At 55.8% G+C, this 51,152-nt stretch carries 45 protein-coding genes, 1 tRNA gene and 2 pseudogenes; 30 read left to right on the top strand and 18 right to left on the bottom strand.

All coding sequences use genetic code 11. The annotated features are described in order from the left end of the window. Positions 1-280 precede the first annotated feature (280 nt). Positions 281-976 (top strand): FkbM family methyltransferase, encoded by a 696-nt coding sequence (locus FHS21_RS28080; RefSeq protein WP_183665238.1) that lies wholly within the window; start codon positions 281-283, stop codon positions 974-976. A 1-nt stretch (position 977) separates the two neighbouring features. Here FHS21_RS28080 and FHS21_RS28075 read toward each other — a convergent pair whose 3' ends face one another. After that, positions 978-1,163 carry a hypothetical protein gene (locus FHS21_RS28075; protein WP_183665236.1) on the bottom strand — a complete coding sequence of 62 codons (186 nt, stop codon included), beginning with the start codon at positions 1,161-1,163 and terminating at the stop codon, positions 978-980. 224 nt (positions 1,164-1,387) lie between these two features. Here FHS21_RS28075 and FHS21_RS28070 point away from each other — a divergent pair, with 224 nt between their 5' ends. Further along, a complete protein-coding gene (locus FHS21_RS28070) occupies positions 1,388-2,578 on the top strand; it encodes a methyltransferase domain-containing protein (protein ID WP_183665234.1) in 1,191 nt (396 codons plus the stop codon). Between the two features lie 275 nt (positions 2,579-2,853). On the opposite strand, the gene FHS21_RS28065 is transcribed toward FHS21_RS28070, so the two are convergent. Further along, positions 2,854-3,591, bottom strand: a complete 738-nt coding sequence (locus FHS21_RS28065) for an ABC transporter ATP-binding protein (RefSeq protein WP_312879950.1) — start codon at positions 3,589-3,591, stop codon at positions 2,854-2,856. A gap of 44 nt (positions 3,592-3,635) precedes the next feature. Further along, positions 3,636-4,451 (bottom strand): ABC transporter permease, encoded by an 816-nt coding sequence (locus FHS21_RS28060; protein WP_183665230.1) that lies wholly within the window; start codon positions 4,449-4,451, stop codon positions 3,636-3,638. Positions 4,452-5,225: 774 nt separating this feature from the next. Between FHS21_RS28060 and FHS21_RS28055 the strand changes: the two genes are divergently transcribed. From FHS21_RS28055 to FHS21_RS28015, 9 genes and pseudogenes are all read left to right on the top strand, one after another. Continuing rightward, the gene (locus FHS21_RS28055) at positions 5,226-5,573 is read left to right on the top strand and encodes a hypothetical protein (protein WP_183665228.1); all 348 of its coding nucleotides are present in this window, start codon (positions 5,226-5,228) and stop codon (positions 5,571-5,573) included. Between the two features lie 195 nt (positions 5,574-5,768). Then, a pseudogene (adh, locus tag FHS21_RS28050) lies at positions 5,769-6,403 on the top strand (aldehyde dehydrogenase); the annotation flags it as partial. Between the two features lie 566 nt (positions 6,404-6,969). Beyond that, entirely contained in the window at positions 6,970-7,212 is a 243-nt protein-coding gene (locus FHS21_RS31290; protein ID WP_183665226.1) for a DNA cytosine methyltransferase, read from the top strand. 2 nt (positions 7,213-7,214) lie between these two features. Beyond that, positions 7,215-8,627 carry a DNA cytosine methyltransferase gene (locus tag FHS21_RS28040; RefSeq protein WP_183665223.1) on the top strand — a complete coding sequence of 471 codons (1,413 nt, stop codon included), beginning with the start codon at positions 7,215-7,217 and terminating at the stop codon, positions 8,625-8,627. Between the two features lie 1,804 nt (positions 8,628-10,431). Next, complete coding sequence (locus FHS21_RS28035) at positions 10,432-11,343, top strand: hypothetical protein (RefSeq protein ID WP_183665221.1); 912 nt, start codon at positions 10,432-10,434, stop codon at positions 11,341-11,343. Between the two features lie 103 nt (positions 11,344-11,446). Continuing rightward, positions 11,447-11,839, top strand: coding sequence for a hypothetical protein (locus tag FHS21_RS28030; RefSeq protein WP_112551166.1), 393 nt, complete (start codon positions 11,447-11,449; stop codon positions 11,837-11,839). Positions 11,840-12,010: 171 nt separating this feature from the next. Then, the gene (locus FHS21_RS28025) at positions 12,011-14,086 is read left to right on the top strand and encodes an AAA family ATPase (RefSeq protein WP_183665219.1); all 2,076 of its coding nucleotides are present in this window, start codon (positions 12,011-12,013) and stop codon (positions 14,084-14,086) included. A gap of 721 nt (positions 14,087-14,807) precedes the next feature. Next, complete coding sequence (locus FHS21_RS28020) at positions 14,808-15,206, top strand: hypothetical protein (protein WP_183665217.1); 399 nt, start codon at positions 14,808-14,810, stop codon at positions 15,204-15,206. A gap of 125 nt (positions 15,207-15,331) precedes the next feature. After that, a complete protein-coding gene (locus tag FHS21_RS28015; RefSeq protein WP_112551163.1) occupies positions 15,332-15,655 on the top strand; it encodes a hypothetical protein in 324 nt (107 codons plus the stop codon). Positions 15,656-15,868: 213 nt separating this feature from the next. On the opposite strand, the gene FHS21_RS28010 is transcribed toward FHS21_RS28015, so the two are convergent. Continuing rightward, positions 15,869-16,027, bottom strand: a complete 159-nt coding sequence (locus tag FHS21_RS28010) for a hypothetical protein (RefSeq protein WP_183665215.1) — start codon at positions 16,025-16,027, stop codon at positions 15,869-15,871. A 703-nt stretch (positions 16,028-16,730) separates the two neighbouring features. On the opposite strand from FHS21_RS28010, the gene FHS21_RS28005 reads away from it, so the two are divergent. Next, entirely contained in the window at positions 16,731-17,333 is a 603-nt protein-coding gene (locus FHS21_RS28005) for a hypothetical protein (RefSeq protein ID WP_183665213.1), read from the top strand. A gap of 867 nt (positions 17,334-18,200) precedes the next feature. Here FHS21_RS28005 and FHS21_RS28000 read toward each other — a convergent pair. The 5 genes from FHS21_RS28000 to FHS21_RS27985 form a co-directional block, all read right to left on the bottom strand. Beyond that, positions 18,201-19,805, bottom strand: coding sequence for a serine hydrolase (locus tag FHS21_RS28000; RefSeq protein WP_183665211.1), 1,605 nt, complete (start codon positions 19,803-19,805; stop codon positions 18,201-18,203). A gap of 555 nt (positions 19,806-20,360) precedes the next feature. Then, positions 20,361-21,128, bottom strand: coding sequence for an IS110 family RNA-guided transposase (locus FHS21_RS27995; protein WP_210283655.1), 768 nt, complete (start codon positions 21,126-21,128; stop codon positions 20,361-20,363). Continuing rightward, positions 21,047-21,391: a hypothetical protein gene (locus FHS21_RS30495; protein ID WP_210283658.1), complete on the bottom strand. Its 345-nt coding sequence runs from the start codon at positions 21,389-21,391 to the stop codon at positions 21,047-21,049. The genes FHS21_RS27995 and FHS21_RS30495 overlap by 82 nt, the downstream gene beginning before the upstream one ends. 218 nt (positions 21,392-21,609) lie before the next feature. Beyond that, a complete protein-coding gene (locus FHS21_RS27990; RefSeq protein WP_183665209.1) occupies positions 21,610-21,981 on the bottom strand; it encodes a nuclear transport factor 2 family protein in 372 nt (123 codons plus the stop codon). A gap of 203 nt (positions 21,982-22,184) precedes the next feature. After that, entirely contained in the window at positions 22,185-22,388 is a 204-nt protein-coding gene (locus FHS21_RS27985) for a hypothetical protein (RefSeq protein ID WP_112527216.1), read from the bottom strand. A gap of 718 nt (positions 22,389-23,106) precedes the next feature. On the opposite strand from FHS21_RS27985, the gene FHS21_RS27980 reads away from it, so the two are divergent. After that, on the top strand, positions 23,107-23,421 hold the full coding sequence (locus FHS21_RS27980) for a hypothetical protein (protein ID WP_183665207.1): 315 nt from the start codon (positions 23,107-23,109) through the stop codon (positions 23,419-23,421). A 17-nt stretch (positions 23,422-23,438) separates the two neighbouring features. Next, positions 23,439-23,619: pseudogene (locus FHS21_RS31730) on the top strand (hypothetical protein); the annotation flags it as partial. Positions 23,620-23,659: 40 nt separating this feature from the next. On the opposite strand, the gene FHS21_RS27975 reads toward FHS21_RS31730, so the two are convergent. The 8 genes from FHS21_RS27975 to FHS21_RS27945 all read right to left on the bottom strand — a co-directional run bounded on the left by FHS21_RS27975 (position 23,660) and on the right by FHS21_RS27945 (position 33,868). Continuing rightward, on the bottom strand, positions 23,660-24,835 hold the full coding sequence (locus tag FHS21_RS27975; RefSeq protein ID WP_210283654.1) for an alpha/beta hydrolase: 1,176 nt from the start codon (positions 24,833-24,835) through the stop codon (positions 23,660-23,662). Between the two features lie 47 nt (positions 24,836-24,882). After that, on the bottom strand, positions 24,883-25,008 hold the full coding sequence (locus FHS21_RS31285) for a hypothetical protein (RefSeq protein WP_281386179.1): 126 nt from the start codon (positions 25,006-25,008) through the stop codon (positions 24,883-24,885). Between the two features lie 24 nt (positions 25,009-25,032). After that, on the bottom strand, positions 25,033-26,184 hold the full coding sequence (locus tag FHS21_RS27970) for a helix-turn-helix domain-containing protein (RefSeq protein ID WP_183665205.1): 1,152 nt from the start codon (positions 26,182-26,184) through the stop codon (positions 25,033-25,035). Between the two features lie 264 nt (positions 26,185-26,448). After that, positions 26,449-26,592 carry a hypothetical protein gene (locus tag FHS21_RS27965; protein ID WP_183665203.1) on the bottom strand — a complete coding sequence of 48 codons (144 nt, stop codon included), beginning with the start codon at positions 26,590-26,592 and terminating at the stop codon, positions 26,449-26,451. Between the two features lie 31 nt (positions 26,593-26,623). Next, positions 26,624-27,820 carry a sodium/glutamate symporter gene (gene gltS / locus FHS21_RS27960; protein ID WP_183665201.1) on the bottom strand — a complete coding sequence of 399 codons (1,197 nt, stop codon included), beginning with the start codon at positions 27,818-27,820 and terminating at the stop codon, positions 26,624-26,626. Between the two features lie 31 nt (positions 27,821-27,851). Then, complete coding sequence (locus FHS21_RS27955; RefSeq protein ID WP_183665199.1) at positions 27,852-30,929, bottom strand: efflux RND transporter permease subunit; 3,078 nt, start codon at positions 30,927-30,929, stop codon at positions 27,852-27,854. Further along, positions 30,926-32,014: an efflux RND transporter periplasmic adaptor subunit gene (locus tag FHS21_RS27950; RefSeq protein ID WP_183665197.1), complete on the bottom strand. Its 1,089-nt coding sequence runs from the start codon at positions 32,012-32,014 to the stop codon at positions 30,926-30,928. Before FHS21_RS27950 ends, FHS21_RS27955 begins: the two co-directional genes overlap by 4 nt. A 267-nt stretch (positions 32,015-32,281) precedes the next feature. Then, complete coding sequence (locus tag FHS21_RS27945) at positions 32,282-33,868, bottom strand: bactofilin family protein (protein WP_246411256.1); 1,587 nt, start codon at positions 33,866-33,868, stop codon at positions 32,282-32,284. Between the two features lie 406 nt (positions 33,869-34,274). Between FHS21_RS27945 and FHS21_RS27940 the strand changes: the two genes are divergently transcribed. Genes FHS21_RS27940 through FHS21_RS27910 form a run of 7 tightly spaced genes read left to right on the top strand, consistent with a single transcriptional unit; the run spans position 34,275 to position 39,809 of the window. After that, on the top strand, positions 34,275-34,808 hold the full coding sequence (locus FHS21_RS27940) for a Na+/H+ antiporter subunit E (RefSeq protein WP_112551003.1): 534 nt from the start codon (positions 34,275-34,277) through the stop codon (positions 34,806-34,808). Further along, positions 34,801-35,061, top strand: coding sequence for an MrpF/PhaF family protein (locus FHS21_RS27935; RefSeq protein WP_112551004.1), 261 nt, complete (start codon positions 34,801-34,803; stop codon positions 35,059-35,061). Before FHS21_RS27940 ends, FHS21_RS27935 begins: the two co-directional genes overlap by 8 nt. A gap of 4 nt (positions 35,062-35,065) precedes the next feature. Beyond that, a complete protein-coding gene (locus tag FHS21_RS27930) occupies positions 35,066-35,311 on the top strand; it encodes a hydrogenase subunit MbhD domain-containing protein (protein WP_112551005.1) in 246 nt (81 codons plus the stop codon). Beyond that, positions 35,308-35,655: a monovalent cation/H(+) antiporter subunit G gene (gene mnhG / locus FHS21_RS27925; RefSeq protein ID WP_112551006.1), complete on the top strand. Its 348-nt coding sequence runs from the start codon at positions 35,308-35,310 to the stop codon at positions 35,653-35,655. The genes FHS21_RS27930 and mnhG overlap by 4 nt, the downstream gene beginning before the upstream one ends. Further along, positions 35,652-36,350 carry a Na(+)/H(+) antiporter subunit B gene (locus FHS21_RS27920; RefSeq protein ID WP_112530996.1) on the top strand — a complete coding sequence of 233 codons (699 nt, stop codon included), beginning with the start codon at positions 35,652-35,654 and terminating at the stop codon, positions 36,348-36,350. The genes mnhG and FHS21_RS27920 overlap by 4 nt, the downstream gene beginning before the upstream one ends. Next, the gene (locus tag FHS21_RS27915; protein ID WP_312879948.1) at positions 36,322-36,732 is read left to right on the top strand and encodes a sodium:proton antiporter; all 411 of its coding nucleotides are present in this window, start codon (positions 36,322-36,324) and stop codon (positions 36,730-36,732) included. Before FHS21_RS27920 ends, FHS21_RS27915 begins: the two co-directional genes overlap by 29 nt. Then, positions 36,726-39,809 (top strand): proton-conducting transporter transmembrane domain-containing protein, encoded by a 3,084-nt coding sequence (locus FHS21_RS27910; protein WP_183665195.1) that lies wholly within the window; start codon positions 36,726-36,728, stop codon positions 39,807-39,809. The genes FHS21_RS27915 and FHS21_RS27910 overlap by 7 nt, the downstream gene beginning before the upstream one ends. Positions 39,810-39,929: 120 nt before the next feature. On the opposite strand, the gene FHS21_RS27905 is transcribed toward FHS21_RS27910, so the two are convergent. After that, positions 39,930-40,019: transfer RNA gene (locus FHS21_RS27905), tRNA-Ser, on the bottom strand. 244 nt (positions 40,020-40,263) lie between these two features. Between FHS21_RS27905 and FHS21_RS27900 the strand changes: the two genes are divergently transcribed. The 9 genes from FHS21_RS27900 (at position 40,264) to FHS21_RS27860 (ending at position 50,994) form a co-directional block, all read left to right on the top strand. Continuing rightward, the gene (locus FHS21_RS27900; protein ID WP_312879947.1) at positions 40,264-42,711 is read left to right on the top strand and encodes a mechanosensitive ion channel domain-containing protein; all 2,448 of its coding nucleotides are present in this window, start codon (positions 40,264-40,266) and stop codon (positions 42,709-42,711) included. Between the two features lie 301 nt (positions 42,712-43,012). Further along, positions 43,013-44,266, top strand: a complete 1,254-nt coding sequence (locus FHS21_RS31280; RefSeq protein ID WP_183665242.1) for a septal ring lytic transglycosylase RlpA family protein — start codon at positions 43,013-43,015, stop codon at positions 44,264-44,266. Between the two features lie 61 nt (positions 44,267-44,327). Next, positions 44,328-45,464, top strand: coding sequence for a D-alanyl-D-alanine carboxypeptidase family protein (locus tag FHS21_RS27890; RefSeq protein ID WP_183665240.1), 1,137 nt, complete (start codon positions 44,328-44,330; stop codon positions 45,462-45,464). Positions 45,465-45,550: 86 nt separating this feature from the next. After that, the gene (gene tmk / locus FHS21_RS27885) at positions 45,551-46,222 is read left to right on the top strand and encodes a dTMP kinase (RefSeq protein ID WP_183665193.1); all 672 of its coding nucleotides are present in this window, start codon (positions 45,551-45,553) and stop codon (positions 46,220-46,222) included. Beyond that, entirely contained in the window at positions 46,219-47,277 is a 1,059-nt protein-coding gene (locus FHS21_RS27880; protein WP_183665191.1) for a DNA polymerase III subunit delta', read from the top strand. The genes tmk and FHS21_RS27880 overlap by 4 nt, the downstream gene beginning before the upstream one ends. An 83-nt stretch (positions 47,278-47,360) precedes the next feature. Then, positions 47,361-48,920 (top strand): methionine--tRNA ligase, encoded by a 1,560-nt coding sequence (metG, locus tag FHS21_RS27875; RefSeq protein WP_312879949.1) that lies wholly within the window; start codon positions 47,361-47,363, stop codon positions 48,918-48,920. A 4-nt stretch (positions 48,921-48,924) separates the two neighbouring features. Next, the gene (locus FHS21_RS27870; RefSeq protein WP_183665187.1) at positions 48,925-49,725 is read left to right on the top strand and encodes a TatD family hydrolase; all 801 of its coding nucleotides are present in this window, start codon (positions 48,925-48,927) and stop codon (positions 49,723-49,725) included. Then, complete coding sequence (locus FHS21_RS27865) at positions 49,718-50,527, top strand: MBL fold metallo-hydrolase (RefSeq protein ID WP_112532028.1); 810 nt, start codon at positions 49,718-49,720, stop codon at positions 50,525-50,527. Before FHS21_RS27870 ends, FHS21_RS27865 begins: the two co-directional genes overlap by 8 nt. Continuing rightward, complete coding sequence (locus FHS21_RS27860) at positions 50,524-50,994, top strand: YbaK/EbsC family protein (RefSeq protein WP_112551042.1); 471 nt, start codon at positions 50,524-50,526, stop codon at positions 50,992-50,994. Before FHS21_RS27865 ends, FHS21_RS27860 begins: the two co-directional genes overlap by 4 nt. Positions 50,995-51,152: the final 158 nt, after the last annotated feature.

Genomic DNA, 51,152 nt, shown 5'->3' with positions numbered 1-51,152 from the left:
CATAAACGGCTCATCGGCTCATCCGCCGGCATGAGCCTTAACCCCGGAAAATTCCAGCTCCGGGTGGCCTAAAGACGGGTAGCACGTCAAAACCAGAACAGAGCTAACTTATAAATGCGGACACAAAGGGGAGCAGGTCAAAAGGCTTGTCTCGACGTAGAATCTTGCTTGCTTTATTTTGACATTTGACTTGCCCGCCGCCGATTCCCGGGTGGCGGGCTTTTTTGTTTTTGTAGGTGCATGTACGATCGGAGACGATGATACTCAATAGGACGATTACATGACCGCAGAAAGCGATGTGGACCAAGTTGTCAGGAATGAATTTTTCCCCGACAAGCAACGCGGAGTTATCGTTGAAGTGGGCGCTGCCAGACCTGATTATTTGTCAGTCAGTGCTAGCTTTCGATCAGCGGGATGGAAGGTAATCGCTGTAGAGCCCAACCCCGAGTTTTGTGCGGCCCATCGTGCCGTTGGCAATGAGGTCCTGCAATATGCCGCATCAAATGTCGACAAGGACGACGAGGATTTCTTCGTGGTCGATTCGCACGGCGCGCCGTATTACGATGGTCCCGTTTCCTATGAGAGCTTCTCAAGCCTTGGCATTAACGGGAAGTATGCAGAGTTACGCGAGACCAATCACGTTAAAACCAGTGTAAGAACGATCAAAGTTAAGGTTAGGAAGCTGGATTCAATTCTGGAACATCACGAGCCGAAACTGCGCCATATAGACATTGTTGCCGTTGATGTAGAAGGCTGGGAACTCAACGTGATGCGAGGATTTAACCTAAGCCGGTATCAACCCAAGGTTGTCATCCTTGAAAACCTTTTCGATAGTCAAGATTACGTTGAGTATATGAAAGAGCAAGGCTATAGCCTCTGGTCCAAGCTTCCGCCAAATGACATCTACGTCCGAGATCAGTCATACATCTTAAGCGCCTGGCAAACGCTGAAGCGTAAGCTAAAATTGGCGGGCTAGTTCAATCAACCCCCGATGGAAGCCACGTATCCGGCTTTGGAATGATAAGATACTCGCCTCTGAAAACGGAAAACCCTCCACTATTCAGGCACCGCCTCACAGCTCCCTCTTCGACCTGGGTCACATCGTCGTAAGCGCTATGGAGCGCGTTCATCTTCTTTTCAATATCGCGGCGGGTCGTGTTCATCAAACGCTCCTTTGAATAAGACTGTCCATCCACTAAGACGTGCTACGGGATGTGCGAATTAATCTGCGTTCTGACCAAAACAAGAGAGACAGCGTCCGCTAGGCGTGCTTCATTGTCCGCCCCTGAGCTTCTTATAGGATCGATACTTCATGCTTCGCTCTGCACTGAGACCAATTACCCGCGCAATCCGATCTGTCGTTGGCACGAATGGTTTGGCAGAAAGAGTGGCAGACCTGGATCGTCGACTCGTTACTGCTACCCATGAATCGGCCCCTCCATCACCGGCCACCGAGGCGGCGTCGGCATTGGCTACAACTGCACCCTCTCTGAACGTGAACTTCCTGCTGCACCATTCGCGGGGCGCCCTCCTGCGCGGCATGCCGTCGGGCGCGCATCGACTGCTCAGCGCAGGGTGCGCTGGCAATTGGTATTTTGACTGGATCGAGGAGACCTATGGCCGCGTGCCGGAGCACCTGGGTATCGAATACTATATGCCGAAGCCCGAGGGACTTCCGGACAACGTCACCTGGATCACAAACACCGCCTCAGACATGTCGGCGGTGGAAAACGCCAGCTGCGATCTAGTATTCTCCGGCCAAAATCTGGAGCATCTCTGGCCTGAAGAAGTTTCGGGTTTCTTACTGGAAGCGGCCCGGGTACTGAGGCCGGGAGGGCACTTAGTGGTTGACAGCCCTAACCGGCTCTTAACAGCCCCCTTGAATTGGAGCCATCCAGAACACACGATCGAACTGACGCTCGACGAAGTGACGGCGCTAATGCGCTTGGCAGGGTTTGAGATTACTGCCAGCTACGGAGTTTGGCTGTGCCGGGATCCGCGAACTGGTGAAGTGCTGCCGTTCGATCCGAACCAACCCACACCCGGCTGGTCCGTCACAGAGCGGTTGATCATAGCGCGCGACCGACCAGAGGAATCATTTATCTGGTGGATCGAGGGAGTGCGGCGCGATCGCACACCAAACGCCGCTGCCACACATGCCATGATGGCCGAATTGTTCGCTAAGCACTGGCCCGAGCGTGTCCAACGTCTGGTGGTGCCGGCCGGCCGCCGCCTACAGCAATCGCTGCAGGGTGAATGGGTCGAAGCTGCTGCTGGGGAGGGTGGTATCGTGATCTACGGACCTTACATGCCGCTGAGGGCCGGACGACACCGTGTGACCTGGCAGCTGCAGCCAGCGGACGGGACCCACTCACCAATGTCGGCGGTCTGTGATGTGATGGTGGACGGCATCGCCGAGCCGATCGCCCGTCATGAGGTGCAAGCTGGTGAATCGCATGTTTCGCTCGAGTTCAATCTTACAGATACGACGTTTGGACTCCAGTTCCGGTGCGCGAGTACCGGCGGGGCTGGCTTCTCGGTACTGCGAAAAGTAGAGCTGGAGGAGCATATCGCGTGAGGCATCAGGACGCTTCGTATCTCGACGCTTGTCACCGTCGTTTCGGGCAGTTTAGTTCGACACGCGCGTGGCAGAGTGGAAACTGAATAGCTTCTCACCGATGCGGTCAGCGAGGAATCTGCGCAAGACGGTGTCGTTATAAAATTCAAATTGTCAGGACCGTCGCAATTGCCGCGTTGTTCTATATTGGTTCTCATGAATGGAGAGAGCCCAGACGAACGAATACACATCATTCCACAGTTCGTCTGGCAAAACTGGGGTTATATACTTCCCGACTATTGATGACCAAAATAGGCGTCGGCAACCGTCTGGGCGTCAGCATCCATACGGATTTTCCCGTGCTCAAGCCAAACGATTCGGGTACAGTTTTTGACAAGCAGATCCTTCGAGTGGCTTGCAATAATGAGAATTTTGGTCTTGTTGACGAGATCGTGAAGGCGCTCATTCGCTTTGTGCTGAAAGCCTTCATCTCCCGTCGCCAGCCATTCATCCATGATAAGAATTTCAGGTTGAATCACGGTCGATATTGAAAATGCCAAGCGAAGTTGCATACCCGTCGAATATGTTCGAACCGGCATGTCGAGAAAACTTCCGAGTTCGGAAAAATCCTCAATTTCCGCTCGCCGTGCAGCCATCTCTTTTTTTGTGAATCCAAGGAGCGCACCGCGAATGCCTATGTTTTCACGGCCGGTCGCTTCGGGATCGATTCCCAAAGAGATATTGATCAGGGACGTGCACTTTCCATTGATCGCAATGTTACCGCCCGAAGGGTAGTAAACACCACTCATAACCCGCAAAAGCGTGGTCTTTCCAGACCCATTGTGGCCTATCAGACCAAGCCGATCGCCGTCCTTGAGGCTTAGGCTGATGTTTTCGAGACCACGTATGACGACATGACCCTCGGAATTCGACCCAATCGTACCACCGGTCGCCAGGCTGATGACCTGGTTCTTCAGGGATCTGCTTTTCGCATTGTAGATAGGAAAATCCACAGTGACATTTTCAAGATGCATGGAGGTCATGTCTACCTGCGCATTATGGTGTTGAGAGAAGATGTTCATAGCCAATACGTGATCCGCGAACGATACCGATTGAGGAAAAGAAGTGCGATCAACCATCCGAAAATCGCCATCGCGATGCTGACCAGCCAGTTGAGCGGCGTTGCCGTACCACCCAGCAGCGGTTCGCGTACTATACTGATCAGATGGTAGAAGGGATTCAGATCGAGCATGAGGATCAGCCGCGATCGTGCGCCGCCGGGTAAGTTATTGGCCATCCACATGATCGGGGTCACGTACATGCCGACCTGCATGATGTTCTGAACAATCTGCGTCAGATCGCGGTAGCGCGTGCATAGCACCGCCAGCACAACCATCACCCAAAGCAGGTTGAGCGATACCAGTACAAAGCCCGGAATGAACAGTAGTGCATTGAAGTTCACAAATTTCCCAAAGATGAGAAGGACAATGGGGAAGATGACCATATTGTGTGCGAGGATGATCGTGTTACGCCACCATGTTCTCAAAATGTAGGTGAAGAACGGTATGGGCAACTGCAGCATCGTGTCGGCGCTCGAGATGAAGCTGACGCAACCCTCGTTGACGAGGCTCGAATAGTAGCCCCACATGATGAGGCCGACACAGATGAACGGCAGAAATTCGGACATCGGCGAGTTGAAGATCGTACCGAAGACCAATCCCAACGCGCCAATGAGCACGCCCATATTGATGGTCAGCCAGAAAGCACCGACGCTTGACCTTCGATATCGTTGTGCAACGTCTTGCCACCCGAGGAGCGCGGCCAACCGGAAGTTTTTGACCGAACTGGAGATGTCCTCCCAGGCAGTAATCTTTTGCGTGGTCACGCTGGCCATATAATTGTCATCTCTCTGTTGGGCGATAGTTTTTGCAGGCCCGCGGTTAGCACATTCGAATTGGACTTAATAGTGACTGGCTGTCGTAATTTACGCATGGCGATAGGACCCGGCATCCATTAGTCGGATGCAAAATGGCGTGTCGGGACCAGGCGATGCTGAGCCGGTAATGATCGCAGCGATAGCTGATCTCATGGCTAATCTTGACGGATTGAGCCTCAAGACGTATCCGGCTGTCCCCGTTTTCGAACCATCGATCGTCATCGACACCGGTAAACTTCGATCTCAACTAGCATCCCCGACTTCGGCTCGCGGCCGGCCTTGCTGCTGGACGATTCGCCTTGAAACGCGATGGAAATACTGGGCGATAGAGCGATAAAGAAACCCTTTTGGCGGCGTTGTCGTAAGGATCTCACTACGTTCACGAAGATTTTCGTTAGCATTCTTTGTGCGTTGTCGTATGGGGGGCAGACAGTGATGCACCTGCTTTTGGCATTCCGGAAGGCATTCGCTTACCTGCCTCTATCCGCGGATGGATCGCAGTCACATAGAAGGGCAGAATATGAGGATAGCGGCCCAAGCCGTTCTTCACCATCAAAATGGGCGAAACGGATGCCCGAACGGCAACCGACCATTCGCTGCATAGCCGCGGCGTGCTTGCTGCTGGTCGGCGCGACACAGCGTGAAAGCTTCTAAACAAAGTGCTCGACAAGAGGCACGAAGCATTGATCAAGCGCTTCTCAAAAGCCTCCGACCGCGAAGGATGTTCGGACCATGTGGCTCGATGCGTTTGAGCAGGGGGATATTCCCGGAGCATATTGGGCAGTGCTTACACATCCCGCCACCGATCGGCCGCTGGTTCAGGAGGTTTTCGGCGAGGTACACATGCTGTTCCATCTGGTCGGCAGCTCGAACCGTCTCAACTTCTCCTGGTTGCAAAAGCTGCAACGAGAGCTCGACGAACGCGATGCGAAAATCGCCAACCAGGAAGCTCGTCTCCTTGGTGCCGCAAAGGAGCGATCCGTACTACTTCGTAGATTGAGGAGATGGAGCAAACGGCTATCCGGCTGGCGGCACGTGAAAACAGCAAGCGTGGAACCGAAGAAGAGGAGTCTCCGGTGACCTCTTTTAGGCATAGGTTGGATACGGAAAAAACCCGCGCCGAAGTCTTGTCGGCCGGGTTGGAGGCTCGCGAAGACCGTGCAAATCGCTTGTCGCGTCAAGTTGCCGAGTTGCAGCATGAACTTGCAGCAGTGAACTCAGTACTCAACGTTGAAAACAATAGAGGTCCCTCCCGGCGCATCCTCTTGATGGCAAGCCCGGGCGTTGGCTGCGGGTAATTGCGTGGTGCTGAAACCTGCTGAACAAACCCCTGCATCCATCTTGGTGCTCGCACTCGCCGAACTGATCGCAGATATCCTGCCGCCTGGCGTGCTCAACATCGTCAACGGTTTTGGCCTCGAGGCTGGGAGGCAGCTTGCATCGAGCCCCCGTATCGCCAAGATTGCTTGCCCCGGCGAGACGACGACTGGACGGCTGATCATGCAATATGCCAGCCAGAATCTGATTCCGGTGACACTGGAGCTGGGCGGCAAGTCACCGAACATCTTTTTCGAGGATGTCACGGCCGAGGATGACGATTTCTTCGACAAGGCATCGAGGGTTTCGTCATGTTCGCTCTCAATCAGGGCGAGGTGTGCACCTGTCCGAGCCGCGCTCTTATTCATGAAGCCATCTATGACAAGTTTATGGAAAAGGCACTGAAGCGCGTGGAAGCGATCGTGCAAGGCGATCCGTTGGACCCAGCGACCATGATCGGCGCTCAGGCTTCAAGCGAACAGCTGGAGAAAATTCTCCCCTACATGGACATCGGCAAACAGGAAGGCGCCGAGGTGCCCATCGGCGGCGAACGCAACGTGCTACCTGGTGATCTGGCGGGTGGATACTATGTCGTTGCCATTTCGATCTTCGCGATGCCCAAAATAAAGCATGTCGTGGTCAGGTTCTGAATTACCGCACACATCGGTATGCGCTACGAAACCACTTTGAGTATTCCTGCTGACGCGACTTCGGATGCGCACGTTACACCAAGTAAAGACGCGTCCAGTGCCATAGACGCGCTGACGATAACGAACGGCTGATAACGTTAATCAACTAACCTAATGTAACACCATCTCCTTCACCAAGATTGATCGTATTGTTGACCACATTACAACGGGTAGAACAAATTCTATCTGTCCAATCACCTAGCAACATTATTTTGTAATTTCTTTGCTAGGGTGCTATGATCAATTGATCTTATCGAGATATCGTTGCGACAACTTTTTATTAAGTGTATTCAGTTTAAAAAAATTTACGCTGTTTTTGACAAAAAACTATAAAATTACGGTTCAAGGCTCAATATTTGCGATTAATTCATTTTTGTACTTGTAAATACGTCTGGACAACTATTGTTGAGCGACATCTGAAATCGCGCCCTTCGTGAGAGCACGGAGGACAGGAAATGTGGGGAATACTGATGGAATTGAAAGCAATTGATCTGTTCTGCGGCAGCGGCGGATTTGCGTACGGCATGAAAAAAGCCGGGATTAGCATCATCCGGTCAATCGACCTCGACCCAGACGTACTCGAGGTTCATAGCAGGAACCTGCCGCGCTTGTGGCGGTCCCGTGGCTTCGCGCCATTTCAGGGATCACAGAAAGCCAGTTCGAACGCGGCAGTATTATTCGCGGCGACAAACCAACCCGCCTTGCAGATCTAAAAATGCTCGCCGATATCGCGCCCGAACTCGCGCAGATCAAAGCTGACATTATCTTCGGTGGCCCGCCCTGTCGGCCATTTTCAAAGGCCGGCAAGCAGCGCGGCGACAATGATGCGCTTGCTGCACTGACGGAGGCCTTTGCCGTCATCGTCGCCGCCAACCGGCCAAAATACTTTGTTATGGAGAACGTCGCGGGCATCACCAAGTCCGCAGTATTTAAGCGCGCACTTGGCATTTTCCGCAACGCTGGCTATGCGATCTCGGAAGATGTCTTTGATGCGGCCGACTTTGGCGCAGCGCAGCGTCGCAAGCGCTGTATTTGCGCCGGGGCACTTGGAGACGCTGATGGTTGGTTATTCGATTACATCAATCAATACCGGCAAGCACCAGTTTCGATCGCCGATATTCTTGGTCCCGATATCGGTACAACACTTTATAGTTCGGTTGATCCCACACACGGAAAGGCATGGTCGCGCGGTGGCATCCACGCGGACAGGGATCTTGCTTTCAAAAAGGGCAGGGGATCCTCGAAAGCCGGATATATTCGCAAAGCGGATCTTGCACTTCTTCAGCAATCCGGGGAGGGGAGGCGATTCATATGGCGCTATCCCGGCGGCAAAAACTCTGGATGCCTCGTTCCGGTCGACCAGCCGCATTCGACGATTATTTCCTCGACGAAGACGCCGTTCAGCAAAAACTACCGCCCAACCAGAGAAGAGCCGGTCGATCTTCGCATCATCGATCGTCTGACGTTCGAGGACTTGTCATTGCTGTCCGGATTTCCGGCGAACTGGGTGTGGAGCGTTAACCAGGCTAAAGGAAAAGCCGCTTCAACTACTAAGGGCATCAGTCATTCAAGCCTTTTCCAGATGCTCGCAAACTCGGTGCTGCCGCCCATGGCAGAGGCAATCGGCAGGGCCATCGGTGACCATCACAAGCGCAAGGTCTTGCAACCAGCCAAAGGTGCCACACCATTCAAGATCACACGGGAGTATCAGACATGGCTGCGACAGGTAAAGCATTTGCACGGCCAGCCACTCACGCAGGAACAATCAGACCTGCGCAATGTAAAGAAGCTCGTGGCGGGCAGGAAACTCAAGTCGGCCGAGGATGAACTCCAGGCATTTGACATCATGCCAACCACTCTTGCTCCATCGCGGCGATCGAACCTGCGCCGGGCTCTTTCGCATCTTTGTGAATTCGAGCACATCAAGTCCTACGTCGATTGCGGCATGATCGCGAAGTCCGATCTATTTAAACCAGACGGTTGGCTCGACTGGTACCTTGCTTCTTACTATAAACCAGCCGAACAGGAAGTACGGCCCCCCGCAATCATCCTCGGGAAGAACCGCAAGAATTCCGGCACCGACGCTACCGCTACAGACAGCAGGATTGTCGAAACGGCCGACCAATGATGTCAAGGGCGGGGTCATTGCCCGCTCTTGATTTTTTACTCCGTCGTCGCGCTCGAAAAGGGACGGGCCATTCGACAGGCAAGCGGCTTTCATGCGGGAGGTTGTTCCTTGCCGCATGAAACCCGCCTCCTCACTACGAAACATTCTTTTGTTTTGCCTGGAGCGGAGCCGACCCGGTCTGGTAATGTTCTCATTCAATTGTTTCTAAAGATTTGGGGCATTTGTAACAACACCCTCCAGCAGCAGGAATGCCGCAAAGCCGCCCATGCTCACTGCTTGCCGGAGTGGCAAATTGCATGTACGCGAAGTCATTTATGCGCAAACTCGAATGATAAATGTCTTCGAATATTATTGCGAGAAAGTGAGGTGCAGAATGGAGGTTAGGCCACCCGATGTTGTCCCGCCAGCCGCAACTGCACCCATCTGCAATCACAGATGAAGAAGCTGGGACCTTCTCGCACCACAGACCAGCCTTTCAAAGTCTGGGACCTCAGGTATGCCGAAGCCGTCATTCTTCTCGGCGACATTTCCGCCCGCACCTGGACGCGCTGCAAAGAACGGGCTTCGTCACAATCGACCGCGAACTGCGGGATGAGATGGCGCACCTCATCGGCATCCACAGTGGCAAAGCTCCTTGTCCCCTGAACCAGCCCGCGTCTACGCCTGGATTCGCAAGCCCAACGCTACCACTAGCGGCCAAGCGGCGCTTAACTTGATGCTGTACGGAGAAATGCCTGGTCTTTTCGCAATGCGGCAGTGGATCGATGCGGAATGCGCTGCATGCTACCCCGGGGCTCACTGTCCGCTGCTGCATTCAATGCGCTCGCTACGAAACATTGTTTCGTGTTCATCCTTCCCGCGCGTTGGCGTCGCAAGGTGCCTGGTCTGCTACTGATCTAGGGACCGTCGAGCGTCCACACATCTGAGCTCTCGCCGTCCAGTTATTTGATCTGCGGAACCAATATGAGTTTCTTGACATCCTCATCAAGGGCATCGACGAGCCTCAATGCGGATAGGGGCGAGGCGCTCGTACTCTGCCGTTGACACCATCTCCGTACTATCGGTTCCCTCTTTCAGGAACCTCACGTCTTGCGCCATCGCGGTCTTGAGGGCGTCACGCTTGTGCCGGGTCGGGTCGTGTCTATGACGGAATATCAAACCGCAGAGCGAACAATGGGCATACCGCTCGGCGCGAGGGTGTTTTCTTGCTTGATAATTCGACAAAATTGCGAACAGCTTTCGTCTATTGCTTTTCCTATCCTGATGAATCCGCATTTCGGCATAAAACGCAGCTTTCCGGGCGGAGCGGATCGATTCTTGTGCATCCATTGACCCAGATCAACGCGGCAATTATTTGGGTTCGTCTTTTTTGTTCCGGGTGTGTTCTTTTTTTCGCCGGGGCACTTGAGATCCGGGAAGGATCCTGCGACAAGGATAACACGCGCTGAAAATAAGCGGCGCAAACGGCCCCCGCAAGTGCTGGTACACGAGCAAGGGCCTGACCCGCAACCTTCGAGGAGGAATTGGGCTATGCGGACATTTATCAATCTTGCTTGCGCAAGGAAAGTTATTAATCCGGCTATTGAGCTTTCTGTCTCGCTCTCCTTGGCCTTGCCGGCGATAAAACTCCCGAAAAGTTAAGCGTCGCACCTGGTCACCCGTTCGGACGACCAGCCGATCCTCGCATCCCCTTCTTCTGCTGTTCCCCTTCAATCGAGCGTTGATACGCCTGGAACGGTTGCGGCTGGCCAAGACGCAGCGCGGACCTCGCATTCAAACCATTCATTCGTTCAGGAGACTTCCCGTGCATCATTTCAATCTCGCTTCACTCTATGCCAGTAAATTTACCCACAGCATCCATCAGAGCGACGTTGCCACCGTGTTTTCAGCTCTCATCGACAAGACGATGGCGGCAGTGATCGATATCGCTCCGGCCGCGGATGACATCCTCGGCGGCTTTGTCAATGTTGCCTCGCTTGTCCGGTCAGTGAGTTTTCATGAAGGAAAGCTCCTTGAGCAGGCCGTCATCCAGATCGCCAAAGCCAATCCCAACCTTGTAATCTTGCACCAGTCGATCCGCCTCCCCATCGTACCGGCTGCCGAAGAAGCGCTTGCCAGCAACAACTGGAAAGAACTCGATGGCATTGTGTTCGACTCGGACGTCCGCTGCAAAAAATCCTATACGCCCGACCTCATCATCATCAACATGCGCACCGACGCTGCGACGATTATCGACATGAAGCGGTCGCTCGCGTCGTACGGGGACACAAACCGTCTCGGCGATCTCAAGTCCAAAATGTTGGCGAGTGCACTGGCATTGCCGGATTGGCTGTACAAAAAGCACAAACGCTTGTCGGTAAAGCGGGTCGATGTTGCGATTATTGACGGCGCAAGCCGCGCCGGCGAACGCAGCAGCGGCATCTGGAAGCTGTCGGAGCTTGATGCGCTGCTCGAAATCGAGGGTGCGGCAACCGTTATGGCGGCTTTGCGGGCCGAATTTGGCAAGCAGGCCCGTGCCGCCCTGGCGCGGGAAACGGAGCGGGCGCACGCACTGCCTTCGCGTCTGGCCGAAAAACGCGGACCCGGCCGTCCGCCGAAGAACCGCGCGCTCATCGAATCGGAATCACGGGCGATGCAAGCTACGGCAGATGTGGTTCAGATGCCGCGGCGCATCAGCATCGGCTTCGCCGTGCCACCCGCGGCCAACGTCGGTTGACATCTGCTGGCTGAAGCGAAAAACGCTTCAGCCGCGCCTACTCCGATCAAACGACAGATCCAACCACGGACGCTGATGTCCGGAGGATCAGGGAACCATTGCCATGTTTTATCTCAGCGCGGTCGTGTTGCCGTCTTACATCGTTCTCCACAGCTATCAGCGGAAATCGAGATGGTCTGGTCGTCACTATCCGCCGCTTCGACAGGATATGATGTGTGCGGGTGCCAGCGCGGTCGCCGCACGACCCGTGCGCTTAGATCGGCCCAAGCTGGATCAGGATTTCTGCTGCTACGAGACAGCAGCACTTCTTGGGCAGATTATCCTTCTCGTCAAGGGTTTTGGCGAGCCCGACGCTGCTTATTGGCAAGCGCTAATACGTCCAATCAAAATGCGGGCAGGGAACGGTGATGCAAGCTGCCAACTGGTGCTCGACTGGCTTGCAACTTTGCATCCTGATGCGTTGACGCCTTTATCTGACGGAGTTTCAACCAAGTGAGCGCTCTTTCAAATTTCCTCATCCGGCGTTTGCACCGCCACCCAGGTCAGCCCGTGCCGTTGAAAACTCTGGTCTGACATTCGAACAATTGCTCAAGCTGTTGCCGAGCAGCAGGACAACAAGGACCTCGATGGTTGACGGCGTCTGGTGCGCAATCCGGCTCCGATTATCTTGCTGCGATTTCCATTCGCGGATTTTGAAGAACCACTGCTCCGCCTGATCGACCGTAGTATTATCTGGCCTCTGCCGACGATCGCAATTGACAGTACCGATATGCATGACGATGCATTCGGCGAAAATGATCGTGATTCTACAATCGCGCGTTTCGTACCCATTGATCATGCGATGACGCTGCGCAATCATCGTGATTGGCTCGATGCCAAGGCCGCCACCGCTATCCAGGTCGGAGTGGCTATCCTGCTCCTCTTTGACCCTGACACAAATCCGCCGCTGGCTGCCGCTGTTGCCGCCGACGTGGTCCTCGATGCGGGTTTACTTGACCAGACCTTGCTTGCCGAACTGCTTGCAGTAGCGATGGACACGCCGCGGGAAGACACCCTGCAATTGTTTGGGCGAAGACCTTTTGATCTCGACGTACTGACGCTCTTCGACTTTCAGCTTGCGATCCGGCGGCCACGCACGGCTGATCAATGCCTGAAGGTGCTTCACAAGATTGCGACAGATCGCGCAGTTGAACGCAACGTAGGGCAAGGATCCACCTCGGCTGGCGGCAAGGGTGACGACATAAATGGGTCTGACAAGCCATGGAACAAACTGAACGCGAAGAAGAGCAAGCCAACATCGGGGTCGACGGTGCTGCATCCGCAGAGCCTGATGTACAGCGCGCCGCGCGATGCCAGAGGGGCGTTTGCACCGCTGACGATCGACGATCTCGCCGGATTTGGCGAGGCGAGAACTTGGGCTCTCGACCTTCGCGACGACCTTGATGCCTATCACAATCGGACCATTGCCTGGTCCGACCTCAGCCCGAGGCTGTTGTTGTCGGGTCCGCCAGGTGTTGGCAAGACCACCTTTGTCAAGGCGCTCTGCAACAGCTTGCAACTTCCACTCCTCGTTACATCGGTTGCCACTTGGCTGCAGCCGAGCCACCTCGGCGACGTTTTGACGAGAATGTCCAGGGCGTTCGCCGAGGCTGCCGACATGAAACCCTGTATCCTGTTCATCGACGAAATCGACGGCATCGGCACGCGCAGCAACTCCAGCGGCGGCAGTAACGCAGACTACTGGAACTCCGTCGTCAACCAGTTGCTCGAGTTGCTTGACACAGCAGCGTGGACCGAAGGCACAATTGTCGTTGGCGCAACAAACCGGCCAAACGCAATTGATCCTGCGCTAACGCGTTCAGGCCGGCTTGAAAACCACGTCATGGTACCGCTTCCGGACATCGATTCCCTGACGCAGATCCTCGCATATCACTTGCGTCTCGATCTCCCCGGCATGCTGGCATCCACTCTAGCGTCGACTTTCAGAACCGCGACAATCGGGGAGAAGACGTACGGCGAATCCGGATACCCTGATCATCCTGCGTTGCGGGCCTTGGCGAGAATGGCGTCGGGTCTCTCGGGTGCGGACGTCGAACGGACTGTGCGCGATGCGCGTCGCGCGGCGCGGCGGCGGGGTAGTCCTTTGAGTTTTCAAGATATCGAAACTGCCTTAAGGGCGGGTCGTCCCGACAAACCAGCCGATTTGCTGTGGCGGCAAGCCGTGCATGAATCGGGACATGCGCTGGCGCGGCATGTGCTAAATATCGGGGAAATGATCACAGTCTCGATCGAGGGCGACGGGGGCCAAGCCAAAATAAACATCGATGCCAACCGCGTTCAAGATGCGGCCTGGATCGCCAATCTGATTGTTGTCCTTGTGGCTGGGCGCGCCGCAGAAGAGCACATCCTCGGAGCGGTTTCGTCCGGTTCCGGCGGCTCGGCGGACAGCGATCTCGCCCAGGCCACGCGGCTGGCGGTGGAGCTGGAAACATCCGTTGGTCTTTCAGCAGGGATGCCGCTGCTCTATCGACCTTCAAACGATCCGGCACGCGACCTGCTGTTTCATGACGAACTCGCGCGGCGAGTGAATGCCGTCCTTGAAGACGCCTATCAAAGGGCTGGTAGTCTCATTGATCAGCATCGATCTCTGGTCGAATTGCTGGCAACCAACCTCATGCAAAGCCGCACGCTGGAAGGCTGGCAAGTTGATGAAATTTTGTCCGGCAACTTCAACACGACGTAAAACGCAGGCAACGTCATTTGCGATGCGAACGCCAACGACGCCGCCTCTGAAATGTCGCTTGTAAGTCACCTTCCAGTCGGGTCGCGCATTGACCCTGTAGGATCAGAAAGGGGCTTTGCCGCAGAGAGCGTCGAACGAGGACACGACGATCTCGGCGGCTTCAATGCAGAGTGACATAGGCAGCACACAAACGCTGTTTGTCGCTGAAACGAATTTTAAGGGATCAAATCTGCCGGATTGCATTACAAAAAGCTCTTGGCAACTGAAGTCAGATCAAGACAAAGGGCCTGCAATTGCTGATCCTTTATCGCCAACGTACGGCATGCGCAATCAATGCACAACGACGCGCCGGAACGTCAATATAATTTACGCTGTTCCGATTCAAATTCGGGGATGGCTGATTCAAAGTTGGGGAACACCGATTCAATATCTTCGAATGTCGATTCAGTTTTTGAAAATTGCCGGCGTTCCGCACCGCCGACCGCACTGGCAATCTGGCGGCGATTCTCCTGATCGGTGTTTAGGGTGTCCCCGATTCCGTTTTACAGACTTGCGTTGCAAACTTCTGGCAATCCGATTCTTGGTCAAACGGCGTTTGCGGTCAGCGGTCAACTCCGGATCAACTTGCAACAGCGCTTGGGCAGTGGGCGAGGAGAGGGGTGATGACGATTGCAATATTTAGCTCAAGACGGCGCAGCGGCTGATGTGCGTGAACCCAAGATTGCTGAGGATTCGTGGTAGTCAGCCCCTGGTGCTGGCTTTCAACGACTGCGGACACCATGATGAGAGCGGTCCTGTCGCCACCCCGGCCCAAGTCGAGGCAGCAATCCTCTTTGGTTGGTCGCGTGATGCAACGGCGGAGTCTGCTCATTCATTGCCACTCGGGGCAATGCCGCTCGCCGCTGCCTTGGCGATACTCGCGGATCCGATGGGAAAAGGGGAGAAGAGGATCAGCATTGATGCGATTCGCCAGCTGGCACCACGCGTTGCACCCAACCTCTTGGCGTTTTCACTGGCAGGCAGCGTGCTTGGCCGCGATGGCAAGCTCGAAAATGCCCGACTTGATCATTTTGACATCGATGATGCTGTTCAGAAATTGAGGTATTTCAAAGTGCAATGACGGCGTCAGAAACTGACCCGATCTCAACCAGAACGCCCAACCCATTAAATTATGAGTTGCCCCATCGTCGGCGTTTGCGCCGGCTCGATTTCCGGATCATGCTTTTTTGTAAGAAGGAGCAAACCATGCGGAAATCACTGCAACAAAGAAATGCTGATCAGAAACTTAGGCAGCGCGAATACCGCGCGCGGTTGCAACAAGAGAGAAGGCCCTCGCGGGATGATTGCGCGCGCGTATTGATGCACACTTACTTTCTCCGGTTTGCCAAAGACCGCGAAGCAACTCAAGATGCCATCGACGGTATTGTCGGACGGCTGGTCCGTCAGGGTTTCGCCCCGGACCTGTCTTATGAGGTCGTCGATAGTATAGTTAAGAAATATGCAAAGGGCAGGTGGCAGTTCCGGCGCAAGCCACATCTGCTCAACCCGGACGATCGGCTGAACAGTTGAAGACTTCTCTACCAGACGGCCCCGACAATGCTGGGCAGCGAGTGACGTTGATTGAACCCCACGTGCTCTCCCCATTACTCAGTTAAACGCCGTTTGATTCAGAATCGCTAATCCAGTATTTTCAATTACCTTCTCAAATATAATCGGTAGGGAGTAGCCCAGCGCCTCCTCTATGTCTGGCGTCGATCGGCAACTGCGGCCGCTTGGCTTCGCTCACTCGCTAAAGGGCTGATTGGTTCCGGGCATTTTATGCTGCTGGGTGAAAACGAAATAGGTCTTGAAGCTGAGAATGGGGAGAACATTGTCGATACTAACCGGAACCAGCGCGGGAACGCCCCATTTCCATTCCCGCTCGAATTGATTGGTATTCAAAAGGTGGTCGATGAAATGGAAAGGTCTCCAGACTGGCTTATTCCTATCGTGCGCGGACGCTTTCATAAACGATGCAATTGCCTCGTACCTCTCGCCATACGGATAGGATAGCCGGCCAACTCCAAGCTTGCCAATGAAAAGATTTGGGAATCTAGGTCTATAGCTTGCTCTGCTGGTGATGACACGCGAAAGCTCGTGCATGGACCGCGCCCAGGGAAATCAAATTTACACAGCTCGGATAGTAGCGCCGAGACCAAATTTCGTTCGCGCATCAATCCGCCAAACACTTCCTGACCTGTTACCCCGTGAAGTCGGATGCGTAGCTAATGGCTATGGGCCGTGCCGGCCTCAGCCGGCTCAAATAGAATTACGCAGCGTTTTTGGACGGTTTCTCAAACTTGCAATGACATTGTCAACATTCAGCGAAGCCGCGCCAAATGTTGACAATAGAAAAAATCAATAAAAAGTATATTTTTGCTATTGACGGGTGCTACGCCGTCCATGAGACTTGTAATTAGGAAGAACGATAACAGTAGTTATTGTTGAAAGTTAGAGGATGACAAAATGAATGAATACAGTTTTGCGATTGATAGCGATCTTTATTTTCTGGACAAAGGTGGCAACGTTGGCATCAAATTATGATTAATAACGAATGCGCGGTTAGAAGCTATACAATACTGTTCAACGAGAAGGAGTTTTGCAATTGAAGTTCGAAACCAGTCCACAAACACTGCGCAACCTCATCGACGCGATGCTGCGCAAAAGTTACCCGCGTCCTCAGTTCTTGCGGGCCATCTATGGAGGCCGAAAGCAGTCGTCGATCGTAGACGAACATGCCGATGCGATCGTTCTCATGGTCGCGGAAGTGATTTGTAGAACGTACTGCATCTACCGGGGCGAAGATAGGACCTTCTCAACTTACGAGGCCGATAACGTTCTCGGATTTGCTTGCGACCTCGTCCGAAGCCACGACGAGGAAAACGCTGATCGCAATGACGACTATTCCGTCAATCCTTATTGTCAATACGGACTTCCTAAAAACATCGAAGCCACGCTCATTGCGGTGACCGAGCTGCTCATCACGACATTCAATGAGCAGGTCGAGTTAATCAACTCATGCCTGCTCGGAGACAAGCAACAAGAAAGACTTTTGGCCCAGCGGATCCTCGTCACAGATCCAGCAGGACGCCAGCTTATCAATGAAATGGCGCGAACCTTTCCGCAGCTAAACGGCCGACATTTGGTATGGTTGACAAGAATGGCAATTTCGGGATGTGCGGCTGCGAGCTTGCTGATCGAGTTTTAGTGAGGGCGGCACAGCATATTGCAACCGCACATGAGGTTGGCGGGGACCTACTGCAGGTCAGGCACTATCGGCATGTGTTGCAATGCGCTTATGAATCATTGAGATCTGCTTCGCCTGCCACAAAACTGGAAACGGAAGCGGGCCATTGCGACCGCTCGATGTCACCCAAGCATCGAAAGCAACAGAAGGAATGCGTGAAAAACCTTATCCGGACGCTGCATTGCAGGGCCCCCATTCAAAACAACGTGGTAGCACACGCCAGTGCGGTCAACTCGGCACGTCGATTGCCCATACCTATTAAGCAGAGTCATCATAATCAAGAAATCACTTTAGGTACATATGATGATAATATGAAAACCGTTTTCGTACTCAAGGCCGCAAAGCCATAGGTTGGCAAGCTGCGCACTTTGAGAAACAGGAATTGAAGTGCTGCTGTATTTGGTGCGCGCACCCGTCCGGCAAGCTTTTCTGGGGCGAGGGTATAGATGAGAATGGAGGCTGGCGGCCCTGCCGTAAGCTCCCCTTCGATGGTTATCCGGGATTTCGATCGAGGGTCCCGCCGAGTCCATGAAGGCACGCGGCATAGATCAGTTTTTTCACGATTCACTCCCGTTGCTGCGATCAATATATTCGCAAGATGATAGCGCTGGCTATGACGGATTTGGCGCACATGATGATGGTTACCGCGGATTTACTTGGAAGACCTTCCACAGACGGCGAATGCATATATAACACTGCCGGATTAGAATAGGTGAACGCTGAGCCTGCCCTGTTTCTATGTGGGTGCGTGAATGTGGCCGAGGTACAACCTCCGTTCAAGCTACGTTCCAAGCGCTTCCAAGATGGCTCTTGGCTGCGGGAGCGAGGCTAAGGCCATGCGGGGCGATCAGTCTCGATGCGAGTCAACACGCCAAGTTCAAACTCGTTCAGGTCATCGATCTTGACCTGAGCCGCCTTTTGATCTGACCCAATTTCGAACGTGACCGCAACGGGCATGTTTGGCATCTCGGCAGACGGCCGGTAGGTGTAAAGGTCTCTGTCAAAATGGCTGAGCGGGAAAACCGCCTTGCCTTCCGGTCCAAGGCGAATTTCAAGCGTGCCATCTTTTTCGGCTACTACTGCCTTGCCAATATAAGGATTGAAGTAGGTGCCGGCATAGGCAGACAGCGGCAGCGCTGGCAGCGGGGAGACGGGCGGTGTCCCGTAACGCTTGATCGCGGCCTCGATCGCCGGCCCAAAGAGCTGCCCGTAGATGTTGTTCCATTTGATAACCCAGTCCTGCGTCGTCTTTCCGGTCATCACGAGCTCGAAGAACGTGTCGGCAAGACCTTCGGGCACGCCGGTTGGGAAGGCGTTGGTAAGGACGACGATGCCGAGCTCTTCTGCCGGAAGCAGACTGACCAGTGTTCGGGCGCCGGTGCTGAACGCGCCGGCATGGCTCCAACCCTCGCCATACCGGCCATACTCCACATTCCAGCCGAGACCGTAGAAGGACCATCCGCCGGACACCGGGTTCTTGCCGCGCGCCATCAGCGGCAGATGGGTCTGGCCAATCGCGTCTCCGTCGATGAGTGGCTTGCCATTATAATTCCCATTGCCGAGCTGAAGCCGCATCCATTGAGCAAGGTCCCGCGCATCGGAGCTGACGCCGCCTGCAGGTGACTGCGGGTCGGGGTCGCGTTTGGCCAGCGCGCGCCATTTGCCGTCGAGCGGAACGTGGAGCGTGGCGCGGTTTGTTCGCGTCAGGAAATCGGCATAGCGCGAGCTGGTTGATGACATTCCAAGCGGTTTGTAGAGCTTCGCATCTGCCGCATTCTCCCAGCTCATGCCTGCCGCTTTTGCTACGGCGACCGCACCTGCGGTAAGGCCGAAATTGCTGTAGGAGTACTCTGACCGAAAACTACTCGACGGCTTAACCTGACGGAGCCGCTGAAGAATCGCGTCGCGGTCATAGCCGATCTCTTCGAGTTCGTTTCCGGCCCCTCCGGGTAGGCCGCTGCGGTGAGAGAAGAGATCGCGCACGGTCACTTGTGCGGTCGGATAGGCGTCGTAAAGCTGGAAGGATGGATCGATGTCGACAATCCGCGAATCCCAACTCGCCACCCCTTCGCTCACAATCGCCGCCACGACGGTCGAGGCCATCGGCTTGGAGAACGAGGCAAGCTGAAACACCGTATCGGCGTCGACCAGATCACTCTTCCCTTCTTCCCTGACGCCGAAGCCTTTCAAGTAGACCACCTCATCCTGATAGACGACGGCAATAGAAATACCCGGGACCCCGCCATTGGCGATGACTTGTTGCGCCGCCTCTTCCAACTTTGGCAAAGCTGCCAAGATCTTGCCTTTTGTCGCGTGCTCGAAAGACTGGGCCTGGCTGGCAATTGGTGCAATGCCCACCAACACTACGCCAACGAGAAGTTGCAGGCACAAGACGCGGATATGCCTGGCATATCGCTTTGCAGCTTCGGTCATCTCCATTCCCCTCGCATGGTGATGGCCTAACGATACACGAACTGTGTGATGCGTGCTCGACTTTCCTTCGCGATGAACCTGGAGGTTTTACTGTTATTGAGACGCAGTCTCGGCCGTATAGTTTAAGGAACAGATGGAATCATCGTGCACCACACTCAGGCACACTAACTTATTCGTGGCGGAGATGTATCGCTGCAACGATCGTGTTGGCTACGTTGCAAATCGTATTGAATGAGGTCCATGAGCATGGTTTCAACGGGGAAATCTGAAGATCGAATCCTGTGGTCGCGATGACAATGACAGCTTCTCTAATCGGGCATTGGGGTCAAGCTCATTTCTAATTTTCGGCGGCCTGATCGTTCACGCGGGTCACGCTTCTCTTCGCAGTCTATTGGCTCGCTTGGGTTTGGAGCCGCTGCACGCATGCATGGGATCAGGGTCTGGAGAGCCTCGCTGTTGGGCGCGCTCGAAGCGCAGCAGTCATTAACGGCTTCATCCATCCCGTCGTCCGCATGGGACGATCCGGCCAGGATCGAACTCGAGGGCTATATCAGCTCATACTGTGGCCTCCGATCCGAACCGGAGCTCTGTGCCGTCGATCCACATGCGGTGAAGCACGACGGCAATCTTGCGAGCGACAGCGACGATAGCTCTCCGCCGGCCCTTGGTCTTCATCAGCCGCACGCCCCAGGCCTTCAGGCTGTTCCAGGCGACTGACCGCATCAGCATCGCGTTAGCGGCAGCATAGAGCGTCGCCCGTACGTCAGTATCGCCTGCATGTGAGATGTGGCCGGGATTGTCTTTCTCGCCGGACTGGAAACGCCGCGGCGTCAGCCCGAAGTGGGCTCCAACGGTGCGCGAGCTTTTGAAGCGGGTCGGATCGTCGACTGCGGCCTTGAAGCTTAGAGCTGTTATCTCGCCGACGCCTGGGATGCCCATGAACCGCATGCACATAGCGTCTTCGCGGGCTGCCCTTCGAACACGTCGATCGAGTTCGAGAAAGGTTTCCATGAGCATCTGTCTGGCCTGCAACATTGGCAGGAGGGCATGGCTTAGTGCTGGATCGTTTTCGATGGTGTCGCGGACTGCCGCGTCGAATGCACCGCGCGCCAGACGCATCGGCAGCTTGACGCCGAAGACCTTCAGCAGCCCACGGATTTCGTTCTCAAGATCGATGCACTTCCGCTGCATGACCTTGCGGCTGGTAAGCAGCGCTCGGATGTAATGGCTTTCGACACTCTTTACATGCACCCGACTATACCAACCCGATCGCAGGATTTGAGCGATGCCGCGAGCGTCATGTTTGTCGGTCTTGTTGCGCATGGCCGAAGAGCGGCATTGACCTGCCGAGCCTCCATGCACACGACGTCGAACCCCGCTTCTTTCAATCCGTAGGTCAGATGTTGGGTGAGCGTGCCAGCCTCCAGCCCAACCTGATGGATCGGTTCGCCAAACTCGCTCAGGCAGCGAACCAGGTCCCGCACGTCAGATGGGACGGATCGCTCAAGTCGAACCTTTCCATCCTGGTTAATGATGCAGATCGCCACTGAGCGCAGTGACACGTCCAAAGCAGCATAAAACATCATCGTCTCCCTTCATCTCGGCCAAGCCGAAATAGTAGTGGGAACTCGTCCCTGGTGGGACCGCCCGATTACACATGCTGTTGGCAAGTAGCAGGCACTACGCAATGGCTGCTTCTGGCGCAAAGCCGCCGCTCACTCCGTTCCCTTCGAATCGTCATCTGGAGTCCTCCTCCAGTCTTCCAAAGAGGACTAGGATCGTCCCGGGTTGGCGTGGACGTGCTTCACTCCATTATCTTCCAGTATGAGTCTTTGCGTACGACCTTGCCGTTGCGAAATGAATAGAAGTCACAACCTTGGACTTCCTTTTTTGCCCCATCGAGAGTGGTGCCTGTGAGGGTCCATTTTGAGATGCCAGTCTCGGTATCCGAATCTACAAAATGCTGTTCGTTGCCGTAGTGAACATTGGGCAGGCCCTCAAAGCGCGTTGCCAGCGCTTCGCGTACGTTCCGTTTACCCTCGAAACGAGAACCCCAAGGATCGTTTCCCCGCGGCATCTCCAATGCACAATCATCAGAAAAGAATGTCATGATCCGATCAAGATCGTGCGCGTTGAAGGCCTCACATAACTCAGTCAGTGTCGATCGAATGTCCATACCGCATCTCCATTCAGTTGGTGTTGCTGGCGATAGAACCGCACCGGCAGGATTTCATTCGCTCATATTCCCTATGGGAACCTTGTCCCTCGGATAAGCAGATCATCGTCTATCCCGGGGATGCACTCTTGGCCCACCGTTCGGCTCGGGGTTAATACCTTTAGGCGGCACTCCAGCGACCTGCAGAGTAAAGTCGGAATGCGTCAAACATGCCGCCCCTTGTTCCGTCGGACGATCATGAGAACGATGAGCACCAGACCAATCGCGATCAGCACAATTCCCAACGTCAAGTATTCGGTCGATCCATCTCTATAGCCAACAGCTGCCAGCAGAAAGCCCAATATGATGGCAATCAACCCGCCAAGCTTTTTGAACAATGAGATCGGTTTGTCATCGATTGCAGCCATGATGAACCTCCAACGCTTTGTTTCAGGGATACCATGACCCCCAAACGGTAGCGTGCATGCTATCAGTGCTCGGGTCGCCGCTCAACGAACGAGCAAGCGAATGTTCGAGGTCGCCGCTAAATACACTTAAAGCGAAGATTCGGGATTCCGCGCAGGTCACAGTCGTAGCCGGATGGTCTAATTTTCCGGTATCGAGATCCTTTCCAGGGAGGGAAGCATGCCAAGGTCTTTCATCAGGGCACTATACCTTTGTCTTGTACTGTCACCTGTCATTGGGCTCGATATCGCCAACGCCGCCCAGCCTGCTCTTAGCGTTGGGACAAGCCTGAATAGGGGGCGTCCAATCGTTTGCGAGTTAGGTGCCAATCGGTTGAGGCAACGCGGCTTTCACGATGTTTGGCGTGTCGATTGCCGCGGGCGGTTCTTTGTCTATCGGGCATGGCAGGCAGGCCGCCGTTTTGAAATCGCAGTCAATCGCCACAACGGCAGGGTCGTCGACTTACGCAGAATTGGTTGATCTGTCCACAACACTCGCGGCATTCAAGACATGACGGTTGGGAGTATTAGACCTGAGGAACTACAGAACATCTTCAATCATTCAGTATGTAACTGTTACGTACTGTGCCATCTGCTCTGGCCGTGCTGACCTAATCGCATTGAACTAACGGCAAGGGCGGCACCGTCGTTGCTCCGACCATCAATTGTCGTGGAGGAAAGCTTGGGAAAGAATGTGTTTGTATCGCTGGGACTTGTTCTCAGCCTGTTGATGACGCCTGTGGCGCTGCCTACCGCTGCCATTGCCCAGTCCGTCAGCATCACCATCGGCACCAATCTCAACAGAGGCAGGGGAATAACCTGCAGCCAGGGCGAAAGGTTGCTCCGCAATCGCGGTTTCCGCAACATAAGGCGCATGGATTGCCGTGGTCGGTTCTTTATTTATCGCGCATTACGTGGAAATTCCCGTTTCGAGATTGCCGTCAGGCAAAGCAATGGCCGCGTCGTCGATGTGCGCAGGATTGGAAGAAGGAGATAGTTCAGGTTCGTTCGGTCCGAACCCGGATAGAGCACATTCAGAGGCTGCGAGTCCGTAGCCAAAGCGGGGCACTCCTTGCAAGCGCTCTTGACCGCATCGACGGCCTATGGCCCCAGTGCCATCAGCCGCTACAACCTGTTTCCTGCCGCGGGCGTAAACGGGCAGGCCATCCCCCGGGGCGAGCACGGGCAGGCGTTGAAAGATGGCAGAATAAACAAGAGATCATGAACGTACGGTGCTATCGACGCACCGTGCTTTCAAAGATGCGGATAGGCGCGCTTAGGGCAGCTCCCGTCACCGTGCCGATTGCCAGGCCGGCTTCGACGGCGGTGGCACCAAAGTTGCCGGGCATGTTTGGATCGGCGTCAGAGAGTGATTGCCCCCTCAGCAGCCGCTCGCCAAAGAGCCGGACGACTTCGGGGCTTGTCGCAAACTGCGTGTGGTTGAGGCTGTCACCGTTTCGCAGCGCACTGAGGTCATACACTGTGATCCCGGATGCCATCTTTAACTGGGCTTTATAGCTTGCGTTTGTAAGGTCCACTCCGCCAACGCGCGTCACTTGCCCCGATATCAGTCGGGAAAGCCGAAGCGCTCTGTCGTTTGCAGACACGAAGATCGATATATGTGGCCGTTCTCGCCCGATATCGATCAGCTGTTTCCGAAAGACATCGATATCGAGATCCGGCGAAGCGAGAATGACGTCCGTGATCTTCGGCGATATTCGCCTGCCTTGCATCGCTATGTCACGCAGGGCTTCCATTACCGGCCAACTGCCCATTGAATGAGCCATGATCGTGATCTCGGATACGTCGGGGCTATTGACCGCCTGTTGAATGACGTAGCCCAATTCGGAGCGGGAGAAATTGGTGCTTTCCCTATCGTAGTTGTAGTCGAGCAAAGCCCCACGCGATGGCCAGGAAAACAACACGGGGGTCACCTCGGCGCGCGAGTCGTGGACAATTTGCGCGAAACGAAAGACCGCGTCTTCGAAACGCGTGTTGAACCCATGCACGAAGATCAGAACGCGCCTGCCACTCGCCGCATGCTCCCGATACCAGGTTCGGATGTCCCGAACGTTGATGGTGTCTACGGCGGTGGTCACAAAGTTTCGCTCAGGGTCGCCTGGAAGCCGACGCGGCCATTGGATTGTTCCCGGATTGCGGTTGGGCGGAATTGAGACGACGACGTTGGCGAGGTTAAGATCGTGACCCCGCTCGCCCGTAAAGAATACACCCTTTTGCGACGTCGGCGCCCGTGTTGTCGCAACCAGCAGATCGACCTTTGTCGTGTCAGACGCCGCGATGCTGACGGGCGCTAAGACACCCCGGGCCGGTGACGCGCATGCCGCAACACCGCCCACAATGAAGATCAGCGTGATTGTACGGAGTATCGAAATGCTTCGACTGAACACCATGTGCCTATCCAATTCGCCCTCGACTGCTGGCACTACGTCTGCGACCGCTAATACAGGAGCCAACCGATGCCGACGGCAAGGGCAACACCGATCAGGAACACGACGGTGAACGTGAAGGGCCCGACGTTCACGCCCAGTTTTCTCAGCCGCTCGTCCAGATCATCATGACGCATCGAAAACCTCATCGTTGGTGCAGATCAACCGTGAAGCTTGCGTAACAGCAATCCGAGGCGTTCTTCAGGAGCTGCGGTGGCGATTTCGCCTGCTGGCCTGCGCGGCACACCGCTCTTGCGGCCCGCTCTCACTTCGCTTGGCGTATAGCCGAACTCCCTCTTGAATGCCCGGCTGAACTCTGCGCCATCACTGAAACAGCGCTGCTCGGCGATCTCAATAATACGACGTTTGTCGTTCGGGTCGGCCAATGCTGCGTGTGCATCGAGGAGACGCTGGTGCTGCAGGTAATGCATCACGCCGCCGAACGGCTCGAACATCCGATAAAGCCCTGTGCGTGAAATCGCGAGGTCACGCCGCAACGCATTGGCATTGAACGATGGGTCAAACAATCTGGATTGCACTATGCGGCGTGCCTTTTCGAGCAACACGCGGGCGATAGGTGCCTGAGCCTCCTCGATGTTGCCTGGCGATGGCAGGAGGCACGCCCGGATCATCGCCTGCGTCGCGCCCACGAGTTCAGGGAGATTGTCGGCCTCGACCGCCGGCAGCCGCTTGGCCAATCCGATGAAATAGTCGGACAATAGCCGTCCCATAGCCGTGTCTACAGAGGAGAATTCGGCCGCGCTGAGGGCACGAGCCACTTCTGGATCGGAATCTCGGGGAACAAACAGAACCAGCATGTCGCTATCTGTTACACTCCCCTCAAACCAACGGCCCAGCGAATGGACCTGGACGATGCCGGCGCCGCCTTGAAAGCTTCCTGCCGGGCCCTCGGTGCTGATCGAACCGCCGAGTGGAAGGGTCAATGCCCAGTGATCGAGCGCTTCCCTGCGTGTGTGACCTGGGACACTTGCAAACTCGAGTGCGCTGGTTCTGATCCGCGAGAACGCCAGGCTGCCGAGATCCCAGACCGTCTGCTTTCCTTCAAAGCCGCGGGACCTGTCCCTGCATTCGCCAAGCTCGAGCAGCGAGGAGAAGCTTTTGCGCCACGACTCATACTGATGGTCAATCGGCACGCCGCTGGTATCAAACTTGAACGCGGGAATAGAAAAGGCGCCGGAAGACGTCCGCTTCGGTTGCGGAGGAGGGCAGTTGATGGCAGACCCCGCTGCCGCGTGTCCGAAGTTTTTATCGAGTGATGCATCCGATGGCACGATATGATCATGCGCGTTCATGATTTCACCATTTGTCGTACCCGGAACAACGTGCAAATAGGGGGCGCTGTCTCATTGTTAGAGACGAGCATAATAGTACTTCGATCCATTTTGTTGGGGGAAGTACAGGCATGGCTGCTCCAAAAAACCACAAGAGTAAGGTATCGCGCAGTTACAAATGCCCGACTTCCCAAGTGTGGCACAACTCCGGCAGTCTGTTCAGTACGTAACTGTTACGAAACAGGTTGCAAAAACGGTGGCCTCTCTACCTGAACGTGTTCGAAATTAGATCGAAGTTCTGTCGGAATTGTCAAAAGCCTTTGCCGACAGCAACACGGCAATCCATTTCGCCACGGACGATTTCTCGCAGTAGATGATGAACGCGATGAGTATGGGGACGCCAATGAATGCGCCCGGGAACAGGGACATGTGCCGTATCAACCGCTGGCGCTAACCCTGCTCAATTGACGAGAAAGCCGATCGCGAACGCATTTGCGATATCGATGAAAAAAGCTGACACCAGTGGTAGGATAATGAAGGCCATCGGTGCCGCGCCGTGCAGTTTGGTAATGGCAGTCATATTGGCGATGGCAGTCGGCGTCGCCCCAAGGCTTATGCCACTGAAGCCGCCGGCAATCACCGCGGCGTCGTAGTTGCGACCCATCAGCGGGAATACAACGAAGAGTATGTAGGCAATCGCTGCAACCGTCTGGAGCGCGAGGATCAGAAGCAGCGACGGCCCAAGCCCTCCGAGGGTCCAGAGTTGCATGCTCATCAGCGACATTGCAAGAAAGATGCTCAGCGAAAGGTCGGAGACAAGGGCCAACGCGCGCGTCCGCGTCGGCCAGAACAGGGTCGGCATGATCCGCGGAATGACATTGGTCAAGACGATGGCAGACAGGAGGCAGGCGACGAAGAGGGGTAGACGAAACCCCAAGTCAGCCAATAGCTCATCGACCGTGTAGCCGATAAGGACCGCAACGTTGAGGACGAGGATGGTGCGCAGCAGCGTAATATGGTTGAGGTCGTCTTCTATGACGTCGTCATCCCCTAATCCAATCGAAGGGGCAGCGTCAGGACCTTTAAGCTGGTAGCGCGCAATCAAGAGGCCCGCGACGGGCCCACCGACAAGACTTGCAATGACAAGACCTAGAGTTGCCGCCGCGACGCCAATCTCCATCGCGTTGGTGAGGCCGAAACGCTCGGCAAGAATCGGGGCCCACGCAATCGTCGTGCCATGTCCGCCGATCAAGGACGCTGAGCCGACAAGAACGGTCATGCCTTCGGGCATTCCGAGGGCGGCGGTACTTCCGGCGGCGATAAGATTCTGGATGACGAGATAGATCAGCGTCAGTCCAAGCAGGATCAGCAGCGGCTTGCCACCCGCGATCAGATCGGCAAGGCGAGCGTTCAGACCGATGCCGGTAAAAAAGTAGAGGAGCAACAAGTCGCGCGCCGCGAGGTCAAACGAGATCGCAATCCCCAGGACGCGATAGGCGAGAAGCGTTGTCAGGGCCGCGAGAAGACCGCCGGTCACGGCTTCCGGAATGTTCCATTGCCGTAGTGCCGCGATCCGGCCGTTCAGTCCAGCGCCGATGAAGAAAACGACGATCGCTATCGTCAGACTGACAAAACCTGGAAATTCGATATTTGTCACTGGCGATCGAACCTCGTCTTGAGCACGGCTCTTATGCCGGATTATGTGAAACAGGCCGCATGGTGGTGGCACTGCTCGTCGGTTCCTTGACACGGAATGCGGCCACATAGAGGGCTGGCAGGAAGACGAGAGTCAGCACCGTTGCGACCAGCAGGCCGCCCATGATCGCGATCGCCATCGGTCCCCAGAAAATGGTCCAGGCTATCGGTATCATGCCGAGAACAGTGGAAATGGCGGTCAACATGATGGGACGGAACCGTGATACCGTGGCATCGATCACTGCGTTCCATACCTCAGTCCCTTTGCCCCGTTCTGTCTCGATCTGTTCGATCAGGATCACGGCGTTCTTCGCGATCAGTCCGAGCAGCGATAAAATACCGAGAATGGCGACGAAGCCCAAAGGCCTGTTGAAGATGAAGAGCGAACCGACAACACCGATGAGCCCCATCGGGACAACGCTCAGCACCAGAAACAGGCGGCTGAAACTCTTCAGCTGGATCATGAGAATAGTGATCATCAGGAACAGCATGATCGGGACCACGGCGATGACCGAAGCTTGGGATTTGGCGCTCTCCTCGACCGTTCCGCCCGTCACGATCCGATAAGGACCGGTCAGGCTTGCGTTGAGCTTCTCGATCTCCGGTTCGAGTTCCTGAACGATGGCTTCCGGCGACGACCCGGCTGTGACGTCCGCTTGCACGGTGAGCGTTGGAACGCGGTCGCGGCGCCAGATCACGGGAAATTCCTGATCGACCTCGAATGTGGCAAACTGGCTGAGCGGAACGGTCCGGCCATTGGCGAGCGGGAACTGCAGCGTGCGCAGATTGTCGAGTGATACGCGCTGTTCATCGGTCGATCGGACGACGACATCGATGAGGTAGATATCATCGCGCACTTGCGTCACGGCTGTTCCGGACACCACAGTGTTGAGGGCAGTGGCCAATGCCTGAGAACTTAGGCCCAATAAGCGCGCCTGATCCTGATCAATGTGAACACGTATCGTGCGTGCCGGTTCGATCCAGTCGAAATTGATGCGCTTCAGCTGCGAATTGCCACCCAGCATCTGCGCCAGGCGCTGGGCGATAGCGCGAACCTCGTGCGGATCGGGGCCACTGACGCGGTACTGTACCGGCCAGCCCACCGGTGGCCCGAGTTCGAGTAGTGAGACGCGTGAAATGGCACTCGGGACCTTTTCCGCCAATTCCTCTTCCAGTCGCGCTCGCAACCTCTCGCGGCCGGGAACATCCTTTGCAACCACAACCGCTTGCGAGAAGAACTCATTGGGCAGTTCGACGTTGAGCGGCAAATAGAAACGTATGGCTCCGCGCCCCACATTGGTACTCCAATGGGCCACATCGGGATCCTTCAGAAGCTCGTCGAGTTGGTCCGAGGCTTGCTGGCTCGCCTCGATCGAAGCGTTTTGCGGCAGTCTTATGTCGACAAGCAGTTCAGGACGATCGGACGATGGAAAGAACTGCCGCGGCACGAATGGAAGTGCCAGAATCGCGAGCACGAAACATGCGAGTGTCAGCCCGATGGTTAGCCAACGCATGCGCAAAGCGCCGAGGAGCAAGCTACGGAAAGAGCGAAGAATGATGGATGGTTCTCCAGGCTCCGTATTCTCCGGCTTCTTGAGCAGGGCTACACCGAGGAGAGGAGAGAAAATCACGGCCCCGAGCCAGGAGACGACGAGGGCGATACTGACAACTGCGAAGATCGAGAATGTGTATTCGCCTGCGGAACTCTGCGCAAATCCGATCGGGACGAAACCCGTTGCGGTGACGAGGGTGCCGGTCAACATGGCGGCTGCCAGCGTCCTGAACGTGAAACTCGCCGCCTCTTCTTTTTCGTCGCCGAGTGCGAGCCGCGTCGTCATGGAATCCACTGTTGTCATCGCGTCGTCCACCAGCAGACTGAGCGCAATGATCAGGGCGCCGAGCGACACACGCTGCAGATCTATCCCGAAAATCTGCATGACCGCGAACACCATCGCCAGAGACAGTGGAATGGCGAGAGCAACAACGGTGCCCGCACGGATACCGAGGCTGATGAAACTGACGGCCATTATGATGAGGATTGCCTGCCAGAGCGACGTGGTGAATTCGCCGATGGCATCGTCGACGACCTGCGGCTGATTGGCGACGAGCGTAGTGTCGATGCCGATCGGCAGATCCGCCGTGATCTCCTGCATCGCCGCCGTGATGTTGCGGCCCAATGCCAGAATATCGCCGCCCTCACGCATGGAAATCGCAAGGCCCATGGCGGGCTTGCCATTAACACGAAACATCGGTTGCGGCGGATCTGCGTAGGCCCGGTGGATTTCGGCGATGTCGCGCAACCGGACGAGCCTGCCGTTTGCAACAAAGTTGAGATCCTGGAGATCCTCTTCCGAATCGAAAGCTCCGCTTACACGTAGCGTCAGTCTTTCATCCGAAGTGCGCAAAGTGCCCGAAGGGCTGACCACATTCTGTGCCTGGAGCGCTGCGATCACGGCAGCCCTGTCAATGCCGAGACCGGCGAGCTGTTCCGTGGAAAACTCGATAAATATTCGTTCTGGTTGCGCTCCAAGCACGTCGATTTTGGAAACATCCGGCACATGCAGCAAGTGCGAGCGAGCGCCATCAACATAGTCGGCAAGTTCGCGCTGGGTGAAACCGTCCGAGGTGAAGCCGTATATGATGCCGAATGTATCGCCGAAATCGTCGTCGAAGCCGGGCCCGACAATGCCGGTCGGTAATGTCGGGCGAATATCCCCGATGCTCTTGCGCACCTGATACCAGACGTCAGGAACTTCCGCCGACGTCGTTGCATCCTTGAGGTTCACGAAGATGGTTGTCACGCCAGCATTGGTAAAGCTGCGCAGAAAATCAACTTCGGGTATCTCTTGAAGCTTGCGCTCCAGCCGTTCGGTAACCTGTTTCAGGGTGTCATCGAGCGTCGCGCCCGGCCATCCAGCCCTGACGACCATCGTCTTGATGGTAAACGCCGGGTCTTCATTGCGACCGAGATTGATGAAAGCGGCCGCACCGGCCACGACGACCGCAATCATCGCATAGATCACGAGCGAGCGGCTTTTCAGTGCCCATGCTGACAGATTGAAGCCGTTCATTGGGTTGACCCAAGCAATCGAACTTCCTGGCCATCATGCAGGGCCTGAACGCCGGCGGTCACGACGACCTCGCCGGGGTTGAGGCCCTGGGCAATGATGACCGTGGCTGGATCAAAGCGAAGCACTTCGACATTGCGTGTCGACACGGTTTTTTTGTCCTGATCCACGATCCAGACTGCAGGCTGCCGGTTGAAGTTGGTCAATGCGGTGGCGGGTATTGCGATCTCCGGCGACGAAGCGAGTGTTACACGTCCGGTGACTGTCGACCCGAGTCGCATGGCCTCCGGCGTATCGCTCAGGCCGACGCGCACCCGGAACGTCCTTGTAGTCGGATCGGCTTGGGGTGCCACCTCGCGAACCCGTCCTGTAGCTTTGACCGCAGGATCGTCGGTCAGGGTGACCTCTATGATAGCCGCCTCCGGAGCCTGCCGCAGTAGCTGTGCCGGTACATCGAAAATGGCGTCACGGCCATCCTGTCGGGCGACCTGGAGGACCATTTGCCCCGCCTGAACAACTTCGCCCGGCTCGGCACCAACGGCGGTGACGCTGCCGGCGGCATCCGCGTGCAATTCCGTGAAACCCACGCGATCCTCGGCATTGTCCAACTGGGCTTGCGAACTGTCGACCTGGGACTGCGACGCACGCATGGCCTGTTGTGCGGCATCAAATTGGGCGCGTGTCGTAAAACCCTGCCGCAATAGCGTTTCCTGTCTTCCAAACGCGTTACGCGTCTTGACTAGCTGCCCTTCGGCAGCAACCAGGTTGGCCTGTGCGGTGCGGAGTGCACTGATCTCATTCTGGGGGTCGAGTTTCGCGAGGATTTGTCCTGGCTCGACCTGATCGCCAACGTTGACCAAGCGTTCGATCACACGCCCGCCAAGCCGAAACGCGAAGGATACCTGATTCTCAGCCTCGACATGGCCAGTAAGGCTGACGCTGTCGCCAAGCTTGCTGTGCTCGACCGTAATGGTCCGTACAGGGCGGATGAGCGGGGCGGGTTCCTTTGTCTCCTCCCGGCATCCGGCAAGCATCGTGGCTGCCATCAAAAGACCAAACAGCGCGCCAAACGCACGCACCCTTCGCATCGACCTATTCACTAAAACCAGCATCCTCATGCACTCCGGGAAGCTCAAATTAAATGCGATAAAGCTTATCTGAGAGGCACTTCGACTATAACGTCTGTCTATGGTTTGTGATTGGTCAGAAATCCCAAATGGGCGCTTGGAATCCCAATTCCAGCGGGAACCCAAGAGATGGCCCGTGGCGGCACGCATGTGCTGTTAGTGCCGAATTCCCTTGATATCGACGTTTTGACATGCTGGCGAAGCGATTGCCCATGCCGTTGCGCCGACTTACTTCGATTTGACCAGCCCGGAAAACCCGGCGACTGCAAGCAGGCTCAAGGCCCAGCCAACAACCGACTGGAAGAAATAGTATTTCAGGATGAATTGGCCATTGGGTTTTGTGGGATCCGGCCGCCAGTATTCCTTCTGGCCGATCGACAGCACCGGCAACAGGACATCCAATGAATACATGAGCGGGTTGAACTCCGGGTAGCTAGCTGCTTCAGGCTGGTTGAGGAAGCAGGAAAGCTGATTTTCTCCAGTCGCCGCGCGTCCAGCGAAAGTCTGGCCGCTCGAGGGCATGTAGCGGCTGTCGGTCTGCTGGAGACCGCACATGGTCCATTCAAGTGAACGGAGGATGACCGGGCTGTTCGGCTTGATGGCACCATTTTTCTGGGCGAACGCGAACACGCCGATGCCGATCGCCCAAAACAGGATCAGCCACAACAGCGCGAGGAGAGGCTGGCGGCCATAGCGAAGGGTTACGGCCAATATACCATCCGTTGTGGCAAGGGCGACGCGCAGCGCCGGGTTTTTTGCGCGCGCCCGCCGTGCGCGCCGCTGCAGCCGTTCCTTGGTGATCAGGACGGCCCGGGCATCTTCGTCGTGACCCATTTCCCGCAGCACGGTCGAAAGCTGCTCGTAGGGTTGCGGCCAGAAATCCGCGCTCCATCGTTCAGGCGTCTGACGCGACAGCCAATCGAGCCTGCTTGCCGCGTCGACGGGCCCGCCGATGAACGCGCCATACTGGCAACGGTTCAGTAGCAGATCACCCGTCTTTGGCCAGCTTGCCTGTTCGTCATCAATCGCTCCGATCGACGTGGCCGTCAGGTCGAGCGTGCCTTCGACCGATGCACCCTGTCGCAAGAAGAATGCACCATCGACGATTGCACCATTGAGCCTCAATGCGTAGCCGCCAGGCTGCGATAGCGTCGCCGATGTGCAATCGATGTCTCCACCAAAGCGAGCACCCAGTAAGCGGGCCTCGCCGACGATGGTTGCCCCTCGCATGGCGAGGTCACCGCCCGCGACAATGGCATCCCCGTTCAGGGCGACTTCCCCGGGACGCTCGATCTGTGCGCCGACTGCGTTGAGGTCACCACCAAGCCGGACGCCCGAAAAATTAATGCCCCCGCGGACGTCTGCGCCGCGCAACAGGATCGCACCGCGAACCTCCAATCCCCCGGCGTCGAGGACAATGCCTGCGGGCGAGACGATGGATGCGCCGTCTATCTCGATGTTACCACCGATGCGTGCCCCGGAGAGACGGATTTCTCCCGTGATAGTCGCGCCGCGGAAGGACAGACCCCCACGCGCCTCGAGACGATCAGCTTGCAATCCGGGCATGGCCGACCCGTCCAGAAAGAGGTTGTCGATAACGGCCGAACGCAGGATCGGCGAAGCTTCGAAGTGGCAGTCCTTGAGACCAATATCGCGTGGAATCCGGCAACCTTCGAGGTCGAGAATACCGGACACCCATGCACCGCTAAGCCTCAGCCCCTTTTCGTGCAAATGATATTCGCTATTCCCGAGGATGAGGAAGCGCAATAGCGTCGCGCGCACGGTGCGCGCTAGATCCTCCTGCTCTGGGCGCAAGCCATCTCCAAGCCTGTCGAAATCTCCCAAACTCAGATGCGCAACGACCTTAGCTTCAGCTGCACTGAGCGGTTGGAAACCAGCGAGGCTGGAGTCAACGGAGATTTCAGGTTCAGTTTTCGGAGGGTTCTCGATGTTGTCATTTCCCTAATCGCATTGCCCAAGGTGTGGCCATTCAAATACATTAACTTCCCACAGAAGCACTGTGATTGGCATTGAGTCCCAAATCTTTGCTTTAGATACCATTCGTCGAAACAAAGAGGGCTTTCGACCAAATAAAAACGAAGGATAGTCAACAAATTGGAAGCATTTTTCCGGAACTTTAGCTTATAATAGAGGCGGTTATATAGAGACCGCTTCCGCCAGTCGGATGGATTATCTCGATTGTCTACAAAGGCCGCTTTAAATGCCGTCAGACCGTCAGACCGATGACAGCAGCGTTTCGCGTTCGGCGCTCGGCTCGATCAGTCTCTGGCTGCTGTTGTTTTCGCTTTGGCTGATCCTGAATTCGAGTCTCGCTCTTCCCATCGTGGTAACTGGCGCCGTGATTGCACTGGTTGTCGACTGGATTTTCATGCGCCGCAGCGGCACATGGTGGAACGTCCTGCTGACACCGCGAAGCGTCCTCCATTTCATCGCCTATACAGGCGTGTTTTTTTTAGAGTTGGTGAAAGCCAACCTGAACATGCTGCGATACGTCTATTCTCCACGCATAGACATTCATCCCGGTATCGTCAGGATCAATATCCGGCTCAAATCGCCGATCGGAAGACTGGCCCTTGCCAATTCGATCGCACTGACGCCGGGCTCACTCGTCATGGCGATAAAGGACGATGCGCTGTTTATTCACTGGCTTGACGTCAAAACCGTCGATCCCGAGATTGCGACCGAAATGATCGCAGGGCCATTCGAGAAACACTTGGGAGAAGTCTTTGGCTGACGTTATCCTGCAGATAGCTGGTGCATTGATTTTTATGGGCATCGCCTGCGGTGTGGTGCGGCTTATCATCGGCAGGACCATCGTCGACAGAATCGTTGCGATCGATATGCTCACGGTGATCTCAATTTCGCTCATAGCACTCTACGCCCATCTATCCGGTCGTTTCGTCTATATCGATGTTGCGCTGGTCTATGGGTTGCTGAGCTTCCTGGCCGTGCTTGCCATTGCGCGCTTCCTCGAAAGGAGATCTTAGCGCCATGTTGGAACTCCTCGTCATTCTGGTTTGCGCCGGCATCCTGGTCAGTGGTGTGCTGGCGATGTGTCTCGGCAACCTGCTGGCAGCGATGATCAGCGCCGGCCTCGCGAGCCTCTTTGCTGCGGTGTCATATGTTCTGCTGGCTGCACCTGATGTTGCGATGGCAGAGGCGGCAATAGGCTCGGGACTGGCAACTCTGATCTTCCTCTACACGATGCGAAGGACCGGCGGCGGGAGGGAGCCATGATGGAACTGATCGGCAGCCTGATGATCCTGCTGGGTGCTTTCTTTCTTTTTTCGGCTGGGCTCGGACTCCTGCGTATGCCGGATGCCTTTACCCGCATCCAGGCGGGCACCAAGGCGTCGACTCTGGGCAATATTTTGGTGCTGGTCGGACTGGGCATCTATCATCCCGATTGGAGCGCCAAGCTGCTTATCGTCGCCTATTTCGTGCTGATGACCAATCCATTGTCATCGCATGCCCTGTCGCGTGCCGCCCACGCAATCGGAACGCCCATGGCTGCCTCTACCATAACCGATGCATTGCGCGACGCGGAGAATGCAGACAAGGAGGAGGGCGGTGCGGGATGAAACGCGTATTTGCCATCATCGCCGTGCTGATGTTCGCGGCAATCTTCTTTAGCGTGGTTGGGGGGTATAGCGAACGCCAGACGAGATCGCCGCTTGCCGAATACTATCTCACGCAGGTTCCGCGCGAACTCGGTGCGCCGAATGTTGTGACGGGGATACTCATTACCTATCGCGGCTTCGACACGCTGGGGGAGGTGGCAGTGCTTTTCATGGTGGCGGCGAGCGTTGGTGTGCTCCTTGCCAGCAAGTCTGGCGAAAACGCGCAAGTCACCAACGTAACAAGTATCGACGAGAGCGAGCCGAGCGAACTGGTCCGTACCGGCGCCGAGGTCATATTGCCGCTTATCTTCCTGTTCGGCGCTTATGTCATCATGAACGGGCATCTTTCGGCCGGTGGCGGGTTTCAGGGTGGTGCGGTGGTGGCGTCCGGTGTCATGCTGCTGATGCTGGCGAGCCCCGCAACCCAATTGCATCACGGTTTCCTGAGTGTGACGGAATCGCTCGCCGGCGTCCTTTACGTATCGATCGGAATTCTCGGTATTGTTTTTGCCGACGGTTTTCTTGATAGCCACATTCTGCCACTCGGTACATTTGGAACGCTGTTGAGTGCTGGCGCAATTCCCCTGATATCGGCCTTGCTTGGCATCAAGGTTGGAGCCGAGCTCAGTGTCGTCATCGATCGGTTCCGGCACTGATATGGCGGGCGAGGTGGGTCTACCGGTTTCGCAGATATTGCTGGTCACGGGATTTTGCCTGATCCTGATCGGCCTTGCGGGAATTTTCGTCCATCGCAACATTCTGCGCATCATTATCGGTTTTTCGCTGATCGACACCGGCATCCACGTTGTCATGGTGGCAACCGGCTACGTCACTGGCGGCACGGCGCCAATCATCGACGCGGCATTGGATAAGGCCAACGCTGCGACGAACGCCGTCGATCCTATCCCTTCGGCGCTGGTCGTCACGGCCATCGTCATCGGCTTTTCAGTAACTGCGATCATGCTGTCATTCGCAATACGCCTTTACGATGCCAGGAAGACGCTCGACATCGACGCCTTCACGGAGTCGAAATGGTAGAAGCCCTGTTGCATCCGTTGAACATCTTTCTGTTCGGCCTTGGGGGCAGCTTTCTCATCCCGCTGCTGTATCGCATCGCCAAACCGTTGTCGGCAGTGATCTTTGTCCTTGCGCTCGCCGGTATATTTGCCGTTTCGGGTGCCTGCCTGTGGGCGGTTTATCACGGGCAACCGGTGTTGGAGAGCTTCACGGCCGGCAGTGCGCCGCCATATTCGATCAATCTCCGCGTTGGGCCCTGGGAGGGTGTGTGTGCTTTCAGCGTCAATGTCGTCGCGCTGCTGGCCGCCTGGCATCTTTGGGATCGGCTACGTCAAAACTATGCGGCGCAATTGCTGTTTCTGCTCTTGATCATGGGCGTCAACGGGATGGTGATGACAAGGGATTTGTTCAACCTTTTTGTGTTCCTCGAAATTGTATCGATAGCGACGTACGGTCTCCTCGGCTTCGATGGTACACCGGCAGCGTTCGCTGCCGGATTCAAGTACATCCTGGCGACCGTGCTTGCCTCGACCTTTTTCCTGCTGGGCACGGCTCTGCTCTATCACGCAACCGGAACGCTCAACATTGACGACATGATCGTCCACCGCGCGACGATAGCCGGACCGATCGGAACTACGGCGTTGCTGCTTGTATTGTCCTGCCTCATCATCGAACTGAAGCCCTTTCCGGCCAACGGCTGGGGGCTGGATGTCTATCAGTCAGCCTCGAGCGGTGTTGCAGCACTCGTTTCCGGGGCAGTGTCGGCGGGCGTATTCTTTGCGCTCTTCAAATTGCTTCCGCTGTTCGAAAACTACCTTATCCTTATCGCAGTGTCAGGCGGGATAACGTTCCTGTTCTCCAATCTTGCCGGACTGCGCCAGACGAACGTTCAGCGCATGCTTGGCTATTCGTCGATCGCACAAATGGGCCTTCTCACCCTGGCGCTGGCGCTGATACGACATCTTGGTGCCGATGCATCGATGCCGCTCGTCGTCGGCGGGCTGTTCGTCAATCACCTTTTGGCGAAGGCTGGCTTGTTCTTCCTGGCAGGCGCCGTCAATCGTCCGCAGGTCGACGACTGGTCCGCACTCGCGGGACGTCCGCTAATAATGCTCATCTTCGCCATTCTGCTCGTCGCCATTGCCGGTCTGCCACCTTTTCCGGGTTTCTGGTCGAAATGGGAGCTCGTCATTCGCGTCGCAGCGGCTGGGCACTTTGGGTGGATCGCCGTTATTCTGATCGGGTCGCTGCTCGAGATCGCATACATGTTCCGCTGGTTCAAGCAGGCGACCCGTACCGTCGAACAAGGCGCCATTGCTGTCTCGCCCGGGCGTCTACTGCCTGCTGGTTTGTGTGCAGTGTTTCTCTGCGTTTCGGGCTATGTGGCGGCTAATCTTTCAGGAGCAGCCTCGCTATGGATATTCGCACCGCTGGTTGCCGGTGCCTTTCTCTGCCTGTTCGACTGGCTTCCCGGGCGGCTCAAATCAATGCTCATGCTCATACTGGTCCTCTTGCTCGGCATGTGGATCGTTGGTCCGGTCGAGGGCATCAGCCGCCTCTTCGCGGTGCTTCTCCTTTCAGGCGGGCTGGTTATCGCGTCGGCCAGCTTCTATCGCGCGGACCCGCGGCTCGGGTACTATCCGCTGATGGCATTGCTCCTCCTGTCCATCGCCGCACTGCTGCGCACGACCACGAGTCTTGAGTTCTTCTTCAGCTGGGAAATGATCACCCTTTCTTCCTATTTCTTGATTGCGCAGGCACGCAACGCCCATCCCTATGCGCTGCCATTCCTGTTGTTCTCGATTGCATCGGCCTTTTGTCTTCTCGCAGGCTTTGCCATGGCCGCCGCCGCCAATGGCACGATTGACCTTGCTGCATTCGGGGCTGCAGGGAAGGATGCCTGGCCCGCATTTGTATTGCTGGCCGTGGGCTTTCTCATCAAGGCGGGGGCTGCGGGTGTCCATATCTGGCTCCCCGGCGCCTATGCGGAGGCCGATGATGACCTCTCGGCAATGTTGTCGGCGGTGGTCAGCAAGGTTGCAATCTTTGGCCTGTTCTCGGTCACCTATCTCGCCATCCGCTCGGAAATTGGCCTCGACATGGCTCACGTGATGGGTTGGGTCGGTCTGTTGACGACGTTGTTAGGTGCGGCGATGGCGCTACAGCAAACCGACATGAAGCGCATGCTCGCCTATTCGAGCATGAGTCAGCTTGGCTATATCGTGACCGCCATCGCGCTGATGAGCCATCTCGGCTGGGTCACGGCATTCTATCTCGTTGCCAACCACCTGATGGTGAAGGGCATATTGTTTCTTGCCGGTGCCGGCGTCATCCTGCGGACCGGAACGCGGCTGCTTGAAGAGAATGGTGGACTGGTTCGCAACATGCCCTTCACCTTCGCTGCGGTCGCCACGGCCCTGATATCGATGTCCGGCCTGCCACCACTCGCGGGGTTCGGTGGCAAGTGGCTGCTTCTCAGTGCCATGGTAGAAAAGGGCTGGTACGGGCTCGCGGCATTGGCCGTTCTCGCAACCTTCGTCGGCTTTCTCTACATGTTTCGTCTGGCCTACGCGGTTTTTCTTGGAGAACGAAAAGCCAGATTCGAGGCAATTGCGGAGGCGCCGCTCGCACTTCTTGTGCCGCAATATGTCCTGATCATCGCCATCTTCGCTTTGACATTCTTCCCGAAACTGTTCATGGAGCCCGTATCCGCAGCTATCGACCCTGCATTCGCCTCGACGTTGGTTTGGGATGGCATGTCGCTGGAAACGATTTACGGATATTGGAATCCTATACCTGTCATGGCCATTACCGTCGCGATCGCGGCGGTTCTCTTTTTCGTCGTCTGGCTGCGATACATTTACGGGTATCGGCGCGCCCCGACGACCGGCGTTACGGTCTTTTACGCATTTTACCAACCCGGTCTCTCGCGCTTGTTGAGGCCTGTCGCTATAGCATTCTGGCGCGGTATATCGGATTTGACGCTGAGCGTCGCCGGTTCGGTTCGACAGATCTATACGGGCGATGGCCAGACCTACTGCCTCTATGTTCTTTGGTACGTCATTGCCATTTACGTGACCGGCACACTTATTCGCTAGTTGTAATGCCATCGCCAGAGTTGATTGGCTGGGGTGTCAAATTTTTCTTTAGTGCGATGAAAATCGTGCCGCCGTTCTCAGATAAACTGCAAAGCGCCCTAAACGATAATTCATGAGAAATGGCGGAGGGGGTGGGATTCGAACCCACGGTAGGCTCTCACCTACGCCGGTTTTCAAGACCGGTGCCTTAAACCGCTCGGCCACCCCTCCAACCTGCTGAAACGTTTGATATCCAATGTTTTGGCGAAGGCCAAAAGAATGCTACGAACGCTGTGCGCGGTCTATATAGCCTTTCGAATTGCGGCGTCAACCTCGTCGTCAGTGTCCAGCTAACGGCAGTTCAAACTACCAGTCTGGTAGTCTGTCTGACCTTATAAAGCGTAAAATGCCTTGATTGTGCCGATATGAACGGGCAATCGTGCCCTGAAAACTGTTTTTACATGGATTTGACCCTGTGATTCCTTCCTCCGTCCGCCGGATACTTCTGGCGATTTCTACAGTTTTGATTCTTGCTGGTGCGGTAAATTCGACTGCCGCGCAGACGCCTGCGCCTGCTCCGGCTCCTGCCACGGGCATTGTTGCAGAACAGCGGCCTGCAATCGATGCCGTGAAGAAGCAAATCGCAGACTATGCCCAACAAATGGAGAAGGCCGACACCGATGCAGCGTTGGCGGATCTGCGTCTTAATCTGGAGGCCAGCGCCAAAAAACTGTTGGATATCGGCGTATCGTTCAGACCGCGTGTCACGGAAATCAATTCGCGGCTGGATCAGCTCGGTCCTCCACCAGCCCAAGGCCAGCCACCGGAGGCGCAGATCGTCACCGATGAGCGGGCGAAGCTGACGACCGAGAAAGCCGAGATCAATGCCGTCCTGGGCGAGACCGAGGATCAGTTGATCGCGGCTAACCGGATGATTGAGCGAACAGTGGATGCACGGCGCGAACTGTTCACCAACACGCTTTCGCAGCGCGTCAACATCAATTATTCGCTCGGTAGCGAAGTCGCAGACGCCTACGGCCAGGAAATACGAACGATGAATCAGGTGGTTTCATCCTGGTGGCGCTTCGTCGTTTCCTTCAAATGGCAATCCATGCTGGCCGCCGCCTTTTTTGCGGCGATTGCAGCACTCGTATTGCTGATTGGTGGTCAGCGGACACTCGGCCATCTTTATCTGCGTGACGCGACGATTGAATCGCCATCTTATCTCAGCCGTCTCGCTGTCGCGTTCTGGTCGACTCTCATGCGATCGCTGACAGTGGTTGTCTTCCTTGTCACAACATACTTATTTCTGAATTATTTCAACGTGTTGCGACCAGATATTGCATCACTGATCTATATGCTCTTTTGCGTCATTGGCATTGTATATTTTGTCCACGCCCTGGCGCAGGCGGTGATCTGTCCGGGTGCACCCAACTGGCGTCTGGTGCGCATAGCACCGCGACCAGGCCGTATCCTGATGGTATTGATCACGGCAACAGCAACGATCACCGGGCTCGATTACATCGCCGATACGGTCAATCAGATCGCTGGTTCGCCATTGTCATTGACCGTCGCAAAGAGCCTTTTTGCTACCGTTCTGGTGGGCCTGCTCATCATCGCCATGGCCTCACTGAGACCGCTGGAAGACGAAGAAACCGGAAATATCAAGCCCTGGCCGAGGGCCATGCGGCTTCTCCTCTATGCGATCGGTCTCGTGCCTATCGTCGCGGCGCTTCTCGGTTATATCGGACTGGCACGCTTCGTGTCGCAGCAGATTGTTATCAATGGCGCCGTGGTCGTCACGATGTACCTGGGCTTCCTGACGGCTCGGGCGGTGTCCGATGAGAATGCACTTACGGGGACCAAGCTTGGACGGGCGGTGCAGACCCGTTTTGGTTTGGACGAGACTGCCCTCGACCAGCTCGGTCTGGTGTTGAGTATTGTCATCAATATCTTCGTTGTAGCGCTGGGTATTCCGATAATCCTCCTGTTGTGGGGATTCCAATGGAGCGAAATGTCGGCCTGGTTCGTAGCAATCGCGACAGGTTTCCAGATTGGTTCGGTTAATATTTCACTGGTTTCGATTGCTATCGGCGTTCTGTTGTTCGCGCTGTTCTACGGATTTACGCGCTGGTTTCAGGGCTGGCTCGACAATCGTGTCATGGCACGCGGCAGGCTCGATTCAGGTGTACGCAATTCGATCCGCACCGCTGTTGGCTACCTTGGCCTCGGCATTGCAGGTGTCATCGGCATTTCGGCGGCCGGCATCAACCTGTCCAGTCTGGCACTGGTTGCGGGCGGTCTGTCGCTTGGTATCGGTTTCGGTATGCAAGCGATCGTCTCGAATTTTGTTTCCGGTCTTATCCTGCTTGCGGAGCGTCCCTTCAAGGTCGGCGACTGGATCGAGACCGGCGGCGTCGGCGGCATTGTCAAGAAGATCAGCGTCCGGGCAACGGAGGTTGAAACCTTCCAGCGCCAGTCCCTCATCATTCCAAACTCATCCTTTATCAACGGCAGTGTTGGCAACTGGACGCATCGCAACAAACTCGGCCGCGTCGATATCCCGATCGGCGTTTCCCATAAGGTCGATCCCCGTCGTGTGCATGCCATTCTGATGGAGATTGCTCGCGGTCATCCGCTTGTTTTGAAGAATCCGGAACCGTTTGTCGCGTTCAGTGCAATCAGCGAGTCAGTCATGCAATTCGAGATGCGCGTCCATCTCGCGGATCTATCCAACTCCGGCACTGTTCAGAACGAAATCCGCTTCACATTGATCGACCGTTTTGCCGAGGAGGGGATCGAGATCCCTTACCCGCAACGGGATGTGAATCTGCATCTCGAAGATGCCGACTCCATCGTCGAGATGCTGACGGATCGGGTCAGAGACAAGCTCGCCGGCGAAACAAAGAAGATCAAACACTGAACAACTCATAGTATGAGTCCGTCGAACACAAAAAGTGAACCAACTCCAAACACATACCGCTGGTGGCGTTTAAGAACGCGATAATAGAGAACCGCGGCCAGATATTGTTAAGCTGGTATCAATCTATCGGTGGCATTTATACACTTGGTGCAGCTGCCATGATGGGTCTCGGGGTTGCGCCAGCATTCTGATCTGTCTATCAAATTACAAAATCCTTGGGGGCGGCCCGCGCGGCCGGCGGTTTGCATTGTCAAAAGCCAAAGCTTTTCGCGTTGTGGGAGTAGTTGCAGTGGGCGCCCTGATGGCAGCCTGTGCATCGTCGCCGCAGGTCAAAATTGCCAAGCGAACACATGGCAAGGAATATTTCGCCGAAGCAGAATATGGTGTGAAAGCCAGTCCACGCGTCGTCACCGATTTCCGCAATATGCCGCGTGGCGGGGGGCGCAACCAGACCGGCCGACCATATCAGGTTGCAGGCAAATGGTATTACCCCAGGGAAGAGCCAGGTTATGTCCGCAAGGGCAGGGCATCCTGGTATGGTTCCGCCTTCCATGGCCGCCTGACTGCCAATGGCGAAGTGTACGATATGAACCACCTCTCGGCCGCGCATCCGACAATGCCTTTGCCGAGTTACGCTCGTGTTACAAACCTGACCAATGGCAGTTCGGTTATCGTCCGCGTCAATGATCGCGGCCCCTACCATAGCAATCGCCTGATCGATCTTTCACAAAGAGCAGCCCAGGTCCTCGACTATCATGATACTGGCACAGCCAATGTGAAGGTCGAATATGTCGGGCGTGCACCGCTGGAAGGACGCGATGATAGTTTCCTGATGGCTTCTTACCGCGGTCCCAACGCGCCCGATCCGATTGGTCAGCCAGCTTCCGGTGTGATGATCGCCATGAACGGGCCGACGCCGACGCGGCATACATCTGTCGCCATTCCAGGCATGGCGCAGCCTCAGCCAGCCGGTATCCAGGTGGCGAGCCTCAGTAGCCAACCGATGTCCCTGGACGGTCAGGCAGCTCAGCTTGCAGCACCACAGCAGGCGATGGCTCCCGTGGACGATTCAGGACTTTCCTTCAACATGGACATCGTTCCGGTTCTACCGCTGATCGGGCCCTACATCGATGACAAGCCAACGCTCCTCATTGGCTCACTCAAGGGTGGCAAGCAGGTGTCTCCATTCATCAGTTCCTACGCCAGTGAGCGCGTCGCAAGTGCAAATAGCACCGCGCAAGCCGCAAACAGCCTACTTTCGCCAGAGGCTGTTTCGACCGCGTGGAAGGGCATGAGCAACATGCCGCGAGCCGCCGATGGGTTGGGCGAATACATCGATGTCGGCCTGTTTGCCAACAAGACCGAAGCCCGTCGGGTGATGTCCGCACTTACTCCGCTTGGCAAGGTGGAGTTGTCTGAAATTGCCAGCCCCGAGGGCCCGCGTATTGCCTTGATTGCCCGGGCAAGCGCTGGAAAGAACGCCGACACCCTGCTGCAAGCGGCGTGGAAGGCCGGTGCGGTCGATGCATTCGTCGTTCGTGATGACGGCAATTGATATCGAACGGCTTGGACGTTCTCTGACTGCGCCATTTCGTATTTTTGTTTTGGGCGTGGCAATGGCTCTTGCTTCAGCTGGCGGGACGAACGCCCAGGATGCGCTGTTTGATACCAAGGCCAAGCAGGCGCTGATGGTCGAGGATCAGACCGGCACGATCCTCTATGCAAAATCACCTGACACACTGATCGAACCGGCCGCACTTGCCAAGTTGATGACCATGGAAGTGGTCTTTCATGCGCTCAAGACAGGCGAGATCACGCCATCGACACAATACATGGTGAGCGAGAATGCCTGGCGAACAGGCGGCGCGCCATCGGGCGGTTCGACCATGTTTGCCAAGCTGAAATCCTACATCAGCGTTGGCGACTTGATCCAGGGGGTTATCGTCCAATCGGCCAATGATGGCTGTATTATCCTCGCAGAGGGCATTGGCGGCTCGGAACAAAAATTCGCCGAGATGATGAACGCCCGGGCGAAGGACATTGGCCTGAAGAGCTCGAACTTCACCAACTCGACCGGGCTACCTGATCCGAAGCAAAGGGTTTCGCTGACAGATCTCGTCACTCTGGCGCGCCACATCAAGCACGAATATCCCGAGTATTACCGGACCTATGCGCAGGATAATTTCACCTGGAATAATATCTTCCAGCGCAATCGCAACCCACTGCTGCGCCTCGATATCGGCGCAGACGGCATGGGGACAGGCTACACTGAACAGTCCGGCTACGGTATCGTCGGCGCAACGGAGCGGAACGGACGGCGTTATATCGTTGCGCTGAGTGGCCTTGCCAGCGATAAGGAACGCGCCGAAGAGGCCAAGCGTATCTTCGAATGGGCCTATCAGGCCTTCGAGGAGGCTGACGTCTTCGCTGAGGGTGAAATCGTTGGAGAAGCCAGTGTGTTTGGCGGGATCAAATCAGCTGTCGCTCTTAAAGCGCATGAGAAAATCAGCATTCTCATCCCAGTGGCCAATCGCGACCGTCTGAAGGCGCACGTGGTTTATCAAGGGCCATTGGTGGCACCGCTGAAAGCCGATCAGCCGGTCGGCACATTGCGGATATGGATCGGCGATGCACTCGTCCAGGAAACGCCGGTCTATACGGCGGAGGCAATTGAGAGTGGTGATCTGAAAAAACGTTCGCTCGACGCGGTATTCGAATTGACCACAGGTTGGGTCCGGCGCCTCGATTTCTAAGACAATCCCGCCTCGACCTTTTCTTTTGCGAGCGCTAGAACCATCTGCAATAGACAGTGACTCCGCATCGAAAGACAGCTGATAGCGTGCAAGGACTATTCATAACATTTGAGGGCGGCGAGGGCGCGGGCAAATCCACACAGATTGGCCTGTTAGCGGATCATTTGCGCGCCGATGGCGATGATGTGCTGGTAACGCGCGAGCCAGGCGGTTCGCCGGGTGCGGAAGCCGTGCGTCATGTCATATTGAGCGGCGCCGCCGAACCTTTCGGCCCGGCCATGGAAGCCTTGCTGTTTGCCGCGGCGCGCAACGACCATGTGGAGCAAGTTATACGTCAAGCACTGAAGGCCGGCCAAATGGTGCTTTGCGACCGCTACATCGACTCCAGCCGCGTCTATCAGGGTGTGACCGGCAATCTAGATCCGGATTTGATGCGCGCTATTGAACGCGCCGCAATCAATGGTCTGATGCCGGATATGACGATCATTCTCGACCTGCCGGCTGAGGTCGGCCTGCAACGCGCCCATGCACGGCGTGGGGCAGGGACTGCCGACCGCTTCGAAAAGGAAACGATCGATCTGCACCGCAAGCGCCGTGACGCCTATCTTGCCATTGCGACCGCAGAACCCGAGCGCTGCAAGGTGATCGCTGCAAATCGCCCGGCCGACGAGATTGCAGCTGACATCGCCGCACTGGTCGACCTGTTGAAGACCAGCCGCGGCCTGAGGGCGAAGCAAGGCATCGAGGTAGCGAAATGAGCGACACTACCCTCGACGTGCCGGCAACCCACGATACCATCGATGGTGTTCCTGCGCCTTCGGCCAATCCTGCGCTGTTCGGTCACGCCGGGATAAGGTCTTTTCTCGCGCAATCCTATCAGTCCGGTCAGATGCACCATGCATTGTTGCTTGAGGGTGCGCAGGGTGTCGGCAAGGCAACTTTGGCGTTTCATCTAGCCGGTCACATGTTGAAATACCCTGCGGAACGCGAGGCACCGCTGACGCTTACTGAGCCGGATTTTACCGTTGCGCCTTACCGGCAACTCGCGAGCGGAACGCACCTGTCCGTGCTGCATATCAACCGCCCGATAGATGCCAAAACGGGCAAGTTCAAGACCGGTATCACGGTTGATGAGATCAGACGGGTCGCGCATTTCCTAAACCGTACCTCTCATGATGGCGCTTGGCGTATTGTTATTGTCGATCCTGCAGATGACATGAACCGCAATGCGGCCAATGCGTTACTGAAGACTCTTGAAGAGCCGCCGCAGCGGACCCTCTTCATTCTGATCTCGCATTCCTCCGGCAGGCTGCTACCGACAATCCGCTCGCGCTGCCAATCGATCCGTTTTGAACCGCTTGAACGCCAGGATCTGCTCGCTGCTCTCTCGGCGATCGATCTCGATACCGAGCGATTGCCCGACGCGGATTCGCTCATCGCCCATGCGGACGGCAGTGTTCGGAAAGCTGCTTTGTTACTGGCATTTGGCGGGCTGGAAATCTCGGGGGCAACCGATGCTATCCTAAGCAATCCTGTATTCGACGTGCCCAAAGCCCAGGCGTTGGCAACCGCGTTGTCGGGACGCGACGCCGAGATCCAGTACGATCTTTTTCTCGATGATCTGCTGGGGCGCATAGCAGTGAAGGCGCGGCTCAGCGCAGAGCAGGGCGCAGGTTCGCAGGCGAACCGCTGGTCCGGTATCTGGCAGGACATGCAGAACGAGGCGAGGGAAGCCGCCGCCTTCAATCTCGACCGCAAGCAGACTGTGCTGATTTTCCTCGAAAGGACGCACCGCGCTCTATCGGGCAGATAGAGGTCTGCCGGTATGGCAATCAGGTCCGACTTGCGTTATGTCAGCCAGACGTTTTTTCCCAAGATGCCCAAACCAAAGACGAAATCAGGTCACGCATGAGCCGCGAAACATTTTACATCACAACTGCCATTTCCTATCCGAACGGAAGCCCGCACATCGGCCATGCCTATGAGCTCATCGCGACCGATGCGATCGCGCGCTTCAATCGCCATGACGGCAAGGACGTTCTGTTCCTGAGTGGCACGGACGAACATGGCATCAAGATGCTGCAGACTGCGCGCAAAGAGGGCATTACGCCACGCGAACTCGCGGACAGAAATGCCAAGCTTTTCCGTGACATGGGGCATCTTTTGAATGCTTCCTATGATGATTTCATTCGCACAACCGAAGAGCGGCATTACAAATCGTCGCAAGCCATCTGGCAGAAGATGGCTGATGCCGGGGATATTTATAAAGGTGGTTATGCCGGATGGTATTCCGTGCGCGATGAAGCCTATTACCAGGAAGAAGAGACGGAACTGCGTGCCGACAATGTACGTTACGGTCCGCAGGGCACGCCTGTGGAATGGATCGAAGAAGAGAGCTATTTCTTCCGTCTTTCGGCCTATCAGGATCGTTTGTTGAAGCTTTATGCAGACAATCCGGGTTTCATAGGCCCGGATGAGCGGCGCAACGAGGTGGTTTCCTTCGTCAAATCAGGTCTCAGGGACCTGTCTGTGTCGCGCACAACCTTCGATTGGGGTATTCCGGTTCCGGGCGATGAAAAACACGTCATGTATGTTTGGGTCGATGCGCTGACGAATTACATCACCGCCGCGGGCTATCCCGATGAAAACGCCGAGCGTTGGCGCTATTGGCCAGCTGACGTTCATATCATCGGCAAGGATATTATCCGCTTCCATTCGGTCTATTGGCCAGCTTTTCTTTGGTCCGCTGGTATCGAACTGCCGAAGCGCGTTTTCGGACATGGCTTCGTGTTCAACCGCGGCGAGAAAATGTCGAAATCGGTTGGCAACGTCATCGATCCGACTGCATTGGTGGAGCATTACGGCCTCGATCAATTGCGTTATTTCCTGCTTCGGGAAATCCCGTTCGGTCAGGATGGCAACTATAGCCATGAGGCGATCGTCAACCGGACGAACGCCGACCTCGCCAATGACCTGGGCAATCTGGCGCAGCGTTCATTGTCCATGATTGCAAAGAACTGTGACGCCAAGGTTCCACAGCCAGGTGCGTTGGCCGACGCGGATAAGGCTATTCTCGATCAGGCCGTGGCGGCGCTCGATACCGCCCGCAAGGCCGTTGGCAGCCAAGCGCTGCATCAGGCGCTGGCAGCGATCTTCGGTGTTGTGGCTGAAGCCAATCGTTATTTCGCCGCACAGGAGCCGTGGGCGCTTAAGAAAACCGATCCAGCACGCATGGAAACGGTGCTCTATGTGACGGCAGAAGTGATCCGCCGTATTGGCATTCTTTGCCAGCCGTTCATACCGGGATCAGCGGCCAAACTCCTCGATATCCTGGCTGTGCCGGCGGACAAGCGGGACTTTGTCGATCTGAAAGCCAGCGAATTAATACCTGGCACTGATCTCCCGGCACCGCAGCCGATCTTCCCGCGTTACGTCGAAGCAGAAAAAGCAGACTAGTTCCATGCTTGTCGATAGTCATTGCCACCTCGATTTTGCGGATTTTGCCGAGGAACGGGATGCCATCGTACAGCGGGCGCTGGACTATAACATCATGCGGCTGGTAACGATTTGCACACGCGTGCGGCGCTTTGGCGATATCATAAAGATCGCGGAACAGTATGACAGCGTCTACGCATCAGTTGGAACGCACCCCAATAATGCCCATGAAGAGCTCGATGTGACGGCGGACGACCTGATCCGCTTGTCGGAGCATCCGAAGGTGGTCGCTATCGGCGAAGCCGGACTTGATTACCATTACGACTATGCGCCTCCGGAAGCGCAAGCGCAGGGTTTTCGCACTCATATTGCCGCTTCCCGCGCCACGGGCTTGCCATTGGTCATTCACGCCCGCGCTGCCGATGATGATATGATTTCAATTCTAACAGAAGAAACAGGGAAGGGCGCCTTCCCCTTCATTTTGCACTGCTTTTCGTCCGGTGCGGAACTGGCGCGAGTGGGCGTAGACCTCGGCGGTTATGTGTCGTTCTCCGGTATTCTGACATTCAAGAATTCACCTGAGATACGCGAAATCGCCAAAAACGTGCCGCGAGATCGGCTCCTGGTCGAGACAGATGCGCCATATCTTGCGCCGATGCCGCATCGCGGCCATCGCAACGAGCCAAGCTTTGTCCGGCATACGGCGGCTGTACTGGCCGAGACGATTGGCGTGAGTGAAGACGAGGTCGGCGAAATAACAACCGACAACGTATTCCGCCTGTTCGCCAAGATGCCAAGGCCAAGTGCTGGAGCCACAAATGCCTGATCGCTTGCGCTTCACCATTCTTGGTTGCGGTTCGTCTCCGGGCACACCACGCATCAATGGCGATTGGGGCAGCTGTGATCCGAACGAGCCGAAGAACAAGCGACGGCGTGCAGCCATGCTGGTTGAGCGAATTGCGCATCATGGCGGTGTGACGACGGTGATCATCGATACGGGACCGGATTTTCGCTCGCAGATGATCGATTTCGGTTCTGGAAAGCTCGACGCGGTTGTCTATACCCATGCGCATGCTGACCATATCCACGGCCTGGACGATCTGCGCACATTCGTCATCGATCGCCGCGACTTGGTGGATATCTATGCTGATGCAATGACGCAGCGGCGCCTGATGGAAGGTTTTGGCTATTGCTTTAAAACCCCGGAAGGTTCGAGTTATCCACCAATCCTGCGACCGCACGAGATTATTCATCATGAAGCCTTCGAGATTGACGGGCTGGGCGGCGCGATACGCTTTCTACCGCTGCCGCAGATCCATGGCGATATTCTTTCTCTAGCGTTCCGGATTGCCAATGTGGCCTATTGCTCGGATGTCAGCGCATTTCCCGATACGACTGCAGCACAACTCTTCGATCTCGATACATTGGTAATCGATGCTCTCCAGTACAGAACGCATCCAAGCCATTTTTCATTAAATGAATCAATGGAATGGATTGGAAAGCTCAAGCCGCGTCGAGCGATCTTGACCCATATGCACATACCTTTGGATTATGGAACTGTGCTGCGTGAGACTCCGGACAACGTCGAGCCGGCCTATGACGGTTTGTCGTTCGAGGTCGAACTATGAGCAAGAGCGTCGAGCGTGTGCGTCAGGCAGCTCATGCAGCCGGTCTTGATATCGAAATTCGCCAAATGTCCGATTCGACCCATACCGCTGAAGACGCGGCGATCCAGTGCGGCGTCACCGTGGCGCAGATCGTCAAATCCTTGATTTTTCAAGGTGCTGATACGCGAAGCCTTTATCTGTTTCTCGTTTCGGGTCCACGCAAGCTTGATCTCGTCAAAGCTGCCAGGCTGACCGGCGAGACATTGCACAGGGCTGATCCCAAATATATCCGCAAGGAAACAGGTTTTGCCATTGGCGGCGTTTCACCACTGGGACATCTGATCGATATCAAGGCTTATGCCGACGAAAGCCTGATGCAGTTCGATGTTGTGTGGGCTGCAGCAGGAGGAACCAACTTCGTTTTCCCCAGCAAACCAGAGGCATTGGCCAAAGCTGCAAAGGCGCAAATCGCCGATATTGCATGCTGAATTGCCTGTTTGCCCATATAGGTTAGTTCCATAATCTATCTTATGCGATCTCAATTTGTAGCCGGGTGGGTTCAAGGATGAAGCGCGACTTGCGATAGATAACAATGGTTTATCACGCGCAAGGACTTGCCCATGGAACGCACCTACTCCCAGATCGA

Source organism: Phyllobacterium trifolii, assembly GCF_014192095.1.
In the GTDB taxonomy this organism is placed as follows: domain Bacteria; phylum Pseudomonadota; class Alphaproteobacteria; order Rhizobiales; family Rhizobiaceae; genus Phyllobacterium; species Phyllobacterium trifolii.
This window is presented reverse-complemented; position numbering and strand designations above follow the sequence as displayed.

Excerpts from the sequence above, each read along its gene's own strand:
- FHS21_RS28075 (WP_183665236.1), bottom strand. The coding sequence starts at position 1,163 with ATGAACACGACCCGCCGCGATATTGAAAAGAAGATGAACGCGCTCCAT.
- FHS21_RS31280 (WP_183665242.1), top strand. The coding sequence starts at position 43,013 with ATGGCAGCCTGTGCATCGTCGCCGCAGGTCAAAATTGCCAAGCGAACA.
- FHS21_RS28080 (WP_183665238.1), top strand. The coding sequence starts at position 281 with ATGACCGCAGAAAGCGATGTGGACCAAGTTGTCAGGAATGAATTTTTC.
- FHS21_RS27970 (WP_183665205.1), bottom strand. The coding sequence starts at position 26,184 with ATGAACGCGCATGATCATATCGTGCCATCGGATGCATCACTCGATAAA.
- FHS21_RS27975 (WP_210283654.1), bottom strand. The coding sequence starts at position 24,835 with ATGGTGTTCAGTCGAAGCATTTCGATACTCCGTACAATCACGCTGATC.
- FHS21_RS27870 (WP_183665187.1), top strand. The coding sequence starts at position 48,925 with ATGCTTGTCGATAGTCATTGCCACCTCGATTTTGCGGATTTTGCCGAG.
- FHS21_RS30495 (WP_210283658.1), bottom strand. The coding sequence starts at position 21,391 with ATGATGTTTTATGCTGCTTTGGACGTGTCACTGCGCTCAGTGGCGATC.
- FHS21_RS27860 (WP_112551042.1), top strand. The coding sequence starts at position 50,524 with ATGAGCAAGAGCGTCGAGCGTGTGCGTCAGGCAGCTCATGCAGCCGGT.
- FHS21_RS27920 (WP_112530996.1), top strand. The coding sequence starts at position 35,652 with ATGAAACGCGTATTTGCCATCATCGCCGTGCTGATGTTCGCGGCAATC.
- FHS21_RS27880 (WP_183665191.1), top strand. The coding sequence starts at position 46,219 with ATGAGCGACACTACCCTCGACGTGCCGGCAACCCACGATACCATCGAT.
- FHS21_RS28055 (WP_183665228.1), top strand. The coding sequence starts at position 5,226 with ATGTGGCTCGATGCGTTTGAGCAGGGGGATATTCCCGGAGCATATTGG.
- FHS21_RS31290 (WP_183665226.1), top strand. The coding sequence starts at position 6,970 with ATGGAATTGAAAGCAATTGATCTGTTCTGCGGCAGCGGCGGATTTGCG.
- FHS21_RS27940 (WP_112551003.1), top strand. The coding sequence starts at position 34,275 with ATGCCGTCAGACCGTCAGACCGATGACAGCAGCGTTTCGCGTTCGGCG.
- FHS21_RS28040 (WP_183665223.1), top strand. The coding sequence starts at position 7,215 with ATGCTCGCCGATATCGCGCCCGAACTCGCGCAGATCAAAGCTGACATT.
- FHS21_RS27965 (WP_183665203.1), bottom strand. The coding sequence starts at position 26,592 with ATGTCCCTGTTCCCGGGCGCATTCATTGGCGTCCCCATACTCATCGCG.
- FHS21_RS27995 (WP_210283655.1), bottom strand. The coding sequence starts at position 21,128 with ATGCGCAACAAGACCGACAAACATGACGCTCGCGGCATCGCTCAAATC.
- FHS21_RS28030 (WP_112551166.1), top strand. The coding sequence starts at position 11,447 with ATGTTTTATCTCAGCGCGGTCGTGTTGCCGTCTTACATCGTTCTCCAC.
- FHS21_RS28000 (WP_183665211.1), bottom strand. The coding sequence starts at position 19,805 with ATGACCGAAGCTGCAAAGCGATATGCCAGGCATATCCGCGTCTTGTGC.
- FHS21_RS28060 (WP_183665230.1), bottom strand. The coding sequence starts at position 4,451 with ATGGCCAGCGTGACCACGCAAAAGATTACTGCCTGGGAGGACATCTCC.
- FHS21_RS27890 (WP_183665240.1), top strand. The coding sequence starts at position 44,328 with ATGGCTCTTGCTTCAGCTGGCGGGACGAACGCCCAGGATGCGCTGTTT.
- FHS21_RS27985 (WP_112527216.1), bottom strand. The coding sequence starts at position 22,388 with ATGGCTGCAATCGATGACAAACCGATCTCATTGTTCAAAAAGCTTGGC.
- FHS21_RS27930 (WP_112551005.1), top strand. The coding sequence starts at position 35,066 with ATGTTGGAACTCCTCGTCATTCTGGTTTGCGCCGGCATCCTGGTCAGT.
- FHS21_RS27950 (WP_183665197.1), bottom strand. The coding sequence starts at position 32,014 with ATGCGAAGGGTGCGTGCGTTTGGCGCGCTGTTTGGTCTTTTGATGGCA.
- FHS21_RS27865 (WP_112532028.1), top strand. The coding sequence starts at position 49,718 with ATGCCTGATCGCTTGCGCTTCACCATTCTTGGTTGCGGTTCGTCTCCG.
- mnhG (WP_112551006.1), top strand. The coding sequence starts at position 35,308 with ATGATGGAACTGATCGGCAGCCTGATGATCCTGCTGGGTGCTTTCTTT.
- FHS21_RS27955 (WP_183665199.1), bottom strand. The coding sequence starts at position 30,929 with ATGAACGGCTTCAATCTGTCAGCATGGGCACTGAAAAGCCGCTCGCTC.
- FHS21_RS31285 (WP_281386179.1), bottom strand. The coding sequence starts at position 25,008 with ATGCGTCATGATGATCTGGACGAGCGGCTGAGAAAACTGGGCGTGAAC.
- FHS21_RS27990 (WP_183665209.1), bottom strand. The coding sequence starts at position 21,981 with ATGGACATTCGATCGACACTGACTGAGTTATGTGAGGCCTTCAACGCG.
- FHS21_RS28015 (WP_112551163.1), top strand. The coding sequence starts at position 15,332 with ATGCGGAAATCACTGCAACAAAGAAATGCTGATCAGAAACTTAGGCAG.
- FHS21_RS28065 (WP_312879950.1), bottom strand. The coding sequence starts at position 3,591 with ATGCATCTTGAAAATGTCACTGTGGATTTTCCTATCTACAATGCGAAA.
- FHS21_RS27910 (WP_183665195.1), top strand. The coding sequence starts at position 36,726 with ATGGTAGAAGCCCTGTTGCATCCGTTGAACATCTTTCTGTTCGGCCTT.